The organism is Methanomicrobiales archaeon HGW-Methanomicrobiales-1, from assembly GCA_002839675.1.
Classification (GTDB): domain Archaea; phylum Halobacteriota; class Methanomicrobia; order Methanomicrobiales; family Methanospirillaceae; genus Methanoregula.
This window is the reverse complement of record PGYM01000001.1, coordinates 173,750-230,067: the sequence shown is the minus strand read 5'-3', so window position 1 is coordinate 230,067 and position 56,318 is coordinate 173,750. Positions and strand designations below refer to the sequence as shown.

61 protein-coding genes and 1 pseudogene (2 of these 62 running past the window's edge) are annotated in these 56,318 nt (G+C 52.9%); 25 read left to right on the top strand and 37 right to left on the bottom strand.

Going from position 1 to position 56,318, the window contains the following annotated elements; all coding sequences use genetic code 11:
• Window positions 1-2,556: the 5' portion of a hypothetical protein gene (locus CVV30_01155; GenBank protein PKL70010.1), read on the bottom strand. The gene continues 276 nt to the left of window position 1, outside the view; the window shows 2,556 of its 2,832 coding nt (coding positions 1-2,556); its start codon is at window positions 2,554-2,556; the stop codon falls past the left edge of the window.
• 178 nt (window positions 2,557-2,734) lie between these two features.
• Between CVV30_01155 and CVV30_01150 the strand changes: the two genes are divergently transcribed.
• Window positions 2,735-2,947, top strand: a complete 213-nt coding sequence (locus CVV30_01150) for a hypothetical protein (GenBank protein ID PKL70009.1) — start codon at window positions 2,735-2,737, stop codon at window positions 2,945-2,947.
• Here CVV30_01150 and CVV30_01145 read toward each other — a convergent pair whose 3' ends face one another.
• On the bottom strand, window positions 2,948-3,925 hold the full coding sequence (locus CVV30_01145; GenBank protein ID PKL70008.1) for a hypothetical protein: 978 nt from the start codon (window positions 3,923-3,925) through the stop codon (window positions 2,948-2,950).
• A gap of 156 nt (window positions 3,926-4,081) precedes the next feature.
• Between CVV30_01145 and CVV30_01140 the strand changes: the two genes are divergently transcribed.
• From CVV30_01140 to CVV30_01130, 3 genes are all read left to right on the top strand, one after another.
• Window positions 4,082-5,074 carry a radical SAM protein gene (locus CVV30_01140; protein ID PKL70923.1) on the top strand — a complete coding sequence of 331 codons (993 nt, stop codon included), beginning with the start codon at window positions 4,082-4,084 and terminating at the stop codon, window positions 5,072-5,074.
• Complete coding sequence (uppS, locus tag CVV30_01135; GenBank protein PKL70007.1) at window positions 5,071-5,841, top strand: di-trans,poly-cis-decaprenylcistransferase; 771 nt, start codon at window positions 5,071-5,073, stop codon at window positions 5,839-5,841. Before CVV30_01140 ends, uppS begins: the two co-directional genes overlap by 4 nt.
• Window positions 5,842-5,906: 65 nt before the next feature.
• Window positions 5,907-6,593, top strand: coding sequence for a hypothetical protein (locus CVV30_01130; protein ID PKL70006.1), 687 nt, complete (start codon window positions 5,907-5,909; stop codon window positions 6,591-6,593).
• A 5-nt stretch (window positions 6,594-6,598) separates the two neighbouring features.
• Here the strand turns inward: CVV30_01130 and CVV30_01125 are convergent, their stop codons facing one another.
• The gene (locus CVV30_01125) at window positions 6,599-7,228 is read right to left on the bottom strand and encodes a di-trans,poly-cis-decaprenylcistransferase (protein PKL70005.1); all 630 of its coding nucleotides are present in this window, start codon (window positions 7,226-7,228) and stop codon (window positions 6,599-6,601) included.
• A 132-nt stretch (window positions 7,229-7,360) separates the two neighbouring features.
• Here CVV30_01125 and CVV30_01120 point away from each other — a divergent pair, with 132 nt between their 5' ends.
• From CVV30_01120 to CVV30_01090, 7 genes are all read left to right on the top strand, one after another.
• Complete coding sequence (locus CVV30_01120; protein PKL70004.1) at window positions 7,361-8,038, top strand: hypothetical protein; 678 nt, start codon at window positions 7,361-7,363, stop codon at window positions 8,036-8,038.
• A complete protein-coding gene (gene feoB, locus CVV30_01115; GenBank protein PKL70003.1) occupies window positions 8,035-9,885 on the top strand; it encodes a ferrous iron transport protein B in 1,851 nt (616 codons plus the stop codon). Before CVV30_01120 ends, feoB begins: the two co-directional genes overlap by 4 nt.
• An 11-nt stretch (window positions 9,886-9,896) precedes the next feature.
• On the top strand, window positions 9,897-10,604 hold the full coding sequence (locus CVV30_01110; protein PKL70002.1) for a hypothetical protein: 708 nt from the start codon (window positions 9,897-9,899) through the stop codon (window positions 10,602-10,604).
• A 154-nt stretch (window positions 10,605-10,758) separates the two neighbouring features.
• On the top strand, window positions 10,759-11,508 hold the full coding sequence (locus tag CVV30_01105; GenBank protein ID PKL70922.1) for a diphthine synthase: 750 nt from the start codon (window positions 10,759-10,761) through the stop codon (window positions 11,506-11,508).
• On the top strand, window positions 11,505-12,083 hold the full coding sequence (locus CVV30_01100) for a DUF357 domain-containing protein (GenBank protein ID PKL70001.1): 579 nt from the start codon (window positions 11,505-11,507) through the stop codon (window positions 12,081-12,083). Before CVV30_01105 ends, CVV30_01100 begins: the two co-directional genes overlap by 4 nt.
• A 107-nt stretch (window positions 12,084-12,190) precedes the next feature.
• A complete protein-coding gene (locus CVV30_01095) occupies window positions 12,191-13,231 on the top strand; it encodes a lysylphosphatidylglycerol synthetase (GenBank protein PKL70000.1) in 1,041 nt (346 codons plus the stop codon).
• A 37-nt stretch (window positions 13,232-13,268) separates the two neighbouring features.
• A complete protein-coding gene (locus CVV30_01090; protein ID PKL69999.1) occupies window positions 13,269-13,721 on the top strand; it encodes a hypothetical protein in 453 nt (150 codons plus the stop codon).
• A gap of 5 nt (window positions 13,722-13,726) precedes the next feature.
• On the opposite strand, the gene hisE is transcribed toward CVV30_01090, so the two are convergent.
• The 3 genes from hisE to CVV30_01075 all read right to left on the bottom strand — a co-directional run bounded on the left by hisE (window position 13,727) and on the right by CVV30_01075 (window position 15,424).
• The gene (hisE, locus tag CVV30_01085) at window positions 13,727-14,029 is read right to left on the bottom strand and encodes a phosphoribosyl-ATP diphosphatase (protein PKL69998.1); all 303 of its coding nucleotides are present in this window, start codon (window positions 14,027-14,029) and stop codon (window positions 13,727-13,729) included.
• Window positions 14,026-14,469, bottom strand: a complete 444-nt coding sequence (locus CVV30_01080) for a NusA-like transcription termination signal-binding factor (protein ID PKL69997.1) — start codon at window positions 14,467-14,469, stop codon at window positions 14,026-14,028. Before CVV30_01080 ends, hisE begins: the two co-directional genes overlap by 4 nt.
• Before the next feature lie 217 nt (window positions 14,470-14,686).
• Window positions 14,687-15,424, bottom strand: coding sequence for an SIMPL domain-containing protein (locus CVV30_01075; protein ID PKL69996.1), 738 nt, complete (start codon window positions 15,422-15,424; stop codon window positions 14,687-14,689).
• Between the two features lie 191 nt (window positions 15,425-15,615).
• Here CVV30_01075 and CVV30_01070 point away from each other — a divergent pair, with 191 nt between their 5' ends.
• Genes CVV30_01070 through CVV30_01060 form a run of 3 tightly spaced genes read left to right on the top strand, consistent with a single transcriptional unit; the run spans window position 15,616 to window position 18,463 of the window.
• On the top strand, window positions 15,616-16,866 hold the full coding sequence (locus CVV30_01070; protein PKL69995.1) for a 3-isopropylmalate dehydratase large subunit: 1,251 nt from the start codon (window positions 15,616-15,618) through the stop codon (window positions 16,864-16,866).
• A gap of 2 nt (window positions 16,867-16,868) precedes the next feature.
• A complete protein-coding gene (locus CVV30_01065; GenBank protein ID PKL69994.1) occupies window positions 16,869-17,366 on the top strand; it encodes a 3-isopropylmalate dehydratase in 498 nt (165 codons plus the stop codon).
• Window positions 17,345-18,463, top strand: a complete 1,119-nt coding sequence (locus tag CVV30_01060; GenBank protein PKL69993.1) for a 3-isopropylmalate dehydrogenase — start codon at window positions 17,345-17,347, stop codon at window positions 18,461-18,463. The genes CVV30_01065 and CVV30_01060 overlap by 22 nt, the downstream gene beginning before the upstream one ends.
• A gap of 7 nt (window positions 18,464-18,470) precedes the next feature.
• Here the strand turns inward: CVV30_01060 and CVV30_01055 are convergent, their stop codons facing one another.
• The 17 genes from CVV30_01055 to CVV30_00975 form a co-directional block, all read right to left on the bottom strand.
• Entirely contained in the window at window positions 18,471-19,031 is a 561-nt protein-coding gene (locus CVV30_01055) for a hypothetical protein (protein ID PKL69992.1), read from the bottom strand.
• A 602-nt stretch (window positions 19,032-19,633) separates the two neighbouring features.
• Window positions 19,634-20,530 (bottom strand): PAS sensor protein, encoded by an 897-nt coding sequence (locus tag CVV30_01050; protein ID PKL70921.1) that lies wholly within the window; start codon window positions 20,528-20,530, stop codon window positions 19,634-19,636.
• 198 nt (window positions 20,531-20,728) lie between these two features.
• Window positions 20,729-21,139 carry a hypothetical protein gene (locus CVV30_01045; protein ID PKL69991.1) on the bottom strand — a complete coding sequence of 137 codons (411 nt, stop codon included), beginning with the start codon at window positions 21,137-21,139 and terminating at the stop codon, window positions 20,729-20,731.
• Window positions 21,140-21,319: 180 nt separating this feature from the next.
• The gene (locus tag CVV30_01040; GenBank protein PKL69990.1) at window positions 21,320-22,450 is read right to left on the bottom strand and encodes an oxidoreductase; all 1,131 of its coding nucleotides are present in this window, start codon (window positions 22,448-22,450) and stop codon (window positions 21,320-21,322) included.
• The gene (locus tag CVV30_01035) at window positions 22,443-23,486 is read right to left on the bottom strand and encodes an oxidoreductase (GenBank protein ID PKL69989.1); all 1,044 of its coding nucleotides are present in this window, start codon (window positions 23,484-23,486) and stop codon (window positions 22,443-22,445) included. The genes CVV30_01040 and CVV30_01035 overlap by 8 nt, the downstream gene beginning before the upstream one ends.
• Window positions 23,452-24,264, bottom strand: coding sequence for a nitrogenase iron protein (locus tag CVV30_01030; GenBank protein PKL69988.1), 813 nt, complete (start codon window positions 24,262-24,264; stop codon window positions 23,452-23,454). The genes CVV30_01035 and CVV30_01030 overlap by 35 nt, the downstream gene beginning before the upstream one ends.
• Before the next feature lie 90 nt (window positions 24,265-24,354).
• Complete coding sequence (locus tag CVV30_01025) at window positions 24,355-25,812, bottom strand: cation transporter (protein ID PKL69987.1); 1,458 nt, start codon at window positions 25,810-25,812, stop codon at window positions 24,355-24,357.
• Window positions 25,813-25,879: 67 nt separating this feature from the next.
• On the bottom strand, window positions 25,880-26,260 hold the full coding sequence (locus CVV30_01020; GenBank protein ID PKL69986.1) for a desulfoferrodoxin: 381 nt from the start codon (window positions 26,258-26,260) through the stop codon (window positions 25,880-25,882).
• A 16-nt stretch (window positions 26,261-26,276) separates the two neighbouring features.
• Window positions 26,277-27,461, bottom strand: a complete 1,185-nt coding sequence (locus CVV30_01015; GenBank protein PKL69985.1) for an MBL fold hydrolase — start codon at window positions 27,459-27,461, stop codon at window positions 26,277-26,279.
• A gap of 5 nt (window positions 27,462-27,466) precedes the next feature.
• Window positions 27,467-27,694 carry a hypothetical protein gene (locus tag CVV30_01010; protein ID PKL69984.1) on the bottom strand — a complete coding sequence of 76 codons (228 nt, stop codon included), beginning with the start codon at window positions 27,692-27,694 and terminating at the stop codon, window positions 27,467-27,469.
• 37 nt (window positions 27,695-27,731) lie between these two features.
• Window positions 27,732-28,283: a hypothetical protein gene (locus CVV30_01005; GenBank protein ID PKL69983.1), complete on the bottom strand. Its 552-nt coding sequence runs from the start codon at window positions 28,281-28,283 to the stop codon at window positions 27,732-27,734.
• Window positions 28,284-28,285: 2 nt separating this feature from the next.
• On the bottom strand, window positions 28,286-29,551 hold the full coding sequence (locus CVV30_01000; GenBank protein ID PKL69982.1) for an ATPase: 1,266 nt from the start codon (window positions 29,549-29,551) through the stop codon (window positions 28,286-28,288).
• 186 nt (window positions 29,552-29,737) lie between these two features.
• Entirely contained in the window at window positions 29,738-30,337 is a 600-nt protein-coding gene (locus CVV30_00995; protein ID PKL69981.1) for a hypothetical protein, read from the bottom strand.
• Between the two features lie 162 nt (window positions 30,338-30,499).
• Window positions 30,500-31,492, bottom strand: coding sequence for a hypothetical protein (locus CVV30_00990; protein PKL69980.1), 993 nt, complete (start codon window positions 31,490-31,492; stop codon window positions 30,500-30,502).
• Window positions 31,493-31,559: 67 nt separating this feature from the next.
• Complete coding sequence (locus CVV30_00985; protein ID PKL69979.1) at window positions 31,560-32,387, bottom strand: hypothetical protein; 828 nt, start codon at window positions 32,385-32,387, stop codon at window positions 31,560-31,562.
• A gap of 109 nt (window positions 32,388-32,496) precedes the next feature.
• Window positions 32,497-33,345 (bottom strand): 2-oxoglutarate synthase, encoded by an 849-nt coding sequence (locus tag CVV30_00980; GenBank protein ID PKL69978.1) that lies wholly within the window; start codon window positions 33,343-33,345, stop codon window positions 32,497-32,499.
• Window positions 33,345-34,997, bottom strand: a complete 1,653-nt coding sequence (locus tag CVV30_00975) for a pyruvate ferredoxin oxidoreductase (protein PKL69977.1) — start codon at window positions 34,995-34,997, stop codon at window positions 33,345-33,347. The genes CVV30_00980 and CVV30_00975 overlap by 1 nt, the downstream gene beginning before the upstream one ends.
• 355 nt (window positions 34,998-35,352) lie before the next feature.
• On the opposite strand from CVV30_00975, the gene CVV30_00970 reads away from it, so the two are divergent.
• A complete protein-coding gene (locus CVV30_00970) occupies window positions 35,353-36,195 on the top strand; it encodes a hypothetical protein (GenBank protein PKL69976.1) in 843 nt (280 codons plus the stop codon).
• 17 nt (window positions 36,196-36,212) lie between these two features.
• Here the strand turns inward: CVV30_00970 and CVV30_00965 are convergent, their stop codons facing one another.
• The 6 genes from CVV30_00965 to CVV30_00940 form a co-directional block, all read right to left on the bottom strand.
• Complete coding sequence (locus tag CVV30_00965; GenBank protein ID PKL69975.1) at window positions 36,213-36,599, bottom strand: response regulator; 387 nt, start codon at window positions 36,597-36,599, stop codon at window positions 36,213-36,215.
• A gap of 73 nt (window positions 36,600-36,672) precedes the next feature.
• The gene (locus CVV30_00960) at window positions 36,673-36,948 is read right to left on the bottom strand and encodes a hypothetical protein (GenBank protein ID PKL69974.1); all 276 of its coding nucleotides are present in this window, start codon (window positions 36,946-36,948) and stop codon (window positions 36,673-36,675) included.
• The gene (locus CVV30_00955; protein ID PKL69973.1) at window positions 36,936-37,445 is read right to left on the bottom strand and encodes a DUF1890 domain-containing protein; all 510 of its coding nucleotides are present in this window, start codon (window positions 37,443-37,445) and stop codon (window positions 36,936-36,938) included. The genes CVV30_00960 and CVV30_00955 overlap by 13 nt, the downstream gene beginning before the upstream one ends.
• 57 nt (window positions 37,446-37,502) lie before the next feature.
• Window positions 37,503-37,829 (bottom strand): divalent-cation tolerance protein CutA, encoded by a 327-nt coding sequence (locus tag CVV30_00950; GenBank protein ID PKL70920.1) that lies wholly within the window; start codon window positions 37,827-37,829, stop codon window positions 37,503-37,505.
• Between the two features lie 11 nt (window positions 37,830-37,840).
• Window positions 37,841-39,247, bottom strand: a complete 1,407-nt coding sequence (locus CVV30_00945; protein ID PKL69972.1) for a hypothetical protein — start codon at window positions 39,245-39,247, stop codon at window positions 37,841-37,843.
• The gene (locus CVV30_00940) at window positions 39,240-39,974 is read right to left on the bottom strand and encodes an ABC transporter ATP-binding protein (protein ID PKL69971.1); all 735 of its coding nucleotides are present in this window, start codon (window positions 39,972-39,974) and stop codon (window positions 39,240-39,242) included. Before CVV30_00940 ends, CVV30_00945 begins: the two co-directional genes overlap by 8 nt.
• Window positions 39,975-40,092: 118 nt before the next feature.
• Between CVV30_00940 and CVV30_00935 the strand changes: the two genes are divergently transcribed.
• The 5 genes from CVV30_00935 to CVV30_00915 all read left to right on the top strand — a co-directional run bounded on the left by CVV30_00935 (window position 40,093) and on the right by CVV30_00915 (window position 45,612).
• Window positions 40,093-41,241, top strand: coding sequence for an LL-diaminopimelate aminotransferase (locus tag CVV30_00935; GenBank protein PKL69970.1), 1,149 nt, complete (start codon window positions 40,093-40,095; stop codon window positions 41,239-41,241).
• Window positions 41,238-42,530, top strand: a complete 1,293-nt coding sequence (gene lysA, locus CVV30_00930; GenBank protein PKL69969.1) for a diaminopimelate decarboxylase — start codon at window positions 41,238-41,240, stop codon at window positions 42,528-42,530. The genes CVV30_00935 and lysA overlap by 4 nt, the downstream gene beginning before the upstream one ends.
• 12 nt (window positions 42,531-42,542) lie before the next feature.
• On the top strand, window positions 42,543-43,844 hold the full coding sequence (locus tag CVV30_00925) for a nucleic acid-binding protein (protein ID PKL69968.1): 1,302 nt from the start codon (window positions 42,543-42,545) through the stop codon (window positions 43,842-43,844).
• Window positions 43,845-43,924: 80 nt separating this feature from the next.
• The gene (locus CVV30_00920; GenBank protein PKL69967.1) at window positions 43,925-44,902 is read left to right on the top strand and encodes a DNA repair and recombination protein RadA; all 978 of its coding nucleotides are present in this window, start codon (window positions 43,925-43,927) and stop codon (window positions 44,900-44,902) included.
• Complete coding sequence (locus tag CVV30_00915) at window positions 44,896-45,612, top strand: phosphoglycolate phosphatase (protein PKL69966.1); 717 nt, start codon at window positions 44,896-44,898, stop codon at window positions 45,610-45,612. Before CVV30_00920 ends, CVV30_00915 begins: the two co-directional genes overlap by 7 nt.
• Here the strand turns inward: CVV30_00915 and CVV30_00910 are convergent.
• The 3 genes from CVV30_00910 to CVV30_00900 form a co-directional block, all read right to left on the bottom strand.
• Window positions 45,576-45,830: a photosystem reaction center subunit H gene (locus tag CVV30_00910; GenBank protein PKL69965.1), complete on the bottom strand. Its 255-nt coding sequence runs from the start codon at window positions 45,828-45,830 to the stop codon at window positions 45,576-45,578. The genes CVV30_00915 and CVV30_00910 overlap by 37 nt on opposite strands.
• Window positions 45,831-45,918: 88 nt before the next feature.
• Complete coding sequence (locus CVV30_00905; GenBank protein PKL69964.1) at window positions 45,919-46,128, bottom strand: histone; 210 nt, start codon at window positions 46,126-46,128, stop codon at window positions 45,919-45,921.
• A gap of 50 nt (window positions 46,129-46,178) precedes the next feature.
• On the bottom strand, window positions 46,179-47,060 hold the full coding sequence (locus CVV30_00900) for a hypothetical protein (protein ID PKL69963.1): 882 nt from the start codon (window positions 47,058-47,060) through the stop codon (window positions 46,179-46,181).
• A gap of 46 nt (window positions 47,061-47,106) precedes the next feature.
• Between CVV30_00900 and CVV30_00895 the strand changes: the two genes are divergently transcribed.
• Window positions 47,107-48,201, top strand: a complete 1,095-nt coding sequence (locus CVV30_00895; GenBank protein PKL69962.1) for a GTP-binding protein — start codon at window positions 47,107-47,109, stop codon at window positions 48,199-48,201.
• 435 nt (window positions 48,202-48,636) lie between these two features.
• Here CVV30_00895 and CVV30_00890 read toward each other — a convergent pair whose 3' ends face one another.
• On the bottom strand, window positions 48,637-49,530 hold the full coding sequence (locus CVV30_00890) for a hypothetical protein (protein PKL69961.1): 894 nt from the start codon (window positions 49,528-49,530) through the stop codon (window positions 48,637-48,639).
• 55 nt (window positions 49,531-49,585) lie between these two features.
• On the opposite strand from CVV30_00890, the pseudogene CVV30_00885 reads away from it, so the two are divergent.
• Together CVV30_00885 and fen are read left to right on the top strand one after the other, a co-directional pair.
• Window positions 49,586-49,886, top strand: a pseudogene (locus CVV30_00885) (hypothetical protein).
• 41 nt (window positions 49,887-49,927) lie between these two features.
• Entirely contained in the window at window positions 49,928-50,929 is a 1,002-nt protein-coding gene (fen, locus tag CVV30_00880) for a flap endonuclease-1 (GenBank protein ID PKL69960.1), read from the top strand.
• A gap of 205 nt (window positions 50,930-51,134) precedes the next feature.
• Here fen and CVV30_00875 read toward each other — a convergent pair whose 3' ends face one another.
• From CVV30_00875 to CVV30_00860, 4 genes are all read right to left on the bottom strand, one after another.
• Window positions 51,135-51,638: a hypothetical protein gene (locus tag CVV30_00875; protein ID PKL69959.1), complete on the bottom strand. Its 504-nt coding sequence runs from the start codon at window positions 51,636-51,638 to the stop codon at window positions 51,135-51,137.
• A 261-nt stretch (window positions 51,639-51,899) separates the two neighbouring features.
• Window positions 51,900-52,679, bottom strand: a complete 780-nt coding sequence (locus tag CVV30_00870) for a hypothetical protein (protein PKL69958.1) — start codon at window positions 52,677-52,679, stop codon at window positions 51,900-51,902.
• A 192-nt stretch (window positions 52,680-52,871) separates the two neighbouring features.
• Entirely contained in the window at window positions 52,872-53,111 is a 240-nt protein-coding gene (locus tag CVV30_00865; protein PKL69957.1) for a hypothetical protein, read from the bottom strand.
• 251 nt (window positions 53,112-53,362) lie between these two features.
• Window positions 53,363-54,358: a hydroxyacid dehydrogenase gene (locus tag CVV30_00860; GenBank protein ID PKL70919.1), complete on the bottom strand. Its 996-nt coding sequence runs from the start codon at window positions 54,356-54,358 to the stop codon at window positions 53,363-53,365.
• Between the two features lie 531 nt (window positions 54,359-54,889).
• On the opposite strand from CVV30_00860, the gene CVV30_00855 reads away from it, so the two are divergent.
• Window positions 54,890-56,230, top strand: coding sequence for a transposase (locus CVV30_00855; GenBank protein ID PKL69956.1), 1,341 nt, complete (start codon window positions 54,890-54,892; stop codon window positions 56,228-56,230).
• A 60-nt stretch (window positions 56,231-56,290) separates the two neighbouring features.
• Window positions 56,291-56,318, top strand: the start of a protein-coding gene (locus tag CVV30_00850) for a hypothetical protein (GenBank protein ID PKL69955.1). It continues 257 nt past the right edge of the window; only the first 28 of its 285 coding nucleotides appear in the window; its start codon is at window positions 56,291-56,293; its stop codon lies off the right edge, out of view.

Here is a 56,318-nt window from a genome sequence, read left to right as displayed (position 1 = left end):
TCCAAATGAGAAAGTGGTGATAGCTGATGATGTTGAATAGATGGACCCGTACTCATTGTTTTCCATGACAAACCTGATGGTATCACCCGAATTCAGGGTATAAGTTACTCCATTGATCTGGATCGATGAAGAAGCACCGGTGACATGGAACTGCATCACACCACCGGACTCGATATAGGCTCCCTTCGATGCACTGAGCGTTGTTGTATGTGTCGCGGGAATGAATATCGGGATGGCCTGCTGTGTTGAGCTGCTACGTACACCCCCATCCGTTACCGTAAGTTTAACGGTATACGTACCTCCGGAGGTGTATGTATGATCCGGGGGATTCTGCACCATTGAATGAGGGGTTCCATCGCCAAAGTCCCAGTCCCAGGTTGTCGCACCTCCCGTACTGGTGTCTGTCAGATGCACTACTGTGCTTGAGGGAAGCGTGTAGGTGAAGCTTGCAGTAAGTGGCCCGGGGGTTACCGTAAACAGGCCAGTGCCAGTTCCGGACTGCCCGTCAGGGTTCACAACAACGACATCCCATAGCCCTGTAGCAGCCCCGGCGAGACTGAAAGTACATTGAATCCGGACCGGTGACACGACACTTACCGATGTAGCAGTTATGGTGGAGGCTCCATTCTGTAACTTCACAGTGGGTGTAGATCCCATCTCGAAATACATGCCGGAAAGATCCGTGATGCTGACGGTGGTACCGGCCACACCGCTGCCGGGAGTGATGCCGGTGACCTGCGGACCCAGAATCTGGTATCCAGCTGCACTGCCGGAATAATAGACATTGCTGGGACTGGCCGGACCCAGATTCATCGGACTACTCAGGCCGGTGATACGGATCGCTGCTGAACTCACACCGTTGATCAGGGAGATCCCGTCAACGCTGAAGCTTGTCCATACGGATGCAGACGGCATGAACAGATTCAGCGTTGACTGGTACTGGTCAAAACCATTTACGTTGATACTTCCGACCGCTCCGCGGTTCACATAGGCACCATTCTGATAGAATGATACATCGTTAAATGAGAACTCGGAGATATATGCTGACGTCGAATAGATGGACCCGTACTCATTGTTTTCCACAACAAGCCTGACGGTATCACTTGGGTTCAGGGTGTACGTTACTCCATTGATCTGGATAAAAGAAGACCCGCCGGTGACCCGGAACTGCATTTCTCCACCCGATTCGAGATATGCATCTTTTCCGGCATTCAGGATAATATTTCCAGAAGCTGGTGTGTTGACGGTGATATACTGCGTCCTGGTAAGCGTATTGCTACCACTGCCGTTAGTTACCGTCAGGCTGACCGGCCAGTCCCCCGTACCCGGGTACGTGTATTGCGGATTCTGCAATGAGGAACTATTGCCATCGCCAAAGCTCCAGAGCCACCCCGTTACCGGCCCGGTCGACGCATCGGTGAACTGCACCGAAAGCGGGGCAAACCCGCTTCTTGGGGTACCATTGAAATTGGCAATGACCGGGAGAGGGAGTACCGGAGTTGTCGTTGTTGTAACCGTTGTAGTGGTTGTGGCTGTTGGTGTTACCGTTATCGTTGTTGAAGGAGTCGGTGTCGGAGGAATAACCAATTCCGGTGCAATGCTATTGAGCGCAACATAAAAATCCGCACGCTTGACATACAGTGAAACGTCTTTCCAGTTGGGATCCGGGTTTGTTCCGGAGATATAGATAAAAACAGTTGTCCGTTTAGAGACCGGGTTCCATACACTGCCGGTAGTGTATGCCGATGCGCTGAGTTGTTCACGGATGGCCGTATCCTTGAAAATATTCAGCCACATCGCAGCGGTCTGGTTATCTGCACTGGTGAACGAGAGATTGACCCATGTGTTCGCGAGATACGGATCCGTTGAGATATTGTATTTGGGAAGGACACGCTGGCGGGTATTAACCTGGGCCGGACCATTGCCGCTCAGGCTACCGCCCCCGACAAGCTGGACAGGGACAATATGGACAACAACGGAATCGTTGGCGGAACGGGAGAACGAGATCAAAGGAGAGATCCGGTTGGTGACACCGTCATCCTGCGAAAGGAAAACCCCGCCGAGCTGGTAGGAATACCGCTGCTGGATCCCATAATTGTTATTCGAGCGGTATTCAAGAGAGGTGATACTGATGGGAAATTCTCCGTTGCTATCATGAATGCTATGGTAACTGCTGCTGTCGATGTCGAAGGTATCCCCGGTTGTATTGATCGCCAGTGTCGCCGTTGATGAAGCGGGTTGAAGCATATAGAGGAAAAGACCACTTGCCAGGGTATTGCCTCCCCCGGTACCAAGGTTAAACGATGTAGAGGTCATCACCGGACTTAAGTTATTGACCTGCACCGATGTCCGGATATTATCCAGCGTGAATTTATAGTCCGTGAATTGTTCATTGATACGGTCCATCTGGGAAATCTCAGCTTCCCTTCCGCTGACCGGAACAACATAGACCATATATAACGAGAGTGTAGCAACGATGAGACCCAGAAGCAGAACAAAACCGACAACTTCTGATAAGGCTACTTCATCGCTGGTATTTTTCATGAGTAGTAGCATTTTGTTGTAACAGACGTTATTTATAGTTATTTAAGTTAAACAGCTACAGCCGTAAAGCAGGGGTCATCCGGGATACACCTAAGGGAACGGACAGCTGAGTCCCTTACAGACACGCAGAAATATCCGGGCGTGTGGCCCAGTTAACATAAGTCTGGCGGAAATAAGTGTTCCTGCAGGCATGAAATGGTCTGCAAAAGTCCGGGGGCACCATTTCATGGCCAAAGACCGGGGAAATGGCACCCACTATCATTGCCCAGAAGTGCGTTTTAAAAAATTTCAGGGCGGTTTTCAAAAGGCATCCCAATGCAGTGCATTCATCGGGGGACCGGATTACCCGCTTGGCAGGTTATGCCGGTCCCATAAGAGACAGAGGGGTAACCAGAGCGAATAATTACGTAATTCCTGAGGCGACGTTATCAAAGACAATATCAAATTCCGCACGCTGGACGTAGAGGGAGACTAAAGGATCCGGGCTTGTCCCGGTTATTTTCATAAAAACTGTCGCTGTTTTCGAAACGGGATTCCAAACATTTCCAATTGTGTAGGCCGCTGGATCGATCTGTTCAGTGGCGGCAAGACCCAGAAAAAGATTTTGCCACATTACTGCCGTTGCATTGTCTGCGGTAGTTATCGAAAAGTTCACCCACTGGTTGTTCAGAAGCAAAGGTGATGAGATATTATAGTTCGGAAGTATCCTCTGGCGGGTATCCAACCGGATCAGGTTGTTGCTGGTGTAACTACCGTTCCCGAAAACCTGGACTGGGACAACGTTGACAACAATGCTCTTATTGTTGGAATTTGTTATCGAAATGAGCGGTGAAATACGGTTTATGATGCCATTATCCTGTGAAAGGAACACGCCTCCAAGCTGGTAGGAATACTGCTGCTGGATCCAGTAATAGTTATTCGAGCGGTATTCAAGGACTGTGATATTGAGGGGAAATTCTCCTTTATTGTCCGGGGAACTGTGATAACTGCTGCTGTCGATGCTAAAAGTATCCCCGGTGGTTTTGATCGATAATGTTGCGGCTGATGCAACTGGCTTGAACAGAGGGAAAGAAAGGCTGCCCTGTTGTGAATTGCCCCCGTTTCCGAGTCTCATGACCGAAGAGGAGATCACGGGAGAGACACTTAAAACCGGGCTCGGCCCATTCGTATTGATGAGGCGGGAAGTCCAGAGCGCATCCAGCGTGAGTTTATAATCAGTGAACTGTCCCTCCACGTAGTTCATCTGGCGGATCTCATCTTCCCTGCCGTTAACCGGAACTACATAGGCCGTGTACAATGCGAGTGCAGCAATAATAATCGCCAGAACCAGAACAAAACCGATTATCTCTGATATTGCCACATCATCGCGGGTATTTTTCATATTCTGTAGCAAGTTGTTGTGAAAGACTTTATTTATAGTTACTGCGTTGGATATCACCGTAGAATGGATTACAGCACAGAAGGGTTTTCATCTCCGCCATCCAAAAAAACAGGGATACATTCCCTTCTCTGCCGGGGGATATTTTTGAAGGATACCATGACACTCTCCAAAGGCTGTATTCTCTGTCACCAGGGCGCAAAAATGGTTCTCTTCGTTACCGGACGGTGCAATCGCACCTGCTGGTACTGCCCGCTCTCTTCCGAGCGGAAGGGGACCGACACGGTATTTGCAAACGAGCATCCGGTGGATATCCCCGCCCAGATCATCGAGGTTGCAGAGAGCATGAGTGCACTGGGTACCGGTATAACTGGGGGAGAACCGCTGCTTGTCCTTGACAAAGTGACCGGATATTGCCAGCTGCTCAAAACACATTTTGGAAAGGATCACCAGATCCACCTCTATACTGGAAAAGCCCCCGCTGATACAGAACTGGCAGCAATGCAGGGGCTCGTTGATGAGATACGGCTCCATCCCCCGCTCGAATGCTGGGAAAAAATTCTTGAATCGGATTATATTCAATCCGCTAAAAGGGCAAAGGAGATGGGATTTGATATCGGCATCGAAGTTCCGGCATTGCCCGGGCTCGAACACCTCATCCCTGCCCTGCCCTACCTTGACTTCCTCAACATCAACGAGCTGGAATGGGGGGAATCAAACGCGTACCAGATGCGGGAGCGGGGGTATGAACTCGCCGATGAACTGCACAACGCAATTGATGGGGCGCAAGGCTGGGCAGAAGAACTCTGCCGGCAGGACAAGGTGCACTGGTGCTCCTCCGCATTCAAGGACTCAGTGCAGCTGCGGGAACGGTTAAAGCGGATTGCCCAGAACACTGCCCGTCCGTTTGACGAGATAACCGATGACGGTACCGTTGTGTATGGCGTTATCAAACCATCCGAATCCGATAAACCGGCCTGCCTCAAACTCTGCCAGCAGAAGTGTGAACCAGACAGTTTCGAGGACTGCGGCGACCGTATCGAGATGGCATGGTGGCTGCTCACCAAGTTAGCCGATGAAATGCATGGCGAGAAATATGTCATTGAACGATACCCCAATAATGGCATGATAGTCGAGACGACCCCGTTATGATCCTCCGCAACCTGATCGATCCCCTGTACGAGCGCTTCCTCCGCATGCAGTGCCGGCAAATGCCCAACCATATCGCAATAATCCAGGATGGTAACCGGCGGTATGCAAAACTGCTCGGAGTCGATACGGCAAGCGGGCACCGGGCCGGGGCAGACAGGACCGAAGAGATGCTGGACTGGGCACATGAACTCGGGATCAGCCATATCACCCTCTACACCTTCTCAACCGAAAATTTCTCCCGAAAACCCGAAGAGGTCAACCATCTTTTCGCCCTGTTTAAAGAAAAATTTGTGAGCGTTCTTTCCGATGAACGGGTAAAAAAATACCAGATTCGCGTGCAGATGATGGGGGACCGGTCCTTACTCCCCGAAGATCTGCGGGCTGCAATTGATGCAGCAGAAGATGCTACAAAAGACCATACCGGTTTCGTTCTCAATATCGCCCTTGCTTATGGGGGAAGAAACGAGATCGTCCTTGCCGCCCGCGAGATCCTTGCTGAAGTGGAGAAAAACGGGATCACTCCCGATGCCATCGACGTCCATACGGTAGAACAGCACCTTCACGCAGGAAAAGGGATACCTCCGGTTGACCTCATCATCCGGACCGGGAATGAATACCGCACCTCCAACTTCCTCCCGTGGCTGGCAAATGGCCATGAATCGGCAGTCTATTTCTGTGCCCCGTTCTGGCCGCTGTTCCGGAAGATCGACCTGTTGCGTGCCATCCGTATCTACGACCAGAGGATCACGGCAAAAAACGGGTCCTGATTTTTTTTAAATACCGGAACGTGTACTATATTTCCCTGAGCAGACAGAACAACAGATGACAGGTCATGACGGGAAAGAAAGAAACGGGCAACTCGTGGCGTCATACGTCTGTTATTGTACGGGCGGATATCTATGCAAAGGCGCACGAACAGGGTATCGATATCTCCAATATCTGTAATACGGCACTTGCCGGTTTGCTGGGCGTGGATTACTGCCAGCAGCAGCTCGATGATATACCGGTACCCCGGCCGGTTATCATTGCACAGAACAGCCCGCCCGCAGATGCAAGAGAGCATATATCAGGTGCCCGGATAGCCGATAACTCCCCGGTCATCAATGCCGATGACCCTGCCGCAAGCACAACCGTAAGAAGCACAAAACGGCAGCCAAAAGCAAAACCCGCACCAAAAGAAAAGGAACCGATTCCTGTTCCAGCGGGGAGAAAAGAAAGTGTGGCCCTGGCTCCAGGCACTGCCACGGCAGGAGGAACTCCAAAACCCACAGCCGGAAAAACGCAGAGAGGAGACGGGCTGAAAAAATTTGCCAGCACAAAGATCACCCGCAGCGATGCTGGTGATGCTGTAATTTCAAAAGATGACATGTACCTGGCTTTTACCCGGTTCTGCAGGGAACATAAAATCACCCAGGTTCCGGATCGCAAGGCGTTTACCATTGCCCTTAAAAACAAGTTTGCCTTTTTTGATAAAACGGTAAACGGAGTACCCAGCTGGGTAAATGTCCGGTTAAAGTAATGGTTTTACTTCCCGAAACGCCGCATCCGTGACTGGTAGTCCCGCAATATCCGCAGGAAATCCACTTTCCGGAAATATTTCCAGTTCACATCCGAAAAGAAGAGCTCGGAGTAGACTGACTGCCAGATAAGGAAATCGGTGAGATGATCCCCCCCGCTCTTGATCACCACATCGGGCGTGTATTTGAATGTCAGGTAGGATTCGATAAGTTTTTCATCAACATTTTGAGGAGGAACATGGTCCTGCGCCATCTTCCTGATGCATGCAGTGATCTCCTCCCTGCCGCTCATGCCTATCGCCACCACCACATCCATACCTTCACCGATCACCTCTTCTTCGTCTCCCACGTGGAGGATCAAGTGGGCGATGGTGCCGATCTTCCGGATCTCCGATAAGCATTTTCCCATATCATCCGGTGAAGGGGTTGCGATATGGAAAGTAAGACCATGAATCACCGGTTGGCCGGAAGCATTATGTTTTGCCGCAAACGCCGATATCTCATTACACCATGCAGTAGCCCGGTAGAGTTTATCCGGGGCATCTGCCATATCCTTCGCGCTGATCATGAAGCAGACATGCCCCGGCAGCACCGTGATCTGCCGTTTGAGCATCTGCTCATAAAGCCAGTATATCATTTCCTGCACATTATTGACGGTCAAAGGTAATGAGACTTGAGGGTTGCGATGCGGCATACCGTTGTTGTACCCGGTTTTGTACTACCCAAATCAATAAAATCGGATGGCACTCAGATATGAGAAGAGAGTACCATGCAGCCTTCCATGCGGGAAGATTACCTGGAAGCAGTCCAGATCTTCTCGGAAAAAAATGCCCGTTTTCCCCGTACTGAAGAGCTTGCCGCAGAACTTTCCAAACCAGAACCACTCGTGCATTCTGATATGGCAGAGCTGGTATCCAGCAGGGATGTAATCATGGCTGGTGACGGTGTGATCACCCTGACTGTGCAGGGAAAACAGACCGGCGCCAGTGTCATAAAAAAACATGAAACACTCCAGTGTTTTTTATCCGAAATTCTTGGCATGGACATATCCACAGCATCCGATGAAGCCTGCACACTTGAGCATACGGTATCCGATGAAACCATCGACCGGTTAGGCAGGCTGATAGGAACCCAGGGAATCCACTGTCACCATGGAAAAGGAAGGCACCGGAAACAGGCAATTGACACGGTCTGCGGAGTGGAAACAAATGAGAGCTGCACGTCACCCCGTATCTCGGAATTCTCTGAGGGCCAGGAAGTCATCATCCAGTGCATTCATGGCAGGGTCTGTGCCCAGCGCCTCCTCGATCTCGGCCTTGTGCCCGGTGAACGTGCCACAATTAAGAGAAAATTATCCAATGGTGCACTGGTCGTGCAGGTCAAAGGATGCGATGTGGCAGTGAGTCCGGAGATAGCGTCTTCAATCGGGGCGGAGCGGTCTCCATGAAAATTGCCCTCATGGGAAACCCGGGGGTTGGAAAATCCTTAATCTTCAACCAGCTCACCGGCCTTGGCGTTGAAGTGAACCGGTACCCGGGCTCTTCAGTGGCATTAGAGTGCGGTAATGTCTGTTACAAGCAGGAGAAAACCGAGATTGTTGACCTGCCGGGCATCTATTCCCTCGATGGCAATTCGGAAGAAGAGACGCTGGTTCGCACATTTTTGACAAGTGGCGGGGCGGATGTTATCGTCGCCGTCCTTGATGCTACAAAACTTGAGAGAAACCTCTACCTCTTTGTGCAGGCCGCAGAGTTCTCCCCGAAGATGATCGCAGTCGTCAACATGAACGATGCGGCCGAACGGCACGGCATGCACATAGATGCTGATATACTGTCATCACACCTAGGTGTTCCCGTCATCCTGGCTGCGGCATCGGAAGGCAGGAATATTGACAGGATTCTTCCGGTGGCACTGGGGCAGGCAACAACCGCACAGGTTCATGTCCCGTACGACCACCATATCGAAGCAGCATTAAAGAGCCTGGAAAAGACGATCGGGACTCCCCGGCAGACGAACCTGCTTGCCCTGCAGGGTACCGGTAATGATCCGGTACTGCTCGATGCCGCAGGGGCAATTGCACAGGAGATCGGGATGCGTCACCAGATGTCCGTGGACCAGATCATCGCCACAAACCGGCACAACTTTGCCCGGGCGATCACCGCTGCGGTTGTGAAACGCACTGCCCAGAAAAAACCCTATGATCTCGACAGCCTGCTCACCCGGTCATTTCCTGGCATCCCGATACTCTGTGCGATTCTGTTCTTTTTGCTTCTGTCTGTCTTCATGATCGGGTCATGGATGGAAGTGTTCATCGTCGAAGTATTTACTTCAGCGATCATCACCCCGTTCACTGCACTCGCATTGCCGCCCTTATGGGACAGGATCGGTTTTTCGGTACTGATCGCCCTGCAGGCAGGCCTTGGGATCGCGTTTCCCTTTATCTTTACGTTCTATATCGGGCTCTCCCTTCTCGAAGATACAGGATACATGACCCGGGCTGCCTTCCTTGCCGACCGGGCCATGCACCGGATCGGGCTTCATGGGGAAGCAATCATTCCTATGGTGATCGGCTTCGGTTGCACAGTTCCTGCGGTCATGAGCCTGCGCCTGCTCAAGACACGCAGGGAGCAGACAATCGGGGCATTTCTTGTCACCATGATACCCTGCTCTGCCCGGACCGTGGTTATTGCCGGCATTGTCGCTGCCTTTGTTGGCATCGCCTGGGCCTTCTCCATTTACCTGATCGTGTTCGTACTGCTCATTCTCACCGCAGTTGTTCTCAGCCGCATCACCCCGGGAGAGCAGTTCGGTATGATCGTTGAGATGTCAACGCTCCGCATGCCCAAGGCGGGCCTGGTTCTGGCAAAATCCTGGCTCAGGATCAAAGAGTTCCTTTTCATTGCCATGCCGGTCCTGATAGCCACCAGCATCCTGCTTGGTCTCTTCCAGTACTTTGGCCTGACCGAATTATTCGAGCAGATGGTTGCACCGGTCACCGTCACCCTGCTCGGGTTGCCGGGCTATGCATCCACGGCACTCCTGTTTGGCGTATTCAGAAAAGAACTCGCCTTCGAGACGCTTGCAGTGCTTGCCGGTACCGCCGATCTCGGTTCGGTGATGAGCAGTGTCCAGCTGTATACGTTTGCAATTGTGAGCGTGCTTTTTGTTCCCTGTGTATCCACCATCGCCGTCCTTTACCGGCAATTGGGGGCAAAAATAGCCATCGTTACTTCAGTTTACACGGTTTTTCTCGGCCTTTTCATCGGAGCAATTATAAACCTTCTCATGAAATGATCACACCATAAATGTATACCTATAAGTCGGGGATAGAGCAGATCGATCAGTTGTCCGGTGGTTTTGAAGCCGGCACTAATATCCTCATCCTTGCACCCTCCATGAGTTTTGCCGAGCAACTTGCCTATACCCTGGCAAAACCTCTCGAAGGCGAATATGCCATCACCCTTTCCACCAATGAACGGGCAGCAGAGGTGGTAGATTTTTTTAAACTCGCAGGATCGGACAAGCGGTTTATCGGCGTCATAGATGCAATTACCAAGAGCTCGACTCCAAGCATTGTCGATACTCCCCGGCTCATGTTTGTCTCAAGCCCTACCGATCTCACGGGAATCGGGATCAAATTTTCCAATATGATCGAAACAATTTTCGAGGGTGAATTTTCTGATGGGGAAGCCGGCCTGTTCCCACCCCCGATCCGCTTCTGCGTGAACTCGATCTCAACCCTGCTCATGTACCGCAAACTTGAGGTGCTGTACCAGTTTCTTCACGTTCTCACCGCGAAATTAAAAAAGATCGAGGGCGTGGGCATCTATCTCTTAAACAGCGAATCATTCGACGACAAGACGCGATCCTTAATCAAGCAGCTGATGAACTGCGTTATTGAAGTCAAGGTGGAGCAGAACATCAGCTACCTGCGGATCCAGGGCATACGCGGTGTAAATTCAGACTGGCAGAAATTTTCAGTCAATAAAGGGCAGGTGATCATCCTCACATGAGCTCCACCGGTTTGAATAGTGCAGATGACATGCTGATCCCATCGCTACCAGGAAATACGGGTAAAACAAACCCGCTCGCAGAGACGGTTACGCAAATCCCGTGTTGAGGTGTAAATAGAATGCTGTTTTTATGTCCGGGCTCCGGGGTGTTCCCGTGCTGACGTTTGTCGGACTCGGGCTCTACGATAAGACCGATGTATCGGAAAAAGGACTTGCCTGCATCCGGAATGCCGATCACGTCTTTCTCGAATGCTATACCTCGCTGCTCATGGGCACCACAATAGAAGAGATGGGGAATTATTACGGCAAACAGATCCACCCCCTGTTCCGGGAAGACGTGGAACAACACCCGGAAGCAATGCTGGAAAAGGCAGAAACAGGCAATGTAGTGTTTCTCTGTGCAGGAGACCCGATGGTCTCTACCACTCACGCAGATCTCCGTATGCGTGCAGCAAAACGGGGCATCAAGACGGCGATCATACACGCGGCATCCATTGCAAGCGCAGTCTGCGGTGTATCCGGGCTCCAGAACTACCGTTTTGGCAAGTCCTGCTCGGTCCCCTTCCCGCAGAAGAACTGGTCGCCGACCACATCGATCGAAGTCATTGCACAGAACCTGTCCCTGCGGTTGCACACGCTCGTGTATCTTGATATCCAGGACGAGCGGTATATGACCGTCCCGGAAGCCGTAGCGCTCCTGGAAGATATGGCAGAAAAAAAAGGGTGCCGGATTCCGCTGTATGTAGGTATCGCCCGGGCGGGATCCGCTGAACCGGTCATTATCGCAGGTCCGGCAGAGCGGGTCCGTACAGGTGATTTCGGGCCACCGCTCCATATCCTCATTGTCCCGGCTGAACTGCACGAGATGGAACGCGAGTACCTGGAGATGTTTGCCGGCCTATGAAGATCGCGGAATGCCGGGATGCCCTTGCCGCAGCTCTTTCCCGGACAAGGATTACCGCAGACAGGCACACGCCTCTCGGACACGAAGGATTCGCCATCCTTGAGATGGCGCAGGCATACCGGAAGGACGGGACTACGTTTTACCGGGCAGGAGATATCGTCAATGCACTTGCAGCATTCTGGTATAGTGCCGGGTGGCTGCATTTCGGGATTTCATCCGGCTATCTTTCCTCCGATGACCAGAATCCATTCGGTCCGTTTACCGGACCATTGGAAAACCTTCCCCTGGCATTTGCAGAAAAACTGGGGGAGAAAACCCAGCGCTATGAACGGTTGCTGGACACCGCCCGTTCCTCGGTGGAATGTGCCGGCGAGCCGGCAACGATCAGCAATGATTTTGCCGGTAAAGTCCTCTTGATAGCGGGACTCTATGCATCCCGGGGCAAAGGGAACCTGAAAGCCGGGGCATATGAAGAAGCTCTTGCCTGTTTCAGTTATGGGCATGGCTGGCTGGATGCCGGGGTAACCTGCGGATATTTCCGCATCATGGCACACAGGGATATCTTCACAGTGTAGGGAGCCAGACCTGCCCGCATTTAAGATTAAGCGTTTATACTATGCACCATAACCTGTTTAGCTAGCAGCCGGTTATATTCATCATCGCCGGTTTTCTGGGTGTTTTTATGGAGAAGTCGCAGGTCAAATGGCTCTATATTTCCGTAGGATTTTCGCTTGCCATCCTGCTCATTATCCTGTACTTCACCATCGATGAAAACACTCTTACCTATCTCCAGCAGGTCAATCCCTGGTTCCTGCTCCTTGCGTTTATGACGCATCTCTTAACGATGTGCTTCTGGGCATGGCGTGTCCAGAAGATGACCGGTTCCCTGGGGTACAGGATTGGGTTTTTTTACAGCCTGAACCTGGTCTTTGCAAACCTGCTTGCGGCATCGGTCACACCAGCCCAGGCGGGAGGAGAACCCGTCCGGATTCACGAGCTCTACAAGGCCGATGTCCCTCTTGGGGATGCAACCGCAATCGTCATCATGGAACGGGTGCTCGATGGTATCGTTCTTGCCGGGCTTGCCGCGTTTGCCATGGTCGTCCTGACCGACCAGTGGAAGAGCCTTGGCGCAGTCTCTGAGGTAATGGTTTTTATCACCTGGATCTTTGTTATCGGGTGTCTTTTCCTCTTTTACCTTGCCATCAGGAGACCCGATGTGGTAAAAAAGGTGGTCAACCGGTGCGCTGCCTTCTTTACCAAAAAATGGGAGATCAAACGGGTAGAAGAGCTGCTTGTCCGTGCTGATACGGAGATCGATAATTTCCAGGTGGCCGTAATAAAGTTCGTAAAGAGCGCAAAAGGAGGCCTTGCATGGGGATTGCTTTTTACCCTGCTCTACTGGGTATCAGAAATTGTTACTGCCTCGCTGATCCTTATGGGGCTCGGCCAGCCACCCCTGTTTCTGGAATCCTTTGTTATCCAGCTCATCCTCTGCATCCTGATGATGATGCCTTTAACCCCCGGAAGCTCCGGTATTGCAGAAGTGGGGGCAACTACCATGTATGCCCTGTTCATCCCGCCAGCGATAGTGGGAATCTTTGTTGTTATCTGGCGGATCGTATTGTATTACTTCAATATCGCGCTGGGCATCGTATCCAGCCTCATTATCGTTCGCCGGGAAGCTCACAGACATTGCGAGCAGGAAATTCAAAAACCTTAACTCTTATCATCAATCACGGCAATCACTCTGCACGGACATGACACAGGTGAGGTGTGAGGTCAAAGGGGTATTTGTCGCAATGGGGAATGCCGCAACCGTGCCCCTTGTCGTGCTCTCGGATGGCAATGGCCGGCTCTTACCGATATTCATCGGCATCTGGGAGGCGGTTTCCATCAACAGTGCCCAGATTAAAGAAGTGCTGCCCCGGCCATTCACCCACGATCTCTTCATCGATCTCTGTGCACGGTTTTCTATCACACTCCGATACCTGCAGATCGACAGTATCGATGACGGGGTATACTATGCCCAGCTGGTGATGAGTACAGGACAACAGGATGAATACCTTGACTGCCGACCGAGCGATGGCATAGCACTCGCACTCCGTGGCGATGTCCCTATTTTTGTAGAAGAATGCGTGCTCGCATCCGCCGGGCAGCTACCCGAAGAACTGCCGGATATGGTCGACCTGTCCACGTTCCTGCAGAAATAAAAAAGTTATTTACGCCGGTGTTCGAGCTCTTTCATCACATCGTTGAGATCGATACCTGCGGCCCGGAGTGCAACAAGAACGTGGAACAGGAGATCGGCAGTCTCTTCCACGGTGCGTTCATTCACCCCGTTTTTTATTGCCAGGATGAACTCGGTGGACTCCTCCCCAACTTTCTCCAGCACCTTATCGATTCCCTTGGGATCGGTCAGCAGGCTGGTGGTATAGGATTCAGGATTAGGATTTTCTGCCCGCTCGCAGATCACTGCCCAGATCTCTGCGATAACCCGGGGATCAACCGTGCGGCTCATGCTGCCTCCTGCGTGAGAAGCACTTCGCCAACTTCAATTCCAAAAAACCTGCGGCAGAGGGTGCGCGCCTTTTCGATATTGCAGCCGGCCTTTCCGATCGCAATGCCAAGGTCACTTCGCTGCTTAACAAAGACATTGACCGGGCCGTTATCCGGTCCCCGTTCAATCGCCACCACTTCGGCAGGTTTGAAGATGTTGGCAATGAACGTTTCAATAGTATCAGCATACTCGACCATCTCGATCCGTTTGCCGAGCACATTCTGCAGGCGTTTGATATTGTCGCCTTTTTTACCGATTGCAAGACCCATGTCTCCCGGGCGGATCACGTAGATCACCCGGTCGAACCGGTCATCGATCACGCAGTCGTTTGCCGTGGATTTTGTTAAGATTCTCAACTCCTCGATATATCGTCGCTCTTTAAAGCCAATATTGCGTTCCATAGTAAAATCAATCCTATTGTATCCGCAGATTTTTGGGATATTCGAAATTTTAACGGGCTGATATTTTCCGGAGGGTCCGGATGATGCATGTGTGCCTTAAGTTAACATCATACGCTGCTTATGTAAAAAAGTTTTGAAGAGATCTTTGAAAAATAGCTGAGGCCGGTGGCCTCAGAGAATTGTATGAAAACCACAATGGTGTTTTTCGTGCAGGGGATTAGCGGATCAGGTACGTAATGGATACCTGTGCGCTGACCGTGATATCACCGGGCTGGATGGGAGTGGGTACTGCCGACTTCATCATCGCGTCCCCGGCCGCGTACTGGTAATTCTCAAACAGAACGGGTGAATATCCTCCACTGATATCGGCACTCTGTACACCGGTAATATTGGTGCCCATTGCTGCTGCAACCGTATCAGCATCTGCGCGTGCCCGTGCAACTGCCTCTTTTAAGGCTTCAGTGCGGAGAACCTGCGATTGTTCATCAGACAGGAGAAATCTGATGGAGCTTGCCTGGTTGATGCCGTTTGCAACTGCAACATCAATCACTTCGCCGGTCCTGCTCACATCATGGAGGGTAACGGTTAGGGTATTGGTAACCCGGTACGTGCGGACTTTCTGGTCGAACAGGGACCTGGTAGTGTCTTCATACACTGGGTAAATGTTATATCCGGTGGTCTTGAGTGCATCCCGGGGAATACCAATAGCCACCAGTGCGTCGATCACTTTTGCCATCTTCTGCGCATTGTCCTGCTGCGCAACCTTTACATCGGGATTTTCGGTTTCAACCGAGAACGTAACCTGTGCACGGTCGGGAGTACCGATAACGTTGCCGGTTCCGGATGAGTGTATCACATTGTCATTACTGGTGTCCGTGGCAGCGGCTGCCATGCCGACACATGCCATTGCCATAACGACAAGGGCAATTATGAAGAGGGATCTTCTTTTGATCATAGGTTATCACAGGATCATTACCGGAAAGAAGGTTAAAGATTACTTTGACTGCGAAAAAAACCGCAGTTATGACTCAAAAGATTCGCGGGCGGATAAATACCAAAGAGGTCAGCCTCGGCCTGCCATATATCTGAGCAGCAGTCTCCCCCAAACTACAATATAATTGACGACAAATAGTAACCCGATTCAGCATGGGAGCAACAATCGTAGAGAAAATATTTTCTCGAAAATGTGGCAGCGATATACGAGCCGGTGAAGTGGTCATGGCGCCGATTGACGGCGCAATGATTCACGATATTACCGGGCCGCTTGCCATCCAGAAGTTCTACGAGATGGGTGGATCCAAAGTCTTTGACCCGGAACACGTCATCATGCTCTTTGACCACCAGATTCCCGCAGATTCCATTCCGGCAGCGGAGAACCATGTCTACATGCGGAAGTTCGCCGCAGAGCAGGGAATATACAATTATGACATAAATGAGGGTGTCTGTCACCAGGTAGTGCTCGAGAAAGGAAGGGCAGCTCCAGGTGAGATCGTAGTCGGGGCTGATTCCCACACCTGCATGTATGGTGCAGCGGGAGCATTTGCTACCGGGATTGGTTCGACCGATATGGGTTTTGTCCTGAAATACGGGGCCTTATACTTCAAGGTGCCCGAGACCATCCGTGCCGAAGTCTCAGGAAAATTCCCCAAGAGGGTCGGGGCAAAGGACCTGATCCTTTCCATAGCGGCAGATATCGGGGCTGACGGGGCAACGTACCAGGCCATCGAGTTTGCCGGAAAAACCATCTCGAAACTCGATATGCCCGGCCGGATGACGCTGTGCAATATGGCCATCGAGATGGGCGGAAAAGCCGGCATTGTCGCTCCCGACAAGATAACCTGGGAGTACATGAAGGGACGGCGCAAGATGAAATCGTTCGAACTGGTGAGCGACGACGATGCGACCTACGCCAGCAAACACACCTACAATGTCTCGGACATGGAACCGCAGGTTGCCGTGCCCCACAATGTGGATACCGGGGTGCCGGTCAGCAAGGTTGCCGGAACGCACGTGGACCAGGTCTTCATCGGTTCGTGCACGAACGGGCGGTTTGAGGATCTTGCAGAAGCCGCAGAAGTGCTGGGCAAGAAGAAGTTCAACCGGAACGTCCGGGTCATCATCATCCCGGCCTCACGGGACGAGTACTTAAAGACCTTAAAGGCCGGGCTCATCGAGAAGTTCGTAAAAGCCGGCGGGCTTGTTGAAGCACCGTGCTGCGGTCCCTGCATGGGCGGGGCATTCGGGCTCTTAGCACCCGGCGAGGTCTCGCTGTCCACATCGAACCGGAACTTCAAGGGCCGACAGGGAAGCACCGAGGGCAAGGTATACCTCTGTTCCCCGGCCACTGCAGCGGCAAGCGCGATCACGGGTGTCATTACCGACCCACGGGAGGTCTGAACATGCGAGTCTGGAAGTTCGGCGACGATATCGATACGGATGCCATCATCCCGGGCAGGTTCCTGACCATCTATGATCCCAAGGAACTGGCAAAACATGCCTTTGAAGGCACCCGGGACGAGTTCTCAAAGGCGGCAGGCAATGGTGACATTATCGTTGCAGGGCGCAATTTCGGGTGCGGGTCTTCACGGGAGCACGCCCCCCTGGCACTGATAGGGGCCGGCGTTCAGATCGTGGTAGCACAATCCTTTGCCCGGATCTTTTTCCGGAATGCGGTCAATGTCGGGGTACTGCCCCTCGTCTGCCACGATGCGGACAAGATCAAGGACAAGGCAAAGGTCAAGGTGAACGTGAAAGGCGGGTATCTCGAGGCTGACGGGAAGAGATACGAGACCGAGCCGGTGCCGGAGTTCATGCAGGGTATCATCGATGCCGGCGGGCTTGTTGCATATGCAAAGAAGTTAAAGGAGGTTCCGGTATGTACAAAATCGCAAGCATAGGCGGCGACGGGATCGGCCCGGAGATCGTGGCCGAGGGAAAGAAAGTATTAGAGGCAGCGGGAGAACGGTTCAACTTCGATATCCAGTGGACGGATTTCGATATCGGGGCTGACCGGTACATCAATTCGCGAAAACTCGTCACCGAAGACGAACTCAAAGAACTCTCGAAGTTCAAGGCGATCTATTTCGGTGCAATCGGGGATGAGCGGGTCCAGCCGGGTATCCTTGAAAAAGGCATCCTGTTAGCCCTTCGCTTCCATTTCGATATGTACGTCAATCTCCGGCCTATCAAACTTTTAGAGGGCGTCGAGACCCCGCTGGCGAACAAGACTCCCGCGGATATCGACTTTGTCGTGGTCCGGGAAAACACCGAAGACTTTTACGTGGGAATCGGTTCCCGGTTCAAAAAGCACGAGAAAAAAGAGCTCAATGTCATTCGTGATATATACAGCGTGAAGTTCGGTCTTGACGTGGAGAGCGATGCCGAAGAGATCGCGTACCAGATAGGGGTCGTCACCCGCGAGGGTTCACGCCGGGTCCAGACCTACGCCTTTGACCTTGCCATGCAGCGGGAGAAAAAACTCACTTCGGTAGACAAGGCCAATGTCCTTTCGGACGTATACGGTCTCTGGCGGGACGTATTCACCGAGACTGCAAAGGCATACCCTGAGGTTAAGACCGACTTCAACTTCGTTGATGCCGTTACCATGTGGTTTGTCAAGAACCCCGAGTGGTTCGATGTCGTGGTCACGCCCAACATGTTCGGCGATATCATCACCGATCTCGGCGCCATGATACAGGGCGGCCTGGGCCTAGCCCCCGGGGGTAACATCAACCCGAAGGGCACCTCGATGTTCGAGCCAATCCACGGTTCGGCCCCGAAATACAAGGGCATGGGGGTTGCAAACCCGATTGCCACCATCTGGGCAGGATCGCTCCTGCTCGATCATATCGGTGAGCACAAGGCGGCTGCAGCTGTCGTGACTGCCATCGAGCAGAGCATCAAAGACGGTATCGTTACGAAGGATATGGGCGGCTCGGCACGGACTACCAAAGCCGGCTCTTATATCGCTGACTGCGTAAAGAAAGGGAAATAATTCTTTTTTATCCGGATTCCGGAGCCATCAAAAACGCCCCGGTACCGAGTGCCCAGATGATAAGCGGGTACGCGATCATCCGCTCCATGCCCCCGGCACCAAGGCCGAGATAGTACTTCGTTACAAAGAGCATTGCGGCACCAAGCGCGATGAGCCCGAGTGCAAGTGAGAGCCATGACCATGGCCCGGAAAATACCCGGTATCCCGTGATTGCACATAACCCGCCGCAGACAAAGACCGTGATCGCACCAATGGTATGCGGGATAATTATGGTCTCAGGAAAGACACCGACCCCCGCGGCCCCGAGACCGGTCAGGATCAGCAGGATGAGGAACCAGCGATTAGTCCCGGCTGTGTTGAGCAGGTATGCCGTCACGAGGAGCAGGAGACCGAAGCCAAAGATAGCGGAGTTGAATATCGGGGCCGTGGACCCTACCCCGAGATCGCTGATCATCTTCGTTACCTTGTAACCGGGATAGAGCGCTTCGGAAACGATGATTCCCGTCAGGAACCATGCAGCCCCGATGAAGATGAGTACACCGGCGCGGGTTTTGTTGGTAAATATCATGGCAGATGCGACCTGGTTGTGATGTGGTTGGATTTTATAAGATAAGGGTTTGGTGTGATGGTCCTCACACCACCCTCAACGGGAACACACCCACCCCCCACTCTTTCGAAAGACAGGCCCCTACCCCCCTCCGAGTGCATACACATGGACACCTCTTCCAATGGAGTCACGGCCGAGCGGTCATTCCTTCACAAAAAATAAAAGGGGGGGTGGGGGCCCCTCATGTGCTCGGAGGGGTACCCACCCCTCCCCCACTCCAAAAAATGAGGAGGGGGGCCCTACCCACCACTCTTTTGAAAGACTGGCTCCCACCCCCCCTCCGATTGCATGTACGCGGACATGACTTCGCGTGGAGTTACGACGGAGAGGGGATCTCACGGTCGGTTATTTTCAAGGGGGGTGGGGGCCCCTCATGTGCCCGAAGGGGTACCCACCCCTCCCCCACTCCAAAAAATGAGGGGGGGACCCCCCACCCCCTGTCTTTCGTAAGACAGGGTACTACCCCCCCTTCCCGTTAGATCCCTATGGCCATGGGTAACTGTACTGTTCAAGAAATTACGATTGATTTCCGGTTCACAGGGAAAATCCGGAAGATCATCATCCTATTTCTCATCCGGTTTTTTAGAAAAAAGGGACTGGAAAAAACCAGGCTGTTTTTTCGGGCGGGATACCGGATATACGACATGCCCTTCAAGGGGTTTTTTCGCAACAGCAAGATCAGGAATCAACATCTCGGCCTCGGCCAGTCCTTCTTCTACCAGCGCTTTTTCGGTAACATCAGTTACGCAACCTGCGATCGAGACCGTCTTTCCGTTCTTCACCAGAGGGATCTCGTTGACTTCAAGCCGGATTTTACGACCGTCAGGAGAACTCATCTCCAGCCGGTAGGGGGGTTCGCGCCTGCCGGATGCAATTGCCCGGATCGTCCGTTCAAGCCCCGCGGCATTTATCGGGTTGTCGGTGAGGTAATCAGTCCAGGTGCGTTTTCCTTCTTTCGGCCGGCACCCGAGAAGTGCCCGCAGCCGCGGGCTCACGAACATCATCGTATGATCGGGAGTATGCGTGTAATACATCTGTTTCCCGCTCTCGATAGCGAACATCAGTTCCTCATCCTTCTTTTTCAGCGCCCGCTGTTCACTCTTGATCCGGGTGATGTCGTGGCCGGTGGCTACGATCGATTCAACCGCATTGGCACTGTTCAGCACCGACTTTGCCGACCAGCTGAAGCACCGCATCCCCTTGGAGGTCTGGATCCATTGTTCCACGGTGCAGGCAAACGGGGGACGGAAGAGCCGGGTCATCTGGGTGGCAATGATATCGGCATATCGCTCATCTGTGACCGGCATGAACACGCTGCCGGTGAGTACTTCTCTGGGTTTTCCCACTGCTTCGCAATAAGCGGCATTCACGAAGATAAGACGCCCTTCCTGGTTGAACCTGACAATCAGGTCCTGCTGGCATTCCACCAGATCGCGGTACATCGTATCCGTGGTATCCATGCTCATAACCCCAGCTCCCTGTACCCGTTCACGTCAGTATTACCGGATAAAAAAGGAGTGTTCTTCTCCACACATGATCATCTGTCACCGAACTATTAATGTTGCACGATTTCACAAAGAAAAAATGAGAGATTTTCACGGGTTGCCGGGGATAACAAAACGGGAATGGCGCCCCGTCATGCAATCAGCCAGCTTACATTATACCGCTGCACTGATCTGCTGCTGCCCGTAAATCCCGCGACGGGCAACGATTGCGGGCTGTGCCGGTATCTTCACGATAGTTGCCAGGCGATCTTTTCCGTACATTACTCCGCGGAGTGTATTTAGGGAGACCGTGAAGTTCCCGGCCTCGAACAACTCGATGTTCAAAGCTTTTCCGGAGACCGAGACCTGTGCCAGTCCCTTTACCGCACCAAGGTAGTACTGCCACTCGTGGGTGAGCTCCTCCAGTTGCACAAAAACATGACCGGATACTGCTTTTGAAAGATCAGAACGCCGGATCGCATAGCGTGTTCCAAGAATATGGAGCTCGATCACTGCATGCGCATTCCCTTCGCTGTCAATTGCGCTGTACCCGGTTCGCTGGAGATATCCTGCTTTTTCCATCATACCCGACCACCTTTCTGTCGTAGTATGGCGTTGCCGGGCCGGCTATATAACCCGGGACCGTGCGCAGGGTGAAAGTGAAGAATCCTTTGGATCAAGGAGGAAGAATGCGTTTGTTCCAAAGCATAAAATCACTTAAAAGGCGCTGGGGGAGCGGTAATCAATTCACCGGGAAAAAGGCGATCAGGGCCGGCCGGGTTTCCGGTCCATGCAGGTATTGAGTACCTGCTCCACGAGAGAGAGGGTGCCGTTTATCCCAGCAAAGGGGGTTGGGGCAAGCCGGATGGTCCCCCGTAGAGGGGGTGTGATTCCGGTAAACGCCCGGGCATCAGAAACCGATCGCTCAAAGGATGAGCCCATCACAAGGTCAGGATTATACTGCCCGATCAGGGATTTTACCCCCTCGAGCCCGGTAACCTGTTCCACCGGGTATTTCGATGAGCCCGGGGCATTGCGTGAACCAATGCACCGTATATCCGCATCCAGATAGCGTTCGAGCGTCTCTGCCACATGCAGGGCATAGGAAAAACCAGAAAAGATAACCACAGAAGGAGGATCGAACCGAAGCAGGTACTTGTCACATGCCCTGACCATCCGTTCCTCCTGCTGTTCGATCTCGGAAAAGACCCGGTCCACATCCGCATCTTCGAATAACTCGCTTAATCTTCCGAATGAAGACTTGATCGCTTTAAACCCGAGCGTTCCGCCACAATACTCACCAATTCCGCTCGCGAAATCCTCGTTCGTGCCGATCGTATAGGGTGATGCATGCCGGACCTTGTCGAGCCGGTCATGGGAAAATACCGTGCCAACAGGAATACTGGCCATCGTCAATAATCGCCGGATTTCCTGCACATTGCCCGCAGAGAAGGGATCGAACAGGCAGGCGCCATCGATGTTCACCCCTTTGGCATCCGGATCAACCCGGGGTTCCAGTATCGAGAGGGCATTTTTATATCCCGCTTCAACATCCCCGGAAAAACCCGGGCTGTCCACAAGGATCACATCGTGCTTTTCGAGCATGGACCGGATATCCTCACCGAGAATTGCCGGAACACAGGTCGTTATCACCGCAATGCGTTTGCCCTTTCCGGACAACCCGCCGATCACTTCATTGAGCCGGTCCTCCGAGCCAAAGATGATCTCGTGTTCAAGGATGAAGGTGCCATGCAGGGGGGCGCGAAGGAGCGTGGTGGGATAATAGTAACAGCCGCTCGATCCATGGATCACAACCGTCATCCCCTCGAATCCTGCAAGGCAGGCAGCGGCCCCGGTCATGGCACAGGGCCAGAGGGGATTGGTGCATTCAGGCATGCAGCTGGCGCCTCCAGCGGTGAAGCATCCGCCGCACGCCGGTCGTTCCCACTGGGGTTCCGGGACCGAGCGAAACGCCATCTGAGCCCGGTTGGTTCATATTGATCCGCAATGCCTCTGCCACTTCAGCAAAAGAAGACACGCTGTCGGGATCGTGCATTGCAGGGTCAAACGATGCATCCTTTCCCATGAGATCGGAAAACCCGGCAAGGGTATCTTCCTGGAACTGTCGCTCCTTTTCGAGCGCAGCGCTACAGTCTGTACCAAACGTCCCGGCAACTGCTTCTAAAAATGAGAGGGTGCCGGAGAGCCCGAGGGGAAATGTCGGGATGAAGGGTGTGCCGAAACGCTCTTTCAGGAAATTTCCCACGGGAATGAGCGCAGGTTCCCTCAGGATATTGAGCCGGGCTGCACCAAGTGTCCCGATCTCGTCGAACGTGATATCATGCACGAACCGCAGGTTGACCGGAATATCGAATGTTCCCAAAAGACGGGCAACTTCTGCATAGTTCTCCTCAACCTCATATTCGAGATTCTTCTCGCCGATGATATTCACGCAGTCGGTAACCGGGCAGGATTCGGCAGTACCGGCAAGCGCACAGAGGGCATTTGCCACCCCGTTCTGGAAGGTTCCCCCGAGGAAACCGGCAGTTGGTACAATGACCACGGGCACGCCGTATTCCCTGCTGCAGATGGCATCTACATCATCGCCAATCGTGTCAACAATGCAGGTAGAGAGGACGAAGATCGCATCCACACCGCGTTCTGCTACAGACTCAAGGGTCCGGAGCAGGGCGCTCTCCCCGCCAAACACAATATCGCTCTCGCACAGGGCAGTAGAGACCAGATCGGGCAGGGTGACAGTTTCATTGTCAAGGCCGGTGGCATGCAGCAGGGAGAAGTTATGGTGCGTACACCCTTTTGGCCCGTGGACAATACTCGCCGTATTGCGGACATGGGTTGTCACCGAGAGTGCCCCGGTGAGGGTGCAGCCCCCGAATCTAGATGTATGAATAGGCAAGGGATTCAAGCTCATCAATCTCTAACGGTGTGGGGATGGTGAAATGGGTATTTTCCATCACCCGTTTGCCAAGGGTGCGGTAGCATTCAGCCTGCGTGGATTCCGGTTCATACTCGATGACCGTTTTCCGGTTGAGTTCGGCAAGCTGCACGACCCGGTCACGGGGGATGAACTGGATAAGAGAACTGTTCACGCGTTTTGCAAACTCTGCCACCAGCTCCTCTTCATTCGGCTGGTTCTTGGCATTGCAGATCACCCCGGCCAGCCGGCAGGTGCTTTTTGTCCTTGAAGAAAGGCGCTGGATTGCCTTGCAGATGTTGTTGGCAGCGTACAGGGACATCAGTTCACCGGAGGTTACCAGGTAGACATCCTGTGCATATCCCTCGCGCATCGGCATGGCAAATCCGCCGCAGACAACGTCGCCGAGCACATCGTATACAATAACATCGCCTTTCAAGGCCCCGAACTTCTCCAGCAGCTGGAACGTGGCAATGATCCCCCGCCCTGCACACCCGACACCGGGCTCCGGGCCTCCCGCCTCAACACAGCGGACGCCGTTAAACCCGGTAAACTCGACTTCATCTAAGGTAATCGGTGCTTCACCCCTGACCCGGACCAGGTCCATGACCGTGGGGATAAACCGGCCATGCATCAGCATCCGGGTACTGTCACGCTTGGGATCGCACCCGACCTGGAGGATATCAAGCCCCATACCTGATAGCGCAGCGGAGAGATTGGCCGAGGTGGTAGACTTGCCGATACCCCCCTTGCCATACAGGGCGATCTGTTTCATCACCGTACTATGGAGTGGCAATTTATATTAGATCTCCTGATGTTAACAAAAGTAAAGTTGTGTTGAAGGCGTGCAGGCAGCCCGGACCGGTTATTCCTGTCTGCCAAAAACAGCCATAATAAGCATCACTACCGGGATCACTTCGAGCCGGCCCACCCACATGACACCGATAAAGATCCATTTCGAGATGAGGGGCATATCAGGAGATACATAGCCGGAACCTATACCGCAGGTAGAGAACGCGGAGACCACGTCAAACACGATCTCGGTCATGGAAAAAGTAGTGATATGGGACTGGATAACAGCAAGAGATGCAACAAAGATGACCCCGACCGAAAGGATGATGATGAGCATGTTTTTTGAGACTTCAAGCTCTGCTGTTGCTTTCGGGATCACCCGGCCATCGAACCGGAACGGCAGGAGCACCTTGCCACTGACAAAGAGACGCCGGAACCACCAGAGCAGTGCCCTGACCGCAAGCATGACCCGGTGTACCTTAATTCCCCCGGCAGTACTGCCACTCGCACCCCCGATAAATATCAGCATGGCAAGAAAGAGGATCGTTACACTGGCCCACGTGTGGAGGTTTGCAATCGAAAAACCCGTAGTAGTAACGGCTGATATGGTCATGAACAGGCCCTGGTGCAGGGCAGGCAGGTAGTCAAGGTTGTTAAAAAAGACCAGATCATAGGTCAGGACTGCCGTTCCCAGGGCCACAATGATAAAGAAGAGTTTGACCTGTTCGTCGCCAAACAGGCTCCAGCGCCGGTTCTCTGCTATAAGATAATAGAGTTTGAACGGCAGGGCCCCTGCGATCATGATCGGGATGAGGATAATCTCCAGCAGCACGCTGTTATAATACAGGATGCCCCCCTCGTGCAGGGTAAAACCTCCTGTGGATATAGTGGCAAGCGCGAGATTGACCGATTCCCATAAGGAGAGACCGGTGAACAGGATGAGGCCAATGGCAAGAAAGGTCAGGATCCCGTAGATCTTCCAGAGTGCCCGCCCGGCAGAGACAATCCCCTGCATCAGCGGTTCGTCCCTGCTTTCCGTGCGGAGGATCTTTGACCGGAAAAGACCTGTGCTGCTTGCTATTGAAATGGCAAATGCGATAATCCCGATACCGCTGATCCACTGCATGTAAGATCGCCAGAAGAGGAGAGTATGGGGGGCCGTCTCTAAGGACTGCATCATGGAAAACGCAGTGCCGGTCCAGCCGGCCATACCCTCAAAAAGCGCATCGGTAAATCCCATATGCAGCCCGAGCATGAACGGCAGGCCACTCACCATCGCACTGGTAAGCCAGAAGAGTGCAACCGAGCAGAATGCTGTCGAAAGTCTCACGCTCCGCTGGGGACGGGGCAGGCTCCTTATGAGGAGGCCTATGAGGTAGAAAGTAACGGGCACGGCAAGCATGGGCAGGAGCATATTCCACTCGGAGAAAAGAACCGCGACAATGAGCGGAATGCAGGTTATCGGGGCAATAAAAATAAAAATATCGCCCAGATCGGCAATAATCGTGGAAAGATGCTCAAGCCGGTGCATTGCTAAAGAATTGCCCCTGAGATTCTATTAGTGTTTGCCCCTCGTCGGGGTGTAAAAAGGGGGATACTCAGGATTTGTTCGTCCAGAGCCCGTGCACATTGCAGTATACACGTACCTTGGCACTGGCATCAGGAATACAGAATTCCGCCTCGGGTTTTTCACCGGGTTTGAACCCGCGGATATAGACGTTCTCGCCGGTCCGCACTTCCACCCACTCGATATAGTGCTTCTCTTCCATGGGGTGCGGAACCGATCCGATTTTCACAACAATGCCCGCACCGGACTTCTCTACCACGGGGACATGTTTCTCTTTACCCGCGTCAGCGGTCTTTTCCAGTTGCAGGACCATTGGCTTTCCACAGCAGACCAGGTTGCCATTGGATGCATGTACTATCTTGATGATGTTCCCGCATACTTCACATTTGTATACTTCAAACATTTTTGCCATAAATGTGCCTCCATTCTTACACAATGTTGATCTCGCTATGCTTCTTTAAGATATCGTCTGCGAGGCGGTCGAGCTGTTTTAACGTCGCTTCATTCGGCTGCCCTTTGACAATAACCGGCTCAAGGACTTCGACCTTGACATGGTCGAGCATCTTTACAATCATCTCTGCAGTTTTACCGCCCCAGCCATACGATCCAATTACTGATGCATACCGGACCTTCGGTTTGAGCACGTTGGCTAAGTAGGTGGCATACACTACCTTGGGGTGGGGGCCGAAGAGCACCGTGGGAGTCCCCACGACAACAGTGGCTGTATCCAACAGTGCAAGAGCAAGATCGCCGATATCCGTAACGTTCAGGTTGAACGGTTTTACCGTTATCCCGCGGGCGATCAGGGCATTTGTCAGGTACTCTACCATCTTTTCTGTACTGCCATGCATCGAGATATACGGGATTACTACTTCGTTTTTCACCGTATCTGAAGTCCAGTCAGCATAGGCATCCAGTATAAACTGCGGGGATTTGTGGATCGGACCGTGACTGGGCGCGATCTGCTTGAGCGGGAGTGCCTTTATTGTCTCCAGGTAACCCCTTATGCTGTTCCGGAACGGCATCATAATCTCAGCATAGTACCGTTTTGCCGACCGGTAGCATTCAGCTTCATCGGTTACATACAGGTCGGACGTGGCCATGTGGAACCCGAAGAGATCGCAGGAGAAGAGGATTTGGTCTTCCTTAAGGTACGTTACCTGTGTCTCCGGCCAGTGTGTCCACGGGGTCATATGGAATTCGAGCGTCCGGTCACCCAGCGAAAGGGTCTCTTTATCCTTAATGATCTTAAACCGGTTTTCCGGGAGCTGGAGCAGGGCAATGAGCAATTCTTTGCACTTCTCATTGGTCACTACTACTGCACTCGGGTAAAATTCGAGGATCATCGGCAGGGAGCCGGAATGGTCCTGTTCGGCATGATTGACAACCACGTAATCTATGCATTCGATACCGAGCTTGAGCAGGTTTGAGACCAGCTCAAACTCCTTGGCAGGATCGACGGTGTCGATAAGCGCGGTCTTCTCGCTACCCTTAACCAGGTAAGAATTATAGCTCGTGCCGTTCGGGAGCGGGATTAAGGCATCGAAGAGACGCCGGTCAAAATCAAGAGCTCCGACCCAGAAGATTCCAGTGGTAATTTCCCGCGAAACCATAGCAATCAGTTCCCACTCCGGTTAAACAATTTTTTTGCTGCCCCGCAGACCGGGCATAGCCAGTCATCAGGCAAAGACTGAAATTCCTTTCCCGGGGGAATATTCTGCAGCGGTTCTCCTATATCGGGATTGTATTCATGCCCGCATATGGCACATACGTATTTTTCTGACAAAATAAAAACCTCCAAAGGTTTGTTTGTTACGTAAATAGCGTGGATATTTGAAATAATCATTTCGATAGTGCACAACTACCTTATCCGGGTCCATGCATCAGGACTGGCTTTTATCCGCAATAACGGGGGCAAGATGGTATCGTTCAACAAAGAACCTGAATGAACGGTTTTTCAGAACTGCCGTTTCAAGCGAGAAGGATTTGAGGATCTCGAACATGAAATCGATCCGTGAATCGAACTGCCGGGGCATAAGCTTGTTGAAATCTTCCTTGAAAAGCTCATCGGTAGCCGCAAGATCAGCAACCCCGAGATCGCGTACAGCAGTCTCTGAAATCCCGGCATAATACCAGCTCTCGATCTCCTTGATTACAATGACGATGCGGTGGCCGGAGATATTATCGAAATGATAGTAGAGGAGCTGTTTTTTATCCCTTACCGAGCGTTCTGTATCGATATCTGCAACAAAGATGTAATCATTTTTCATCTGCCGCACACTTTTTAAAAAATTGTTCACCTTCACCCGCTTGATACTTGCATACGGTATGATCTCGATCGATTCGTACCGTGACACGAAAAGGGGTTTGATAACGCGGCCAAAGAACCGGATATCATCTTCCCCTTCGACAAGGATAAACAGCCGTTTTTTCATGCTCACAATCCCAGCAGGTTCTGGACATAGAGCTCTTCAATCCCGATCTCATTTTCAAGAAATGTCCTGACTTCTTCTTTATCGGCAGGGCGCGAGATTATCGAGAAACCCTCGCTGTCCCTTGACAGGAGCAGGATATCTTCAATGCTGACATGCTTGACTACCTCGGTGCTATGAGTGGTGATCATCAGCTGTTTTCGTTCGGATGACTCTTTCATCATCGCCATGACACGGGCAACCAGGAACGGGTGGATATGGCTTACCGGCTCTTCGATGACAATGAACGGTTTATCTTCAAAATAAAGCGCAATGATCAGGGCAAAGATGGTGATGGTCCCGTCTGACATGGAAGAAGCGGGAAGATCGTAGCTTTTAGCATACCGTTCGCGGAGGGTAAGGATAAGAGAGACATCCATGAACTTCTTTACCGAGAAATCCTCTACAAAGGGCATAACGTCGCGGAGCAGGTTTGAGAATTTCCGTTTCTTTTCGGGATTGTCAATGATGGTTTTTACCACTACCGCAAGATTACTGGCATCCTCCTCAAGATCCCGTTTTCCGGTAATCACTGCTCCCCGCTTCGGGAGTTTTGGATCGATATCGTACACTGCAATCCGGTCAAAGAATTTTTCCACGTGCGGCAGCGGATAGGCATACGAGCTCTCGAGCAGGAGGGCGTTTTTCGGCAGATGTACCCCGCGGAAAAAGGCCGGGATGATATCGTTTTCAGACAGGGGGCATCCTTCGGGAAGATGTACGGCAAACTTCACGTTGCCCTTTTCATTAATCACCTGTATCTCCCCGTGTCCCAGGGTGTGGTTTTTTGTATAACCCGTTCCCTTTCTTTCACACGAGGAGACCTCACATCCAATCACGAGCCGGTCTGTTATGACGGCAAACCCATCCCCATCCGCATCGAACCGGAGTGCAAACTCATAGGAGGATTCGCACGACTGGATCCCGAGAAAAGAATTCTCGCGGCTTTTATCATCGATAATATCCATTTTCTGATCCGGGGTATAGGAGACCCGTACCACGAGATCCCGTGCATGCCCGATATTTGCATTCCGGATATATTCTGAACCCCCCTGTAGGGCAATTGCATTCACCAGACCATGACGTGCGATGTCGCGCAGGAACTTGAAAATACTGATAAAATTGGATTTTCCTGCTGCATTCGAACCGATAACCACGTTGAACCGGGACAGATCGATATCGAGTTCGGAAAAACTCTTGAAATTCTCCACATGAACCTGATGGATTGGCATGAAAACTCCGCTTAAGTTCTCGTCACCCTGTAAGAAAAAGAAGGTATTGGTGATCAGCCGGAATACCAATTGCGGCCCGGTATGCACAAGTAGTGAAGGTAAACCAGAAATCCGTGACCGGGCGGAGAGCAGATATGACAACAGGAATGGTTTTCACCAGTAAATCAGACCTTTGCCTACCGGGAATCATTTTCCTTTCCGGGAAAAGCGGAGGGAATTCATCCAGGAAAAAATACCCCGGGATGGCCGTTCAGGAAACACACCTTCTGCTACGGATTTTACCTCTTCTACGGAATAAAAAGCATTGGGGTTGAACTGCTTGATGATACTGATCACGTGGGGAAGATCCTGTCGTTTGATGATCGTAAAAACCATCTTCACCCGGCCCGTTACCCCTTCCCCGTCAATACTCGTTACCCCATAATTATGTGTCTTAAAATACTGGATGAGAGCGGTTGGATCCGCTTTGGTGATGATACGCACACTGGTAAGCCCAAGAGAGAGTTTTTCTTCGATTGCCATACCTACAATGGTCCCGGTGGCAAACCCGGCCCCGTAGGCAATATAGCAGACCACATTTGTCAGGTTGTTCATCACCTGCCCGATAGCGAGCAGCCAGATAATCACTTCGAAAAACCCGATAACTGCCGGGAGGTACTTGATCCCTTTCGACATGAAGATGACCCGGATTGTATCGAGGCTCATGTCGCAGACGCGGGCACAGAAGATCAGGAACGGCAGCACCACAAAGGCAAACACCGGTGAGGCGAGGAACGCTTCGACCATGATTACCTATTTTTTACCGATCGGCGGTGTTAATAGTTTGTGGTAGGATGAGAGGAAAAACCATTACCGTGCACTGAATTACACCGGAACTAAGCGATTACTGATGAAAAATGGATAACAAAAAAAGTTACTCAAAAAAGATCCCGGAAAAAATATTTGGGGTTAGGTACTGGTTGAATTGCTGACCGAAAATTTCCCGGTCAGGGTACCGGTCTGCTGGCCCTCGATATTGAGCACTTTCACATCCCAAAGACCAACTTTGCCACCATCGGCAATCTTCATATTAAGAATGCAGGTAATCTTGGTGGTATCAATGGACGTCGGCGTGACACAATTGAGTTCGGTTGATCCCTGGACAAAGGTTACTCTCACGCCCTCGTTGAAATTCTGGCCATTGATAGTAACCGGCAGCTGGGTAACCCCCAGTTCAGCGGTTGTGGGTGAAACGCCCGTGAGAATCGGGGGTGCCTGGCCGATGGTAAATGCACCGTACTTGGTATCCGACTGCCCTCCGGGGTTGGTGACCTGGACATTCCAGCTGCCCTCATCAGCGCTGAGTTTGAACGTGCACGCAATTGAAGTTGAGGAGGAGACTGATACGCCCGTTGCCGTGATTGACGGGTAGCCGGCACGCATCAACTTCACCGTTGCACCGTTCTCGAAATTCGTACCGGTGATGGTTGCGCCTGCTAATGCATCCGTGGCACCACTTGCTGGAGATATCCCCGTCACCGCAGGAGTACTGCCGGAAGCGGTTGTCTGGACAGCTGTAGGAATGGTTGTCGTAACAACCGGTATGGCCGAGACCGTCACATGAGCTAATTTTACCGGATAGACTGTTTCGACAAGGAATCTCTCAACGGTTTCTACTTTATTATCAATGAAGTGCCCCCACTTCCCGTCAGCATTTTTATAGATCCAGGCACGGGTGTACATATCGCTTGCCGGGTCGTACTTCGTGATAACATACAACATCTGGTCCGTTGATGACGCGGATTTGGCTACGATATCTCCTGCCACATACTTCGATTCAGGCATTGCAGTTGTAGGCACCGGTGTCGTTCCGGAAGATGACTGATCGGAGCACCCGGCAATCAGTACCGCAAAAACAACAAGTGCACAGATTAATAATCCGTTACCGATTTTCTTATCCATACCCGTTACTTTCGGTGCATATGCGTATAAGATTTTTTGTCGGGGATCCGGCTGACCGAAACATCAGTTATGCCGGTACCCGCACGGTCCTGAAATTCCGGGCAAAATACAGGTGTATGCCAAAGAGGGTGAGAACCGCAAGGATTGCAGAACCAGCTACTGCGGGCAATGCCGCCTCCATGCCCGATATCCCGACACGGCCTGCCATAACCAATGCCAGTCCTGACGCAACAAGGATACTGGCAGCATAGACATCCCGGACCGCAAAGAAAAAGACCGCTGCAACGAGCCCGAGCACCAGGAATCCCACCAGCGCAGGCTGCAGGCTGGCCGGAGGGCTGTGTGCAAAGGAGGTGATACAGAAAAGCCACGCGGTAACCAGGCTTCCGGCAGCGATCGATATGACCGTACCCCCACTCCGCACGAATGCCTGTACATGTGTTCCCAGAAGAACCCAGCAGACCATTACCGATGCAATTGCTGTCGGCAGCAGGAGCAGGAAGTTAAAGGCGAATGCGGACCGGTCCGTGCCGGACGGCAGGACCAGTACAACGATCAGATAACAGGCAAAGGAGGTCAGGGCAGTTGCGGACAGGGTCCGACGCGATTCCCGGAATCCGATTTGGAACAGGTTTACAGCACCGGTGACAAACGATTCACGCAGGCAGTACACGGGAATGATCATGCCGGTAATGATACATGCTACGACTGTGTACACAATAATTCCCAGGAAATCCTGTGACAGGAACAGGCGGGCGTTTCCTTCGAACAGGGATGTCAGGATCATCCAGACCACATAGATAGCAAACGGGATTACCAGCAGGCGGAGCACCCCGGTCCGGGATGCAGGATCCGGCCCGGTCACTACGGGTACGACAGGTTTTACCACGCTCATTCGTTGTTGCTCCCGGTACATCGTTGGTCGACTATTCAGATGTATATTCCTTTTTCATCGCATTGTCCGGAAGCAGGTTACTTAGTTACTGGGAATCACGGAACAAAGCTCATGTCCGGGTCTCAAGAAACTCGCGTATGGCACGATCGCGCACTTCTTTTTCGAGAGGGCGGGTGATCATCCGGTCTTCAAAGGTGGGAAGAACACGCTGGTAAAAAATACCAAGCGCGATCCGGGCATCGCTGTTGTAATCCCATTCGCGGGCAAGGGCACAGGCAGCTTCAAAATCCGGCTTGCCCTGAACGGGCAGATCATACACGTGAGCATCGTAATAATCAGTTACCGGGAAGAACGTGGCACAAATCTGGAGCACATCGATGAACGAGAAACCCTTGTGGGCAATACCCGCACGTATCAGTTCTTTTAACTGCTCCATCTTCCGGGTATATCCCCGGGCAATGAAGCCCGCGCCGCTCGCGAGCATGAGTTCGACCGGGTTGAAGGGATATTCCGCGGTACCGGAAGGGGTTGATTTTCCTTTGAACCCAAGGGGTGATGTCGGGGTGTACTGACCGGTAGTCAGGCCGTAAACCCGGTTGTTGTGCACGATCACGGTTATGTCGATATTGCGCTTTGCGGCAAAGATCAGGTGGTCAAGCCCCTCGGCATATGCATCTCCGTCGCCGACACAACAGATCACCGTGAGCGCGGGATTAGCAAGTTTTATACCGGTTGCTGCCGGGATCGCTCTCCCGTGCAGGGCATAGAAACTGTTGATATTGAGATAATCGGCGATCTTTGCATGGCAGCCGATACCGGATACTAAAACAACATTATCAAGCGATTTTCCTTCCTTTTCATAGTCAGCCAGCAGGTTTTTTATCGTATGCTGGAGCGCAAAGTTCCCGCAGCCCGGGCACCACGTGTTCTGGGCTTCAGTAATAAGTGTCCGGGTCATCAGATACCCGCCTCCTTTACCCGCAGGACCAGTTCTTCTACGGTAAACGGCCTCCCGTCATATCGCAGGATCTTTGCGTTGACCCTGATTCCCTGCTGCTCTGCAAGTGCTGCCAGCTGGGCAGTGGCATTCTCTTCAACCGCAATCAGCCGTTTCACTCCTGCAAGGAGTTTATTAATCGAATCCGCCGGAAACGGGGCGAGCACAACCGGGCGTATCACCCGAAGACCAAGTTCTGCTGCCACCTCTTCACAGACACCTTTTGTCGATCCCCAGCAGAACAGGGCTGTGGATGCGCCGGGCGAACCCGACTGGATCACGCCGGGATAGTCCTCTATGACTTTGATCAGGGCTTCTCCTTTTTTCAGGCGTTTTTCTGTCATCAGTATGGTGGTGCCTGCATCCTCTACCGTGATTCCCGCTTCTTCGTGCGTATAACCATTCACCTTTACTACCGCATCGTTCATACCGGGAAATGCCAGGGGAGAGCAGCCGGATGCTGCATACTCATAGCGGCGATAGGGGGCCTTACCATCCCACAGGGGCTCACCCGTGCTCACGGTATTCCGGGCCGAAGCCGGATCAACACTATACGTGCTTTCAGAAAGGGTCTTGTCGACAAGTATGAACGCAGGGACCTGGCATTTCCATGCAATATCCATTGCACGGTCAGACCAGTCCAGGGCTTCCTGTGCATCGCCCGGGGCAACAATCAGGCGGGGAAACTCCCCCTGCCCGGCATGGAGGACAAACTGGAGATCGGTCTGGCCGGTATACGTGGGAAGTCCGGTTGAAGGGCCGGTTCGCTGGGAGACAACGAGCACAACAGGAATTTCTGCCATGCCGGCAAGCGAGAGTCCCTCTGTCATCAGGCAGAAACCGCCACCGGAGGTGCCGATCGCCGCCTTTTTCCCCGCATAGGCAAATCCAAGGGCCATCAGGATTACGGCAATCTCGTTTTCTGGATGCACAACCATGATCCCGAACCGGTCCTTCTCCTCGGCAAGAAAGTGGAGAATACTCGAAGAGGGGGTCATGGGATACGAGACATAGGCGTCCAGCCCGCCCCGGACCAGTCCCAGGCCGATCGCTTCATTTCCCGATACCAGGGACCGGGGCTGGCTCTCACATTTTTTTATTGGATTGACAGGATCGAGCATATCGAACGCTCTTTTTGCCACGGCAAGGTTCAGGTCGGCTCCCTTCGGGATATGCCTGCGGAACACCGCTTCAACCGTCTCCCACCCGATCCCTGCCACCCGGGCAAATCCCCCGATGAGCGCTGAATTTCCCATAATTGCCGGTGCTTTTTCTTCGGCAAGGATCGCCTTTACCGGAATACCATGACCCCCGTTGTTTACGAGATCCTTATTGGAGATGATGACGGTTTTATCCGTGAATTGTTCTTTGTGCCGCTCAATGGTCTCTGCGTTCAGCGCCAGGACAAAATCGACATGGTTGCGACAGGCTCCAATATCCTGTTCCCGGCCCCGTATGATGGCAAAGTTGTGCCCGCCCCGGATCAGGGACGGGTAATCGAAATAGAGATAGATGCGATAGCCAAGATGGTTCAGCAACTGGGCTACCATTGCCCCGGCACTGTTGATACCGTCTCCTGCCTTTCCCCCAACCAGAACAGATACGTCGTTCATCTCAGATCCCCGTATAATCTCATACTGCCAGAGGTGCTAAATAATTTGGCATCAAAGCACCCCGGTTTTTTCCCGCCGGGTGACAAAAACCGCACCGTAACAAAAAATCCGATTAGTTATATTAAAATAGCCGGGCGTTGCCTATCATCCTTAATACAGAGTAATATTATAGAAAGTAATAAAAAAACATCAAACGGTTACCGGATTGTGCCATTCTCTGCAGGAGAGAGACAAAAATGATCAATCCCAAAAAAAACCCACCGTACATCCACGCACAGACACTGGGGTGAGAACGATAAGTTATGAAACGATAAATTCAGAAAAAACAGCGTATTCTGTCCATACCACGAGTGGCATGGATATGGACAGCCTGATCAAGGCAATCCGTCACCACAATCTCGGGATACGGTGGAGAGCTGCACTTGCTCTCGGAGATATCGGTGAGCCGGCAGTCAAGCCCCTTATCAGGGCCTTAAAAGAGCCGGACCAGGATGTGCGCTGGTTGGCCGGGCTCGCCCTGGGCAGGATCGGGGCAGTAGCAATTCCCCATCTCGTACGGGCAATGTCTGAAAAAGATCAGGATATCCGCTGGCATGCCACCCATATCATGGCGGGAATAGGCGAACCTGCCATTCCCCATCTTATCGCCACGCTCAAGGAGAAAGACACCGATCTCCAGTGGCGGAGCGCACTGGCACTCTCCCTGATCGGCAAACCTGCAGTAGAATCTTTGATCTTTGCGTTAAAAGACCAGAACTGGTGGGTGCGCGTGAAATCTGCATGGGCACTCGGCGAGATCAAGGATCACCGGGCGGTCGAACCCCTGATCCAGTCAGTAAATGACCTGGACTGGTATGTCCGCTGGAGCGCTGCTGATGCCCTGGGTAAGATCGGGGACAAGAAAGCCGCAGTCTGCCTGATAAAGGCATTGAAGGAATCTGATTCCTTTGTACAGGTACCTGCTACGTGGGCTCTCGGCAGACTGGGCAGTGATGCATCGGTCGACACCCTGGTCCAGTCGCTGAAAGATTCTGACTGGTATGTCCGGTGGGGTGCTGCAGATGCACTCGGCAATATCGGTGAATTGCGGGCACTCGAACCACTGATGAAAATAAAAGATGATAACGACGAGTATGTGCGACGGGCAGTAGAAGAAGCGATTGGAAAAATCCGCGCCAAAAACGAAAACAACAGCTGAACTGCCGGACGCATCCCTTATTTTTTGATCATCTGTTCGAGGATACTTTTCAGTTCATTGATCTTATACGGTTTCGAGAGTTTTCCGGAAAAGCCGAATCCAATGAAATCCAGCACCGCGGGATCATTGGCATAACCGGTTGACACAACCGCTTTAACATCGGGATCAAATGCTTTTAACTGCCCGATTGTATCTTTTCCCCCCATACCTTCAGGGATGGAGAGATCGAGTATAACCAGGTCAAAAGGAGCGCCGGCATTTTTCTCTTGTTTATAAAGATCGATTGCTTCCTGACCTTCACGGGCAAACATCACTTCATAGCCAAGGAACTTCAGGACTTCCTGAGTAACATCAAGAATTATCTGCTCGTCATCCATCAGGAGAATTTTTCCCTTGTTCGTCATGGCATACCTGTCTGATATTCTGATTATTGGCCCTGTATATTATTTACTGTATCCATTTTAAAATGACAAATATTCACTTTTTAAGCGCACGCAATCGTGCTGCCTCATCCTTATCCTCAACCCGCAGGAGGAACGTGCCATGGCAGGGCTTGGTATAGGGAAAGATCACAAAATCCCCGTCAAGCCCTATGGCAATCGGGGGCAACCCGATCACGTGGACATCAAAGACCTTGAACCCGGGTTCAACATCCCGGAACTCGGCATAGGTCTTTTTGATAAAATCGCGGGATTCCTTAAAGGTCGCATCCCTGAGCACGATCTCGTAATTCATCGATTCTACGCAGCCCATGGTGCCACCTCGTCAAGCGCTTTCTTTAATGGCAGGGGATTATGCACGGCTTTTGCCGCAATGGTAGTGCAGGGGAAGTCTATCTGTTTGACCAGGTCCTCGTAATGCTCACCATAGATAATGGAGTAAACCTTCGCTTTCGAGATCGCACTCATGGTCCCGGCATAGGTGATCCCGGCATCATTATGGATAAAGACAAAACAGCGGTCAAAGTCCCGCTTCTTCCCGGTGATCATGACAACCGCCCGGTCAAGGTCCATGACCTCGCCCAGGTAATGCCGGTCGGGATCTGCAACAACGAGAAGCGTGTTTGCTGCCTTGTTGCCGGCAACAGTAGGAACGATACCCGCCTTTTTGAGCCGGTTGATCAGGTACAGAGCAATACTTGTCTGCACCGGTACCTGCGGGCACCCGAGCACGAGAAGTGCGGTTGCCGGTTGTGTGGTTGGTTCACCTGTCACTTTTTGACCTTCCCCTGCTGGTTGGTACAGTTTCATTATTCACTACAGGCAATAATCTTGCGCATCCCGCCATGAAAGGGGAGCGAATGACTTTCAAACCTCATCTTTTGTCTCATCCTGCACCCACGCAAGGTAGGGGGCATACCCCGCAATGACCGGCACTGCGATGATCTCGGGCACTTCGTAGCTGTGCAACTGCCGGATAGCAGCAATGACATCGGTTTTCATCGATTCCCGGGTCTTTGCAATGAGCAGGTGCTCCGGCTCCGAGCAGAACTCCCCGTTCCACGGGTAATAGGAATGTACCGGAACGACATTGACACAGGCAACGAGCTTTCGCTCCACGAGTGCCCGGGCCATGGCTTCTGATTCTGCAGCAGGTATCGTGCAGAAAATCACTACAATTTCCGGTGATTCCATGAGTTTCTCCATTAAAATGTCGGCTGGTCGAGATCTTCCCATTTCACATAACTTTCCCGGATGAACAGCCATGCCGGCAGGAAGAGCAGCACGGACAGGAGCGCATAATACGGGTTGATGAACGCCAGAGCGATAAGCACGATCAGCGCAACTCCCAGCACAAAGAGATAGATGAGCAGGACCTTTGCATCATAGACAAGGACAGATGGGGCAAGACCGGTGAGCCAGATCGTTACCGACAGGGAGAAGAACGAGACAGAGAGGCAGATTGCCAGTGCCGGGACAAGGTACGCAACCCCGCCTGATAGCAGGCTGACGGCTATAATCAGGGCAACCGGAATAACCTGGAGCACGGTAAAACTGCACATCTTGCTCGTCAGGAGTGTCCTGACACTGACCGGCAGGGTTGTATACGTACTGTAGGAATCAAACGCCGTGATCCACGTGTACATCGTAGAGGCAATCACGCCGGTAAGAATGGCAAAGAGCAGCAGGACCCCGCCCGGGGGGAGCAGTTGCGTCAGCACCGAGAGCAAAAACCAGAGGAGCCCGAGTGGGATGAGGAAGGAAAAGATCGTCTGGCCGACAAGACTTCCACTCCGCCGCATATCGATAAGATCCTTGGCGGCAAGCGGGGGGTGGGGGAAAAATGATAACCTCCGGGAAAGCGGCGCCATCGCATTTGCGTACCGTTTCGTGGTGTCCGTATATTCTGCCGTAAAGAGCAGGACTGCAACTGCGGACAGGATCAGGATCGCTGCACAGGTAAGGCCGAACATGCCCCATGAGAAGGCATGGAACAGCATGAGAGGCGGAAACAGGAGCGCAATATTGATGCCGGCACCGAGATACAGGGCTAATCCTCCGACAAGAAGGAGTCCCAGGATCAGGCCCAGCGCCGTTTTCGAACGTGCATAGACCGTAGAGAGGAAGAACACTCCGGCGAGCCCGGTGAGAAATGCGAGCGTGAGCGTGACGAGCAGGAGAGCAGGCAGGGCCAGCGGGATACCGATAAATGGCGAGGCAATGGCAAAACCCCCGACAAAGGGGAGCACCCAGAGAATGAAATAGTAGACCGTATCCTTAATCACAAACGTGCAGAATATCTCTTTTTCCGAGATAGGGAGGCTCTTTGCCGAGTAGGCCAGCAGGCTTGCCTGCCCGAACCGCCGGTTCATCGCTTCCTGCCCGATCAGCCCGAATGCCCCGACCATGATGCCGAGCAGAAGAAAGAGCGCGTGAATGATGGTGGCAAGGTCAGAGCCGGGAATCACTGCCCGGAAGAGGGGCAGCAGGAATGAGCCCATAAAAGCGATGCCAAAGATCATCACCGGAAAGAGGGCAAAACTCAGGCTGCCGAAGATGGTGGAATGGATCCGCCACTCCTCTTTCATCATGCCGGTGAAGAGCTTAAACATGGCCATCCTTCCGCACAAGTGAAAGGAAGAACCCGTCAAGATGCTGGTCTGCTGCTTTTACATCCGCAACAGTACCGGTGTGGAGCAGTTTTCCGTTGTGGAGAATCGCAAATTTTGTGCAGATCTCTTCTGCGATCTCCAGGATGTGGGTGGAGATGAAGATCGTATTGCCCGCTTTGGTATAGTCGGCCAGGAAATCCTTGACCTTATGCTGCATGATGGGATCGAAGTTGATTAAGGGTTCATCGATGAGCGCAAGCACAGGTTTGTGGAGAAACGCCTGCGTAAACATCAGTTTCTGCCGGGTGCCCCGCGAGAGATCTTTGCAGAGCACATCCCGCTTGTCGGAAAAATCCAGGAAATCGAACCACCAGTCGGCCTCTTTCCGGACATCGGGAATATGGCGCACCTCCCCGACAAAATCCAGGTATTCGGTTGCGGTTAAGAAGCTGGGCGGGGTCTCCTGCTCAGGGATGATGCCCACGCGTTCACGGACACCGATGGGATTCTTTTCTACATCCAGGCCAAGCACGGTTGCCGCACCCCGGGTTGGCCGGGTCTGCCCGGTCAGCATTCGGATCATCGTGGTTTTACCGGATCCATTGGGCCCGAGCAGGCCGAAGAGTTCCCCCTTCCGCACGGTTAACGAAACCGCGTCTACCGCTGTTACATCCCCGTATTGCTTGGATAATCCCTGTGCATCGATAATTACCGGACTATTCTCCATAGCGCTCATTATCCATTGTTATGTATTAAGGGTATTCCAGAACACCAGCAGGCAGTCACGAAGACGATGTGCTGGTAGCGTTAATTACTATACGTCACACAGCCAAAATTAAGTACTTATGTACGCATCACGCATGAGCAATCTCCCGCCGTATCTTTTTGCACGGATCGACGAGATGAAAGCTGAACAACAGAAAAAAGGAGTAGACATCATCGACCTCGGCGTAGGAGACCCGGATCTCGCTACCCCGCCCCATATCGTGGAATCGCTCTGCCAGGCAGCAAAGAACCCGGAGAACCACCACTACCCGTCATACGTGGGTATGCCCGCGTACCGGAGCGCTGTTGCCGACTGGTACAAACAGCGGTTTGGCGTCACGCTCGATGCGGGAAAAGAAGTTGTTGCCCTGATGGGCTCCAAGGATGGTATTGCCCACATCGCTGAGGCGTTTGTCAATCCCGGCGACTATGTGCTCGCCCCGAGCCCCGGCTACCCGGTGTACCGGACCGGCACTCTCTTTGCCGAAGGACAGGTACACGAGATGCCACTCACCCGGCAGAACAACTTCGTCCCCGTGCTTGCCGATATCCCGAAAGAGGTGGCCAGAAAGGCAAAGATCATCTACATCAATTACCCCAACAACCCGACCGCAGCAATCGCGCCCGACGGATTTTACAAAGAGGTCGTGGACTTTGCCGCCGATAACAATATCGTCGTAGTCTCGGACAATGCGTACTCCGAGATCGCCTTTGACGGGTACCGGGCTCCCTCGTTCCTTGAAACCAAGGGTGCCATAGATGTGGGTATCGAGATGCACTCGCTCTCGAAGACCTACAACATGACCGGCTGGAGGATCGGCATGGCAGTCGGCAATGCCGAGATCCTTGCCGGGCTCGGCCGGGTCAAGACCAACGTGGACTCCGGGGTCTTCAACGCGGTGCAGCACGCCGCAATCACCGCACTCAGCGGATCGCAGGACTGCGTGAAAGAAGCCTGCACTATCTACCAGGAACGCCGCGATGTGCTCATCGCCGGCCTGCGGAGTCTCGGGTTCGATGTGCCCACCCCAAAGGCAACCTTCTATGTCTGGCTCCCGGTCAAGGACTGCATGGCATTCTCCGCAAAACTGCTCAATGAAGCAGGTATTGTTGCAACCCCCGGCGTTGGCTTTGGCGCCAGCGGCGAAGGCTATGTGCGGTTTGCCATCACCCGCCCGGTGGCCCGGATCAACGAGGCCATCGAACGCATGCGGAGGCTGAACCTGTGAAACTCGCTCACCATCTCACCGTGCAGAACGGTCACCTGAAGATCAACGGGCAGGACTGTGTTGCCCTTGCAGAGCAGTACGGGACGCCACTCTACGTCACGAGCGAGGACCGAGTCATCGAGCAGTTCGAGAGCTACAAAAAAGCCTTCGGTGCCCGTTACCCCAAGGTGCAGGTGCTCTTCGCCGCAAAAGCGAACGGCAATCTCGCGATAATGCGGGCACTTGCCAAACTCGGGGCAGGAGCCGACATCTTCTCATCCGGAGAACTCCACCTCGCCCTTGAAGCGGGTATGGCACCGGAAAAACTGCTCTTCAATGGCAGTTCCAAGACCCCGGCCGATCTGAAACTCGCGGTTGAAAAAGGCGTGAAAGTCTCGGTGGATTCGCTCGACGAACTCCACCAGCTCGATGCAGCGGCTCGTGCAGCAGGAAAGACGGTCAAGATCGCGTTCCGGGTCAACCCGGCGCTCGAAGTCCCCACCCACCCGAAGATCGCCACCGGCCTTGCCACCAGCAAGTTCGGCATCCCCCACAAGGAGATTCCCGCGGCATACCAAGAGGCCCTTGCCTGTAAAAACATCCAGCCGGTCGGGATTCACTGCCATATCGGCTCGCAGATCCTCGATGTGGAACCCTTTGTCCGTGCAGCCGAAGTGATGATGCGGATCGCAAAGGAACTCACCAACCTTGGCGTGAAACTCGAGTTCATCGATCTCGGTGGCGGACTGGGAATTCCGTACCACCACGATACCGACCCGTCACCGTCCCCGGAGGACTATGCCGCAAAGGTCATCCCGGTCTTCAAAGCCGGTGTTGAGGCCTGCGGGATCACCCCGGAACTCTGGATTGAACCCGGCCGCTCACTTGTTGCTGATTCGACAATTCTCCTCACCCGGGTCAACTCGACAAAATCGGCCCACAAGCGGTTTGCCAACGTGGATGCAGGGTTTAACCTGCTCATCCGGCCCGCGATGTATGACTCCTACCACGAAGTCATTGTTGCAAACAAGGCCGATGCACCGCTCTCTTCGGAATACACGGTAACCGGCCCCATCTGCGAGACCGGCGACATTCTTGCACCCGACCGGAAACTTCCCCAGCTTGCAGCCGGCGATATCATCGCGGTGCTCGATGCCGGTGCTTACGGGTATGCCATGTCATCACAGTACAACAGCCGCCCGCGGTGCCCCGAGGTACTGATCAAGGGAACACAGGCCGGACTCATGCGCAGGGGCGAGACGGTTGCCGATATCACCGCAACAATGGAACGCCCTGCCTGGCAGCAGTAAGCGGAGTATCCCGTGGTCCTCTTTCACTACGCACTGGTCGATGACCTGATCACCACCGAGGAGTTCGAACGGCGCGTAGATACCAAGATCGAGGAATGCGGCGACCTGGTCGATGAACCTACCGCCGCCATGATGGTGATCGGCGAACTGGGCCGGCAGCATGTGAAGATCAAGGGGCTGAGCGGAAAGTCCAGCCTTTTTTCTTTTTTCGGGAAAGTCATTGACAAGACCGAGCCCAAGGAGTTTAACCGGGCAGATGGCGAGAAGGGCTGGGTTGCCACCCTGCTTCTCGGCGACGAGACAGGAACTACCCGGGTCGTGCTCTGGGATGAGAAAGCCGGAGCAGCAATCGATGTGGTCATTGGCGACGTGCTGGAGATCATTGGCCGGCACCCGGGAAAGAGCACAAAAGAGATCTATGCCCTTGCCCTTCGCCAGGCAAGCTGCGAGATCACCTGCGCCCTGCCGGCACAGGGTACGGGTGCAGACAGCCTTTCCAATGAACCGGTGGATCTCGATGCAGTCATCATCAGCATAAACGAACCCCGCTCATTCACCCGCAGGGACGGCACTACCAGCGAGATGGTGGAAGCCGTGATCGGCGATGACAAGGGTTCGGCACGGCTCGTTGCATGGGCTCCGGAACTGCTGAACGATATCGCTCCCGGCACCACGGTGCATATCACCGGGGCAAAACCCAACAATAAGAGCGAAGGCCGGGATTACAGTCTCGATGAAACGAGCACGGTCGCCGTCACGGGTACGGAGATTTCCGTGCCATTCACACCGCTGGGTTCCGTAAGCGACCAGGGTATCTACTCGGTAAAGGGGCAGGTGAAACAGATGCAGCAGCCCCGCTCCTTTACCACCAAGAGCGGAACTGCTTCATGGGTAAGAAATATTCTCGTCAGTGACGAAGGCGAGGATCTCAAGCTGGTTCTCTGGGGAGATTTTGCCCTGATACCCTTAAAAACGGGCGACCGGGTGGAGGCCTACCATGCAAGCGCCAAACCCGGGCGGTTCGGCGGCATTGAACTGGGCGTAGGCAGGGGCAGTGCATTCAGGGTGCCGGATGAAACGGCACAGCCCATTGTCTTTACCGGGATCATCATCCACGGGAACGGTTGCACGTTTATCGATAATGGCACGGACCGTTACCTGATCGAGGGTAGTTTTCCCCATGGCACCGGGCTTGCGGTAGCCGGGCTTCTCAAGGGAAGCCGGATTATTCCGGAACGGGCCGAGCCGGTAGTTCTCAAACCGGAGGATGTACTGGCACATCTCCAGCGATTCAACGAGAGTCTCAAAGAATAAATGACACTTTCACACCACGCACTCCGCGGGGTTATATGCGAGTTTATAACATCTTGTTGTGCCATAGGAGTTGTAAAGAAATGGCTGAAGGACCATTAAGCATTGAAGATTTACCGGGCGTAGGCCCGAGCACCGCAGACAAGCTCCGCGAAGCTGGTTACCTCTCGGTGGAAAGTATCGCAACCGCAGCGCCGGCAGAACTCTCTGAAGTCTCAGAGATATCCGAGTCAACCGCAAAAAAGATCATCAAGGCGGCACGTGAAGCTGCCGATATCGGCGGGTTCAAGACGGGAAAAGATATCTTTGAACAGAGGAAGGATATCAAAAAACTGTCCTTCCGGGTTCCTGAACTTGATGCCCTGCTTGGCGGAGGCATGGAGACCCAGGCCATCACCGAGATGTACGGTGAGTTCGGTTCCGGTAAGAGTCAGATCGTCCACCAGATGGCCGTCAACGTGCAGCTTCCCACAGAACTGGGCGGACTGGGCGGGAGTGCCATCTACATCGATACGGAGAATACCTTCCGCCCCGAGCGTATCGAGCAGATGGTAAACGGTCTCGGCCTGGATAACATCCCGGATGTGGAAGAATTTTTACAAAATATCCACATAGCCCGGGCTCACACCTCCGACCACCAGATGCTCCTTATTGAGAACTCCCGCGATCTTGCGGCAGAACTCAAGGACAGCGACAAACCGGTAAAACTCTTCATCATCGACTCGCTCACTGCCCACTTCCGGGCAGAATATGCCGGCAGGGGCACCCTTGCCGCCCGGCAGCAGAAACTGAACCGGCACATGCACGAACTCTTCAAGCTCATCGATGAGCACAACGGAGTCGGGCTTGTTACCAACCAGGTCATGTCCAACCCGGCAGTCTTCTTCGGCGACCCGACCAAGCCAATCGGCGGCAACATTGTCGGCCACACGGCCACCTTCCGTCTCTACCTGCGCAAGAGCAAGGGCGGAAAACGTATTGCACGTCTCGTGGACAGTCCCAACCTTCCCGAGGGAGAAGCTCCGTTCATTGTCGAAGAGGCAGGTCTCAAGTCGTGTTAAAAGCAGTCCTGACGGATATTGACGGGACGATCACGGATTCGTCCCGCCGGATCAATACCGGTGCTATCAATACTATCAGGTCTCTTGTAGACGACGGAATAGAAGTGGTACTTGCAAGCGGGAATACCTCCTGCTTCATGGATGCCCTCTGCAAAATGATCGGAACCCATGGGACGTTCATTGCAGAGAACGGCGGGGTGTTCCGGGTCGGATTCAACGGCACCCCCCGCATCAAAGGGGACCAGGGGGTATGCCGCACTGCACTCGAAGTCTTGCAGGCGCATTACCACTCGCAGGGAACAGAGCTGGATCTCTACAGCCCCACCTATCGCTATGCCGACCTGGCATTTGGCCGTACCGTACCGGTCGGCGAAGTAAAAATGCTCTTAAAAGACTACCCGGTAAAGGTGCTCGATACCGGGTATGCCATCCACCTCCAGTCACGTGGGGTGGATAAGGGAACGGCCCTTATCGCACTGGCTGAGGAGATGGGGCTTTTACCTTCAGATTTTCTTGCGGTCGGCGATTCACTCAATGACATCCAGATGCTGGCAACTGCCGGCATCGGGGCAACCGTTGCAAATGGCCACCGGGATATCAAGGCAACGGCAAAGTATGTTGCAGAAAAAGAATATGGGGATGGATTTGTAGAAGTTATTGAAAAATATGCGTCCTACCTTCGCGCCGCAAAGCGGTCGACTACAATATAATCCTTAATATCCTTGACCGATTCAAAGGAAATTTTTAAGATTTTGTCATCTTCCATATCATAATTTGCCGTATCGAACGTCTGATCCGGGTGGATGAGCATCTCAAGAACCTGCCCGGAATCAAAGTCAACCCTGATGTTTTTCAGGGTGCCGATAAGCTTACCATCATTGCTCATAATCTTCTTGCGCGAAAGGGTGCGGGCAAATACACGAGTCATAAAAAAATTGACGACGTATAAATATTTAAACTGTTCTAAAAGAAAAGGACAAAAAGAGTTGTTTTTGAGATTAAATGCCTGATTTTGGTCATTTAAACATATCAGCAGCCATTCTGATATCGGATCCACGCATGGTTTTCCTGCCTGCATGATCTGACATCTTCTTGGCTTCCTTTGCAAGGAACATACCATACTCTTCCATCAGCTCTGCAAGAGTCTCGCAGGCGTCAGCACTGACACGCTCGGCACCGGTCTTTTTGATAATTCGTTCAACTGCAGCCTGGGATAATTCAGTCATAGATACTTCTCCACCATACAATTCTATTCAAAATATCTAAAGATGTTGTTTTAAAGCGCAGGAAACACCCTGATGATATCAGACTGGGTGATAATGCCTACGGGTTTTCCATTTTCTACCACAATCAGCCGCCCGATCTCCCGCTCCTTGAACCGGTTGATCACACTGAAAAGCCGGGTGTCTGAAGTGGCTTCCACGACATCGGTTGTCATGACGTCAGCAACCTTTGTTGTAAGGGGAATATTCCTTTCAATGGCTTTTGCAATATCGCTTATCGTGATAATACCGGCAAGTTTGCCATCCGTAAGGATCGGGGCCCCGTGAATATGCTCACGATTGAAGAGGACAAGGGCATCGAACAGCGTGTTCTCAAGAGTCAGGGTTTTTAACGGACTGCTCATGTAGGTGCTGATCGGTTTTTTGGGAAGCGAGATGATCTCTGATGTGGCGATGAGAAGAGATTGTTTTGACTCGTCTTTCCCGAACACCTCGCCCCGGATCAGGAGCTTGTTGACCGGAGTAGGGCCAACAGTGACCTGGTCGCCTATTTCAAAGAGCTTGGCACTCCCGACCAGTTTAATCACCGCGTGGCAGACATCAGGGTGGCAAAGGGTGTTGAACGCGATCTCCTGGACATTTGCCCCATTGACCGGAACCCCGTTTTTACTGATCGCGACATCGTAATCGCCTTCTTCGGATATTTTCAGGTTGAGTTCCTTATAGGCAAGACCGGTGGGAATGTACCCGCCTTTCGGGCCGGGCACCCCATCCACAAGGCCAACAGCTTTGAGCGACTGCATCTGGTTGCGCACGGTCCCCGCGTTGCGCTGGATCAGGTCAGCAATCTCTTCGCCTTTGATGGAGTGGGACTGCCGGTGGTAGAGGGTGATTAAGGTGATGAGGATATCTTTTTGGATCAGGGACAGGTCCATAACGATATACCGTATGACGGTCCATAAATATATAGGTAGGCGATTTATGGAATTTGAAAAAATGCCGACGGTGCCAACTGCGGACGAGATCCTCGACCGGAGTTTCCGCCGTGCAGCAAAGAAGATGAAGGAAAAGACCAACAAGGAACGCGCAAACGAAGAGTTTGTCCGGGCCGTTGGTGCAGCGGTTCATGATCGCCTTGTCTATATCATACGGGGATTTCCCGAATTCGATGACCTCCCCCCGTTTTACCGGGAACTGGCTGATATCCTCTACGGGATCGAGCGGATAAAAATGTCCCTTGGGGCCGTGGGCTGGGCTGCCAAGCACACCAAGATGATCGGAAACCAGCTGGCCGTGCAGTCCCGCAAGGCTGCCGACACCCTCATTGTGCGCAAGCGGGCGGTAGCCCGGCTCGCTTCGATGGTGCACCAGATCGATAAGGACCTGCATTTCTTAAACGAAGTGAGAAATGTCCTGCGCCATCTCCCCCATGTCGAAGACGCGTATACCATTGTGATTGCAGGCTACCCCAATGTAGGGAAATCCTCGTTTATCAAACGCGTCTCATCAGCAGCCCCCGAAGTGGCGGCATACCCGTTCACCACCAAGGGAGTTATTGTCGGTCACCGGGACCTTCCCCGCGAGCGGATCCAGTTCGTGGACACACCGGGCATTCTCGATCGCCCGGCAGAGGAACGCAACCAGATCGAGCGGCAGGCACTCTCTGCCATGATGAATGTTGCCGATATCGTGCTCTTCATCCTCGATCCCTCAGAGCACTGCGGCTACTCCATGAAAGCCCAGCTCCACCTGCGCGATGAAGTTGCAGGTATGGTGGATGTGCCATTGATTGTCGTTGCCAACAAGTCCGACCTTGTTGGAGGGGAAGGTTACCTGACGATGTCTACCAAGACCGGAGACGGTGTCGAGGCGGTACTCGCAGAGATCCTGACCCACAAGCCGGAAGCAGAGGCAAAGAAGAAGATAGTCAAGGATATCAGGTCTCCCATAAAGCATGAAACCGAAGAGACGGAGATAGATGTTGACACCGGTGAAGAGATAGTAGTTGTCCGGAAACGGAAGGTCCGTAAGCCCCGCACCGCCCGTGCGGGAAAGGATCTCTCGATAACAACCTGATTCATCTTTTTTTTATCTGTTTTTAAGAAATACCTGCTCTGGTGTGAGCCTTCTTTCGAGTGATCCCTTATTCTCTTTGACATAAGGGAGGGTGACCCCCTCTCTCCCCCAGAGGGGGAAGCAACCCAAGGGGAGCATCCCCTTGACCCCATTTTTCGAAGGCTATCATCAACATTCTGAGGACAATTGCAACATCGGGAATTGAACGAATTAATGAGAAAACAGAAGGAGCAGTGCAGGAAAATTTCCTTCCGGGTTGGATCAACCGCCCTGCCCAGCGAGGCCCCGACGATGCGGCCGGGCGACCCCGATGGGGGGGCTTGCTCGTAATTATCAAAAAGGATTCTGGTTTTCCAAGACACGTTTTATGAAAATATGCAGTTAATCAGGAGCAGCCCGATAAAAAAAGTATTCTTCCGGGAATTTTTCCACCCATTACATCCACGTCATCGCTGCCAGCCCGATAAGGAACCCGATAATCGTCCCCCCGTTCAATGGCGGAAGCCCGGCCTGGGGTTTTCCCGACATGACAAAGTGGAGCAGGACCAGGAGACCGGCCAGCGAACCGATGATCGCACCAAGGGCAGGAAGATTGAGGATGCCCCCGATTTTCGACCCCTGTATGAATACATTGGCCGATACTACCAGTATGGAGGGCATGATCAGGTCGCCCATACCGATGATGAACGCAGACCGCTCCCCGCCATCGCCGAGCTTCCCGATACCTTCCTTGATGAACGAATAGTCCCGCTTCTTGGGGATGACGAAGAGGATCGGGGTCTTGAGATCGATCACGCCTTCGGCAAGGGTGATCATGTGCTTGGTCTTGTACACCGAGATCGCATCGTAGACTGCGAGCAGGATGAGCAGGATGACCACCGGCCAGACATCCAAAGAGACACCAAAGATCGAGGCAACACCGGCGCCTATCAGGATCCCGAGCGCATCGATCACGTACCATTCCGGGTATTTGTACAGGAGTGCCGTTGCGATTATCGCGAGCACCAGCACCGCGATGGTGGCAATATCAGTAACCCCGAATGCTGCATAGACGAGGGCCATGAAGATATACACGAACGTGAAAAAGAGCGAGAGCCCGATGACTGCCGCAATCACCTTTTTCATATCGTATTTGATCAAGAGCAGCAGGAACCCGGTAAAGACCAGCAGGATCGCAATAAAGATGAGCGGGTTTTCAAGCGAGGTGGGATCTTCGAATGCTACAATTCCTGATGCCTGCACGGGCAGGGAGAGCAGGACTGCGCCTATCTCTACGATGAGGAGCAGGAGGGGCATTGCGAGAAGGGGGATGAGATTTTTCGTGTCCATGCGGGATCTCCGTATATTCGTTAGATTAATTACTGTGCTCTCATCACCTAAAAGCATGGATATACGTGATTACCCGGTCGATATCCTGCTCACTGTTATTCTGGTAATTTCCACCCTTGTTCTCATTCTCCGGTTCTGGCAGGACCTCACGATCGCGGTTGCCGCATGCCTGATGATGCTCTCGCTGGGCGGGCTGTTTATGTCGATGCAGGTCAAGGTGCGCAATCTTAAAAAACAGCGTGATCGCCTACGAACATATGCTCCGCACCAATCTCGAAGAGATCTCGGACCGCATGGTGACCAAATATGACCAGGCTTTTCTCCCATCTCGACGAACTCAATGCCGAATATGCTAAACGGTCATACAAATAACCTATAAACCAGAGCGTGAACAGGCATGGGCGTTGCACTACGGGACATTCTGGCAGACTATAAGACACCGGTTACACTGGAAACCATTCCCGGTATCGCAGCTATCGATGCGAACAATACCCTCTACCAGTTCCTAACCATCATCCGGCAGCCGGACGGCACCCCGCTGATGGACGGGCGCGGGCGGGTCACCTCCCACCTCTCCGGCATCCTGTTCCGGATTGCAAATTTCATGGACAAGGGGATCAAGCCGGTCTTTGTGTTTGACGGGAAACCCGGCGAGCTCAAGCAGGCAACGGTTGACCAGCGCAGGCAGCTCCGCGATACTGCGGGGGAACGCTGGAAAGAAGCAGTCGAACGCGGGGATGAGGCCGAGGCCTACAAGCAGGCGCGATCGGCAACCCGGGTGGATGCGGAGATTATCGCGTCTTCCAAGGAACTCCTAGGTCTGCTGGGCATCCCGTTCGTGCAGGCACCCGGGGAGGGGGAGGCACAGGCCTCCTACATGGTGGCAAAAGGGGAAGCCCGGTATGTGGTGTCGCAGGACTATGATACGCTCCTGTTCGGGGCCCCTACCCTTGTCCGCAATCTCACGGTGAGCGGCAAGCGCAAGATCCGGGGCCGGCAGATCACGGTGAGCCCGGAGCGGCTGGTTCTCTCGGAAGTGCTCAACGGCCTGCACCTTACCCGCGAGCAGCTGATCGAGATCAGCATCCTGATCGGCACCGATTTCAACCCGGGCGTTGCGGGTGTGGGCGCAAAGACCGGCCTCAAGATCGTGCAGAAAGGGGAGTTTGCTGCAAAGCTCAAAGAGAAGCAGCCGGACTTCGATCCGGCCCCGGTGATGGATCTTTTCCTGCACCCCCCGGTAACGGACGATTACAACCTCGTCTGGGGGCACCCTGATACAGCAGGGATAAAAAAGATGCTCTGCGACGGCTATGAATTCTCGGAAGACCGGATAAACAAGGCGCTTGAGAATTTCTCGGTCAAGGCAGGGCAGAAGACGCTGGAGAGCTGGTTTTAAAGTATTCATCGCGTATTAAAAAAATACCGTTAGCGGGGGATTTGCTCCCCCGCCGTTTACTGCTTTTTCTGTCCTGATTCTTCCATGTGGTCGAGGACCCGGTCCCACATTACCAGCAGGCCGGGGATTACCACGTAGGCGAGCAGTCCCGTCCCGAGGAACGCTCCCGTGAGGATGAGTTCGGTGTCCATGTTCCTCACCTCTTTTAGTTCAGCGCTGTTACGCCGTCTGCCCAGGTTTCCACAACTGTGCGGATCCCATCATCTTCGTAGGATGAGAGGGTCACCTGCTGGCGGGAGAGGGTAACGAAGTACGTCTCTCCGCTGGGGTCGTGGCACTTTAAGGTCACCGAGAAGGTGTCCTTGTCCGTGTCGTGGTACACCGTGCCCCCGTGTGCCGCAGTGTTTGCGGTGTTGGCAAGTACTGCTGTTGCCCCGGCAGTGAAGCCGGCGATCGTGTTGTAGCTCTCCGAGCCGCTGCCGATCCGGTTTGCCTGTCCGTCCTGGTACACGAATTTTGCCGTGTACGCTTCCCGGCTCTTCTCTACGGGCTGGTGGTTCTCACCGCTCAGCATGTACGAGATGCACCCGAACGGGTTGGTGGTGATCACCGCCTGGACGATCGTATTGAACGCCGTTATGTCGGCAATCGGGTCCGCAAGCCTCCGGGTTGCGCTCTTGATGTTTGTTTTCTGTGCGAAATCTCCCATAATCTATCACTCCTTGTTTTTTTTCCTTGTCCTGGTTCCTCCCTGGCCGGGCCGGTGTGGCGAGCCGACCTCCGCGTTTTGCGCCAGGATCCTCCGGATCCCGTGGTGCAAGCAGACGAGGGCTCTGAGCGGTCCGTGCCATACTGGTTTCTGCCTGGATTTGGCGGGACCCACGATTAAGTCTTATCGTGTCCCGTGTGTGTTCGGACTTCTGTACTCTGGTGTCTTGCGGGGCGCCCGTTTGACATACCACTATGGGTTTTACAAGGGTATAGCCGTGTGAACGGGGGGTGCATCCGGGGCGATTACAAGCCCGGCTGGCTCAACCGGGCAGGGAGAGTTTCGCGCTCGTCGATTCGCCGGCCCGGAGGTTGTTATTTGCTGATCGGACGGGGATGCGTGCGGGGTTTTCATAATTTTCTGCATGGTTACGACGTTGCCAATGCCCCAGTCCCAGACCCGGTACCGCAGCAGCCCGTGAGCCCGCGAGATGACCATGAACTGGATGTTGTCGGCTTCGGTCCGGTAATACGGCTCCATCTCCCGGACAATCTCCTCATACTGCTCCCGGACATTGCGGGCGTTTGCAACGAGCTCTATGGGTCGCGTCACCCGGATCAGGATCGATCCCGCATTGCTCCAGCCGATGAGATCGAACGGGGATTTTGGATCGGGAATGACCCCGACGATATACCCCTCCTCTTCGAGCAGGGCCGCGATCTCGCAGCTCCCCCGGGGCACGTGCTGGCCGTTCTTTTTGCCCTTGGCCGCAACCCCGCCGGCGTTCTTCTTGTGCCATTGTCCTTTCCGGCGCTTCTTGCCCTTGACCGAGCTGCGACGCGGGGATTCCTTTGGCCCGGTCTCGCCCGGCCCGGTTCTGTCCCGACCGGCATCGTCAGTTCCGACCGGCATGCCATCGAGTTCGATCGCCCGTGCGGGAGCTGCGGTTACTGCCGCATCCATCTTCTCCGCAATCGGGGTGTTCTCCTGCGATTCCTGGTTTGTTTCTGTAAATCCATTTTCTTCTGCGAATCCGTTCATTTTTTTTCACTTCTGAGGGGTTTGTTCGACAACGATTTCTTCGGGCGCCGGGGCTCGTTCATGCAAATTTTAAAAACGCCGGTCCGGGGAGAGCCGGGGCTCTTTCTCCTGTCAGAAACAGCCGTGTGAAAAGCGGCAGGTCACCTCAGGGATTAAAGCTCCGGTAGAATTCCAGAACGCCGGACCGGGCGTTTACTGACTATCTTTAAAGAAGGTGAAGAGCGAGAAGAGGGGGGCGTGGCCGCTCGTTTTCCTGTACCGCTTCCCCATGTCCAGTACATTTCCCTTGGCTGCTACAAGGACCGGCCAGGCATCGGATGCAGCTGAGGGGGCGGACATAATCCAGTCGATCACGACAACGCACTTTTGTTTCAGCGTTGCAAAGATCTTTTTCGCCAATGTTCCCAGTTGTCCGACGTATTTGCTGATCATTGTATTGATCCAGATGTTAGCAAATTCGGGTTAAAAAGGTAATTGGTAGCTTCGAATTTTTTCGCAGTTATTCTGGCAAGTATGCGGGAATCGGGGCTTGGATTGGGGCGGAATTTAGGGGCGGGGGGATTAGGGATCCGGGCGCGGCTATGGGATTTGTAACGGAGCGTTTTCCGGGGCCGGATTCGGGAGAGGGGTTGGGGGGTGCGGCAAATTGAGAGGGGCGGAAATACCGGATCCATCAGGATTTTTTAGTTCCCGCGTTTCTTGTGCTCAATCATTTTTGCAGCAGCCTCGAACTCTGTATCGGAAGACGCATTTTCTTCAGCGAGCCGGCGCAGGGAAAATTTTTCAAATTCTTCTAATGCGAGGTGCTGTGCAATTTCCATGGATATTTTCCCGGCATCCTCAAGAATTTCCCGCTCATTGAATTTGAGGAAATTATCCAGTTTCTCTCTCCACTCGATCATGTACACGGGCTGTTTTCGTTCGGCCTGGGTCTCGGCATAATCGAGATACATGGTGATGATGCGATTGAGCTGCCGGATCTCCGTCTCGTCAAGGTAATTTTTCGCAACGGTGACATCGCTCTTTCTCACCTTTGCCCCTTTCCAGGCAGTAAGCCCCATATTCGGCAGGGATGCATCGGCCCGTTCTGCAATAATCTCCGCAGCGGTATGGCCGGTGATTGCCCAATGCAGCTTGTTCTGCACGATCCTGAAAAACCCGAGCGTTGTTTCCGCATGCGGATCGTAATCGATCGCGAGCGTATAAATATCCTTAATCTTCTGGTAGAACCGCTTCTCGGATGCCCGGATATCCCGGATGCGTTCGAGCAGTTCATCGAAGTAGTCCGCACCGATGCTCTTTCCTTCCCTGAGCCGCTCGTCATCGAGTACGAATCCTTTGATGAGGTATTCGCTCAACCGTTCGGTCGCCCACCTGCGGAACTGCGTGCCCCGGGGGGAACGGACGCGGTAGCCAATGGCGAGGATCATGTCAAGATTGTAGTATTCAATAGAGCGCTGAACGGTTCGGGTCCCTTCATTTTGAACTGTCAAGTATTCCTTGACAGTTGCTGTCCGCGAGTGTTCTCCCTCTGCCAGAATATTCCTGATATGGAGGCTGACATTCTGTTTGGTTATCTGGTAGAGTTCAGCGAGGAGTGCTTGGGTGAGCCATACCGTTCCTTCTTCGAGCCGAACCTCAATACGGCTTGTCCCGTTTTCGGACTGGTAAAAGAGAATCTGGGAACGGGTCACCGGTTCCGGAACTGGGTTATCGCTCAATCGTTTATCACCATCGCTTCCTTAGTCTTAACCGGATGTTTGGCCTTTTATAGTGTATTACCGTGGGGTGAAAATAAATGTGGGATCGTTTTGTTGGCGTCAACAACAGGGTCTGAAACCAGGTTTTTTCGCAGTTATTCTGGCAAGTATGCGGGAATCGGGGCTTGGATTACGGTCGGATTTGGTGGCGGGGGGATTGTGGATCCGGGCGCGGCTGCGTGATTTGTAACGGAGCGTTTTATGGGGCCGGATTCGGGAGAGGGGCGGGGGGGTGCGGCAAAAATGATGGGAGCAAATCGTGACTGCGGATTGTGCGATCTAAATTAGAGAGAATAACAAGTCAGTGTTTATTTGGCTTTGAAAGAACCTGAAAATTTTTCAGTAATTTACAGAACCTTTTTGTTCTTCCTCCACCAATCAATCTGTAAATACCTGTAAATCTTGTAAGAATTTACAGAGTTTAGTAGATGATAGTAGGTCAGGTGCGGGATGAAGATACCTCAAAAGCCACCGGATATAAAGGGAAGTTTCTCGGAGGAGTATGAGTCCTTTGCTTCAATTTTTTTCTCAGAGGGGGAGGAATCCAAAGAGATCCGCCATTTGATCCGCAAATACAATGAATCAGAGTATATACACTGGGACGATCTCCGTCGAAAAAAAATCCCCTATGACCCTACCCTGTTCTGGTACGCGATAAAAGACCAACGCAGGACCAAGTACCGAAGGATAAAGATCGGAGATGAAAAATTCCTCTTCTACTCCCCGGAAACATTCCAGAAACAACTCCACCGCATCGATAAGGCATCCCCTGCATCTTTCGACTGGCTGTTTGGAGAATTTCCCAGTGAGGCGAATAAGAAACAATATCTCGCAAATTCCCTGATGGAGGAAGCCATCGCTTCAAGCCAGCTTGAAGGGGCCGCGACAACCCGGCCGGAAGCCAAGAAGATCCTGCGGGAAGGAAGGAAGCCGAAAAACACTTCCGAACGGATGATCGTCAACAACTACCAGACGATCCGCCGCCTCAAGGAGCTGCGGGACAAGCCATTGTCCCGGGAACTCATCTTAGAGATCCACCATGAGATCACCCAGGGGACCTTAGAGAGCGAAGCCGATGAAACGGAATTCCGGACCTGTGATGATATTGTTGTAGGCAGCAAAGCAGACCCGACAAAGATCTACCATTACCCGCCCGAGTGCAGGAAAATCCCGGCAATGATGGATGATCTCATTGCATTTGCCAATAGTGACGATGAATTCATTCACCCGATTGTCAAAGCGATTATCATCCATTTCCTGATCGGGTACATCCACCCGTTCAATGACGGTAACGGCAGGACCGCCCGGGCGCTCTTCTACTGGTTTGCCCTCAAGCATCACTATGACCTGCTGGAATACATCTCGATCTCGCGGATCTTCGTGCATGCACCGGCCCAGTACGCCCGGGCCTACCTGCTGACCGAGACCGACAGCAACGACATGACTTATTTCATTGATTTCAATATCCAGATCATCGGCCGGGCACTGGAGGACCTGAAACAGTATATCATCCACAGGAAGCAGGAAGAATCGGCATCACTCCATCTCGTTGAACAGATTCCCGACCTGTCATTCCGCCAGGCAGAGATTCTCCGGGACTTCATCCGGTACCCGACCCGGTACTACACCATCAGCGAGATTGCCGGGAAATACAAGGTGTCCTTACCCACTGCGAGAACCGATCTCCTGCTGCTTGAGGAGAAGGGGAAGCTGAAGAAATACCAGGATGGCAAGCGGCAGGTGTTTATGTACCGGGGGAAGGGGAAGGTGCAGAAAAATGGTGGAGATTAGATCATGATTTTGGATTTCTGGATTCGCGATCTATGTGTATAGTATAGGGACCGGGTGCGGGTGGTTTTGCACTATACTAAGAGGGTTA

What these genes read in the sequence shown, in the direction of transcription:
- CVV30_01100 (PKL70001.1), top strand. Translation starts at nt 11,505, where the DNA reads ATGAAGATCGCGGAATGCCGGGATGCCCTTGCCGCAGCTCTTTCCCGG.
- CVV30_00905 (PKL69964.1), bottom strand. Translation starts at nt 46,128, where the DNA reads ATGACTGAATTATCCCAGGCTGCAGTTGAACGAATTATCAAAAAGACC.
- CVV30_00940 (PKL69971.1), bottom strand. Translation starts at nt 39,974, where the DNA reads ATGGAGAATAGTCCGGTAATTATCGATGCACAGGGATTATCCAAGCAA.
- CVV30_01095 (PKL70000.1), top strand. Translation starts at nt 12,191, where the DNA reads ATGGAGAAGTCGCAGGTCAAATGGCTCTATATTTCCGTAGGATTTTCG.
- CVV30_01050 (PKL70921.1), bottom strand. Translation starts at nt 20,530, where the DNA reads ATGGATACCACGGATACGATGTACCGCGATCTGGTGGAATGCCAGCAG.
- CVV30_00945 (PKL69972.1), bottom strand. Translation starts at nt 39,247, where the DNA reads ATGTTTAAGCTCTTCACCGGCATGATGAAAGAGGAGTGGCGGATCCAT.
- CVV30_00935 (PKL69970.1), top strand. Translation starts at nt 40,093, where the DNA reads ATGTACGCATCACGCATGAGCAATCTCCCGCCGTATCTTTTTGCACGG.
- CVV30_01130 (PKL70006.1), top strand. Translation starts at nt 5,907, where the DNA reads ATGACGGGAAAGAAAGAAACGGGCAACTCGTGGCGTCATACGTCTGTT.
- CVV30_01070 (PKL69995.1), top strand. Translation starts at nt 15,616, where the DNA reads ATGGGAGCAACAATCGTAGAGAAAATATTTTCTCGAAAATGTGGCAGC.
- CVV30_00950 (PKL70920.1), bottom strand. Translation starts at nt 37,829, where the DNA reads ATGGAATCACCGGAAATTGTAGTGATTTTCTGCACGATACCTGCTGCA.
- CVV30_00960 (PKL69974.1), bottom strand. Translation starts at nt 36,948, where the DNA reads ATGGGCTGCGTAGAATCGATGAATTACGAGATCGTGCTCAGGGATGCG.
- CVV30_01025 (PKL69987.1), bottom strand. Translation starts at nt 25,812, where the DNA reads ATGCACCGGCTTGAGCATCTTTCCACGATTATTGCCGATCTGGGCGAT.
- CVV30_00870 (PKL69958.1), bottom strand. Translation starts at nt 52,679, where the DNA reads ATGAACGGATTCGCAGAAGAAAATGGATTTACAGAAACAAACCAGGAA.
- CVV30_00995 (PKL69981.1), bottom strand. Translation starts at nt 30,337, where the DNA reads ATGGTCGAAGCGTTCCTCGCCTCACCGGTGTTTGCCTTTGTGGTGCTG.
- CVV30_00990 (PKL69980.1), bottom strand. Translation starts at nt 31,492, where the DNA reads ATGGATAAGAAAATCGGTAACGGATTATTAATCTGTGCACTTGTTGTT.
- CVV30_00920 (PKL69967.1), top strand. Translation starts at nt 43,925, where the DNA reads ATGGCTGAAGGACCATTAAGCATTGAAGATTTACCGGGCGTAGGCCCG.
- CVV30_00955 (PKL69973.1), bottom strand. Translation starts at nt 37,445, where the DNA reads ATGAAACTGTACCAACCAGCAGGGGAAGGTCAAAAAGTGACAGGTGAA.
- CVV30_01020 (PKL69986.1), bottom strand. Translation starts at nt 26,260, where the DNA reads ATGGCAAAAATGTTTGAAGTATACAAATGTGAAGTATGCGGGAACATC.
- CVV30_00900 (PKL69963.1), bottom strand. Translation starts at nt 47,060, where the DNA reads ATGGACCTGTCCCTGATCCAAAAAGATATCCTCATCACCTTAATCACC.
- CVV30_01150 (PKL70009.1), top strand. Translation starts at nt 2,735, where the DNA reads ATGAAATGGTCTGCAAAAGTCCGGGGGCACCATTTCATGGCCAAAGAC.
- CVV30_00855 (PKL69956.1), top strand. Translation starts at nt 54,890, where the DNA reads ATGAAGATACCTCAAAAGCCACCGGATATAAAGGGAAGTTTCTCGGAG.
- uppS (PKL70007.1), top strand. Translation starts at nt 5,071, where the DNA reads ATGATCCTCCGCAACCTGATCGATCCCCTGTACGAGCGCTTCCTCCGC.
- CVV30_00890 (PKL69961.1), bottom strand. Translation starts at nt 49,530, where the DNA reads ATGGACACGAAAAATCTCATCCCCCTTCTCGCAATGCCCCTCCTGCTC.
- CVV30_01040 (PKL69990.1), bottom strand. Translation starts at nt 22,450, where the DNA reads ATGCCTGAATGCACCAATCCCCTCTGGCCCTGTGCCATGACCGGGGCC.
- CVV30_01015 (PKL69985.1), bottom strand. Translation starts at nt 27,461, where the DNA reads ATGGTTTCGCGGGAAATTACCACTGGAATCTTCTGGGTCGGAGCTCTT.
- CVV30_01030 (PKL69988.1), bottom strand. Translation starts at nt 24,264, where the DNA reads ATGAAACAGATCGCCCTGTATGGCAAGGGGGGTATCGGCAAGTCTACC.
- CVV30_00865 (PKL69957.1), bottom strand. Translation starts at nt 53,111, where the DNA reads ATGATCAGCAAATACGTCGGACAACTGGGAACATTGGCGAAAAAGATC.
- CVV30_01065 (PKL69994.1), top strand. Translation starts at nt 16,869, where the DNA reads ATGCGAGTCTGGAAGTTCGGCGACGATATCGATACGGATGCCATCATC.
- CVV30_01120 (PKL70004.1), top strand. Translation starts at nt 7,361, where the DNA reads ATGCAGCCTTCCATGCGGGAAGATTACCTGGAAGCAGTCCAGATCTTC.
- fen (PKL69960.1), top strand. Translation starts at nt 49,928, where the DNA reads ATGGGCGTTGCACTACGGGACATTCTGGCAGACTATAAGACACCGGTT.
- feoB (PKL70003.1), top strand. Translation starts at nt 8,035, where the DNA reads ATGAAAATTGCCCTCATGGGAAACCCGGGGGTTGGAAAATCCTTAATC.
- CVV30_00895 (PKL69962.1), top strand. Translation starts at nt 47,107, where the DNA reads ATGGAATTTGAAAAAATGCCGACGGTGCCAACTGCGGACGAGATCCTC.
- CVV30_01060 (PKL69993.1), top strand. Translation starts at nt 17,345, where the DNA reads ATGTACAAAATCGCAAGCATAGGCGGCGACGGGATCGGCCCGGAGATC.
- CVV30_01110 (PKL70002.1), top strand. Translation starts at nt 9,897, where the DNA reads ATGTATACCTATAAGTCGGGGATAGAGCAGATCGATCAGTTGTCCGGT.
- hisE (PKL69998.1), bottom strand. Translation starts at nt 14,029, where the DNA reads ATGAGCCGCACGGTTGATCCCCGGGTTATCGCAGAGATCTGGGCAGTG.
- CVV30_00875 (PKL69959.1), bottom strand. Translation starts at nt 51,638, where the DNA reads ATGGGAGATTTCGCACAGAAAACAAACATCAAGAGCGCAACCCGGAGG.
- CVV30_01140 (PKL70923.1), top strand. Translation starts at nt 4,082, where the DNA reads ATGACACTCTCCAAAGGCTGTATTCTCTGTCACCAGGGCGCAAAAATG.
- CVV30_01055 (PKL69992.1), bottom strand. Translation starts at nt 19,031, where the DNA reads ATGATATTTACCAACAAAACCCGCGCCGGTGTACTCATCTTCATCGGG.
- CVV30_00975 (PKL69977.1), bottom strand. Translation starts at nt 34,997, where the DNA reads ATGAACGACGTATCTGTTCTGGTTGGGGGAAAGGCAGGAGACGGTATC.
- CVV30_01000 (PKL69982.1), bottom strand. Translation starts at nt 29,551, where the DNA reads ATGCCAATCCATCAGGTTCATGTGGAGAATTTCAAGAGTTTTTCCGAA.
- CVV30_01035 (PKL69989.1), bottom strand. Translation starts at nt 23,486, where the DNA reads ATGAGCTTGAATCCCTTGCCTATTCATACATCTAGATTCGGGGGCTGC.
- CVV30_00980 (PKL69978.1), bottom strand. Translation starts at nt 33,345, where the DNA reads ATGACCCGGACACTTATTACTGAAGCCCAGAACACGTGGTGCCCGGGC.
- CVV30_01075 (PKL69996.1), bottom strand. Translation starts at nt 15,424, where the DNA reads ATGATCAAAAGAAGATCCCTCTTCATAATTGCCCTTGTCGTTATGGCA.
- CVV30_00970 (PKL69976.1), top strand. Translation starts at nt 35,353, where the DNA reads ATGGATATGGACAGCCTGATCAAGGCAATCCGTCACCACAATCTCGGG.
- CVV30_00985 (PKL69979.1), bottom strand. Translation starts at nt 32,387, where the DNA reads ATGAGCGTGGTAAAACCTGTCGTACCCGTAGTGACCGGGCCGGATCCT.
- CVV30_01045 (PKL69991.1), bottom strand. Translation starts at nt 21,139, where the DNA reads ATGATGGAAAAAGCAGGATATCTCCAGCGAACCGGGTACAGCGCAATT.
- CVV30_00965 (PKL69975.1), bottom strand. Translation starts at nt 36,599, where the DNA reads ATGACGAACAAGGGAAAAATTCTCCTGATGGATGACGAGCAGATAATT.
- CVV30_01005 (PKL69983.1), bottom strand. Translation starts at nt 28,283, where the DNA reads ATGAAAAAACGGCTGTTTATCCTTGTCGAAGGGGAAGATGATATCCGG.
- CVV30_01080 (PKL69997.1), bottom strand. Translation starts at nt 14,469, where the DNA reads ATGGAACGCAATATTGGCTTTAAAGAGCGACGATATATCGAGGAGTTG.
- CVV30_00910 (PKL69965.1), bottom strand. Translation starts at nt 45,830, where the DNA reads ATGACTCGTGTATTTGCCCGCACCCTTTCGCGCAAGAAGATTATGAGC.
- CVV30_01090 (PKL69999.1), top strand. Translation starts at nt 13,269, where the DNA reads ATGACACAGGTGAGGTGTGAGGTCAAAGGGGTATTTGTCGCAATGGGG.
- CVV30_01125 (PKL70005.1), bottom strand. Translation starts at nt 7,228, where the DNA reads ATGATATACTGGCTTTATGAGCAGATGCTCAAACGGCAGATCACGGTG.
- CVV30_01010 (PKL69984.1), bottom strand. Translation starts at nt 27,694, where the DNA reads ATGATTATTTCAAATATCCACGCTATTTACGTAACAAACAAACCTTTG.
- CVV30_01145 (PKL70008.1), bottom strand. Translation starts at nt 3,925, where the DNA reads ATGAAAAATACCCGCGATGATGTGGCAATATCAGAGATAATCGGTTTT.